Origin of the sequence: Nocardioides lijunqiniae (genome assembly GCF_015024225.1) — a bacterium.
Lineage (GTDB): Bacteria > Actinomycetota > Actinomycetes > Propionibacteriales > Nocardioidaceae > Nocardioides > Nocardioides lijunqiniae.
Window position 1 is genome coordinate 55,922 of sequence record NZ_JACJGM010000020.1, and the last position, 55,263, is coordinate 111,184.

Annotated in this window: 55 protein-coding genes (2 of these 55 only partly in view); 28 read left to right on the plus strand and 27 right to left on the minus strand. The window is 72.8% G+C overall.

The features are described from left to right. Positions 1-773: the 3' portion of a glycoside hydrolase family 13 protein gene (locus IRQ30_RS13455; RefSeq protein ID WP_193613391.1), read on the plus strand. 1,075 nt of this gene lie to the left of the window's left edge; 773 of the gene's 1,848 nt are visible here — the last part of the coding sequence; its start codon lies beyond the left edge, outside the window; it ends in the stop codon at positions 771-773. 10 nt (positions 774-783) lie between these two features. Further along, complete coding sequence (locus tag IRQ30_RS13460) at positions 784-2,010, plus strand: DUF4032 domain-containing protein (RefSeq protein WP_193613393.1); 1,227 nt, start codon at positions 784-786, stop codon at positions 2,008-2,010. Positions 2,011-2,026: 16 nt separating this feature from the next. Here the strand turns inward: IRQ30_RS13460 and IRQ30_RS13465 are convergent, their stop codons facing one another. The 6 genes from IRQ30_RS13465 to cysS form a co-directional block, all read right to left on the minus strand. Further along, a complete protein-coding gene (locus IRQ30_RS13465) occupies positions 2,027-3,181 on the minus strand; it encodes an acyl-CoA dehydrogenase family protein (RefSeq protein ID WP_338089698.1) in 1,155 nt (384 codons plus the stop codon). A gap of 38 nt (positions 3,182-3,219) precedes the next feature. Continuing rightward, positions 3,220-4,383, minus strand: a complete 1,164-nt coding sequence (locus IRQ30_RS13470; RefSeq protein WP_193613395.1) for a sulfotransferase family protein — start codon at positions 4,381-4,383, stop codon at positions 3,220-3,222. After that, the gene (locus IRQ30_RS13475; RefSeq protein ID WP_193613397.1) at positions 4,380-5,423 is read right to left on the minus strand and encodes a zinc-binding dehydrogenase; all 1,044 of its coding nucleotides are present in this window, start codon (positions 5,421-5,423) and stop codon (positions 4,380-4,382) included. The genes IRQ30_RS13470 and IRQ30_RS13475 overlap by 4 nt, the downstream gene beginning before the upstream one ends. Before the next feature lie 63 nt (positions 5,424-5,486). Further along, positions 5,487-6,113 (minus strand): TetR/AcrR family transcriptional regulator, encoded by a 627-nt coding sequence (locus IRQ30_RS13480; RefSeq protein WP_193610572.1) that lies wholly within the window; start codon positions 6,111-6,113, stop codon positions 5,487-5,489. A gap of 87 nt (positions 6,114-6,200) precedes the next feature. Further along, on the minus strand, positions 6,201-7,157 hold the full coding sequence (gene rlmB, locus IRQ30_RS13485) for a 23S rRNA (guanosine(2251)-2'-O)-methyltransferase RlmB (protein ID WP_193610571.1): 957 nt from the start codon (positions 7,155-7,157) through the stop codon (positions 6,201-6,203). Continuing rightward, entirely contained in the window at positions 7,157-8,551 is a 1,395-nt protein-coding gene (cysS, locus tag IRQ30_RS13490) for a cysteine--tRNA ligase (RefSeq protein WP_193613399.1), read from the minus strand. The genes rlmB and cysS overlap by 1 nt, the downstream gene beginning before the upstream one ends. A 107-nt stretch (positions 8,552-8,658) precedes the next feature. Here cysS and IRQ30_RS13495 point away from each other — a divergent pair, with 107 nt between their 5' ends. Beyond that, on the plus strand, positions 8,659-9,936 hold the full coding sequence (locus tag IRQ30_RS13495; protein WP_193610569.1) for a C39 family peptidase: 1,278 nt from the start codon (positions 8,659-8,661) through the stop codon (positions 9,934-9,936). Between the two features lie 67 nt (positions 9,937-10,003). Here the strand turns inward: IRQ30_RS13495 and IRQ30_RS13500 are convergent, their stop codons facing one another. Continuing rightward, a complete protein-coding gene (locus tag IRQ30_RS13500) occupies positions 10,004-10,741 on the minus strand; it encodes an SDR family oxidoreductase (protein WP_193613400.1) in 738 nt (245 codons plus the stop codon). Further along, positions 10,738-12,315 carry a molybdopterin-dependent oxidoreductase gene (locus IRQ30_RS13505; RefSeq protein ID WP_193613402.1) on the minus strand — a complete coding sequence of 526 codons (1,578 nt, stop codon included), beginning with the start codon at positions 12,313-12,315 and terminating at the stop codon, positions 10,738-10,740. Before IRQ30_RS13505 ends, IRQ30_RS13500 begins: the two co-directional genes overlap by 4 nt. A gap of 32 nt (positions 12,316-12,347) precedes the next feature. On the opposite strand from IRQ30_RS13505, the gene ispF reads away from it, so the two are divergent. Then, a complete protein-coding gene (ispF, locus tag IRQ30_RS13510) occupies positions 12,348-12,830 on the plus strand; it encodes a 2-C-methyl-D-erythritol 2,4-cyclodiphosphate synthase (RefSeq protein ID WP_193610567.1) in 483 nt (160 codons plus the stop codon). A 19-nt stretch (positions 12,831-12,849) separates the two neighbouring features. Here the strand turns inward: ispF and IRQ30_RS13515 are convergent, their stop codons facing one another. Next, on the minus strand, positions 12,850-13,554 hold the full coding sequence (locus tag IRQ30_RS13515; RefSeq protein ID WP_193613404.1) for an FCD domain-containing protein: 705 nt from the start codon (positions 13,552-13,554) through the stop codon (positions 12,850-12,852). A gap of 94 nt (positions 13,555-13,648) precedes the next feature. Here IRQ30_RS13515 and IRQ30_RS13520 point away from each other — a divergent pair, with 94 nt between their 5' ends. Both IRQ30_RS13520 and IRQ30_RS13525 read left to right on the plus strand, forming a co-directional pair. Further along, positions 13,649-14,176, plus strand: a complete 528-nt coding sequence (locus IRQ30_RS13520) for a gluconokinase (RefSeq protein ID WP_227467554.1) — start codon at positions 13,649-13,651, stop codon at positions 14,174-14,176. After that, a complete protein-coding gene (locus IRQ30_RS13525; RefSeq protein ID WP_193613406.1) occupies positions 14,176-15,564 on the plus strand; it encodes a GntT/GntP/DsdX family permease in 1,389 nt (462 codons plus the stop codon). The genes IRQ30_RS13520 and IRQ30_RS13525 overlap by 1 nt, the downstream gene beginning before the upstream one ends. A 125-nt stretch (positions 15,565-15,689) precedes the next feature. Here the strand turns inward: IRQ30_RS13525 and nirD are convergent, their stop codons facing one another. Then, positions 15,690-16,052: a nitrite reductase small subunit NirD gene (nirD, locus tag IRQ30_RS13530; protein WP_193613408.1), complete on the minus strand. Its 363-nt coding sequence runs from the start codon at positions 16,050-16,052 to the stop codon at positions 15,690-15,692. 118 nt (positions 16,053-16,170) lie between these two features. Between nirD and IRQ30_RS13535 the strand changes: the two genes are divergently transcribed. Both IRQ30_RS13535 and IRQ30_RS13540 read left to right on the plus strand, forming a co-directional pair. Continuing rightward, positions 16,171-16,593, plus strand: a complete 423-nt coding sequence (locus tag IRQ30_RS13535) for a hypothetical protein (protein WP_193613410.1) — start codon at positions 16,171-16,173, stop codon at positions 16,591-16,593. 10 nt (positions 16,594-16,603) lie between these two features. Continuing rightward, positions 16,604-17,284: a 2-C-methyl-D-erythritol 4-phosphate cytidylyltransferase gene (locus IRQ30_RS13540; protein WP_193613412.1), complete on the plus strand. Its 681-nt coding sequence runs from the start codon at positions 16,604-16,606 to the stop codon at positions 17,282-17,284. Here the strand turns inward: IRQ30_RS13540 and IRQ30_RS13545 are convergent. Both IRQ30_RS13545 and IRQ30_RS13550 read right to left on the minus strand, forming a co-directional pair. Further along, entirely contained in the window at positions 17,268-17,840 is a 573-nt protein-coding gene (locus IRQ30_RS13545) for a 2-C-methyl-D-erythritol 4-phosphate cytidylyltransferase (RefSeq protein ID WP_193613414.1), read from the minus strand. The two genes, IRQ30_RS13540 and IRQ30_RS13545, sit on opposite strands and share 17 nt — an antisense overlap. 80 nt (positions 17,841-17,920) lie before the next feature. After that, entirely contained in the window at positions 17,921-18,406 is a 486-nt protein-coding gene (locus tag IRQ30_RS13550; protein WP_134739844.1) for a CarD family transcriptional regulator, read from the minus strand. A 220-nt stretch (positions 18,407-18,626) separates the two neighbouring features. On the opposite strand from IRQ30_RS13550, the gene IRQ30_RS13555 reads away from it, so the two are divergent. The 3 genes from IRQ30_RS13555 (at position 18,627) to IRQ30_RS13565 (ending at position 21,027) form a co-directional block, all read left to right on the plus strand. Next, positions 18,627-19,571, plus strand: a complete 945-nt coding sequence (locus IRQ30_RS13555) for a UbiA family prenyltransferase (RefSeq protein WP_193613416.1) — start codon at positions 18,627-18,629, stop codon at positions 19,569-19,571. 83 nt (positions 19,572-19,654) lie between these two features. Further along, on the plus strand, positions 19,655-20,284 hold the full coding sequence (locus tag IRQ30_RS13560; RefSeq protein WP_193613418.1) for a hypothetical protein: 630 nt from the start codon (positions 19,655-19,657) through the stop codon (positions 20,282-20,284). Then, positions 20,284-21,027 (plus strand): phosphoglyceromutase, encoded by a 744-nt coding sequence (locus IRQ30_RS13565; RefSeq protein ID WP_193610559.1) that lies wholly within the window; start codon positions 20,284-20,286, stop codon positions 21,025-21,027. Before IRQ30_RS13560 ends, IRQ30_RS13565 begins: the two co-directional genes overlap by 1 nt. A 97-nt stretch (positions 21,028-21,124) precedes the next feature. Here the strand turns inward: IRQ30_RS13565 and phoU are convergent, their stop codons facing one another. After that, positions 21,125-21,787 (minus strand): phosphate signaling complex protein PhoU, encoded by a 663-nt coding sequence (phoU, locus tag IRQ30_RS13570; RefSeq protein WP_193613420.1) that lies wholly within the window; start codon positions 21,785-21,787, stop codon positions 21,125-21,127. A 120-nt stretch (positions 21,788-21,907) separates the two neighbouring features. On the opposite strand from phoU, the gene IRQ30_RS13575 reads away from it, so the two are divergent. The 4 genes from IRQ30_RS13575 to IRQ30_RS13590 all read left to right on the plus strand — a co-directional run bounded on the left by IRQ30_RS13575 (position 21,908) and on the right by IRQ30_RS13590 (position 25,263). Next, a complete protein-coding gene (locus tag IRQ30_RS13575) occupies positions 21,908-23,065 on the plus strand; it encodes an ATP-binding protein (protein WP_193609743.1) in 1,158 nt (385 codons plus the stop codon). Further along, positions 23,062-23,739 carry a response regulator gene (locus IRQ30_RS13580; RefSeq protein ID WP_193609742.1) on the plus strand — a complete coding sequence of 226 codons (678 nt, stop codon included), beginning with the start codon at positions 23,062-23,064 and terminating at the stop codon, positions 23,737-23,739. Before IRQ30_RS13575 ends, IRQ30_RS13580 begins: the two co-directional genes overlap by 4 nt. A gap of 173 nt (positions 23,740-23,912) precedes the next feature. Continuing rightward, on the plus strand, positions 23,913-24,860 hold the full coding sequence (locus IRQ30_RS13585) for a DMT family transporter (RefSeq protein ID WP_338089699.1): 948 nt from the start codon (positions 23,913-23,915) through the stop codon (positions 24,858-24,860). A 49-nt stretch (positions 24,861-24,909) separates the two neighbouring features. Beyond that, positions 24,910-25,263, plus strand: coding sequence for a DUF1304 domain-containing protein (locus IRQ30_RS13590; protein WP_193613422.1), 354 nt, complete (start codon positions 24,910-24,912; stop codon positions 25,261-25,263). On the opposite strand, the gene IRQ30_RS13595 is transcribed toward IRQ30_RS13590, so the two are convergent. The 3 genes from IRQ30_RS13595 to IRQ30_RS13605 all read right to left on the minus strand — a co-directional run bounded on the left by IRQ30_RS13595 (position 25,231) and on the right by IRQ30_RS13605 (position 27,525). Next, positions 25,231-25,791: a YbjN domain-containing protein gene (locus IRQ30_RS13595; RefSeq protein WP_193613424.1), complete on the minus strand. Its 561-nt coding sequence runs from the start codon at positions 25,789-25,791 to the stop codon at positions 25,231-25,233. The genes IRQ30_RS13590 and IRQ30_RS13595 overlap by 33 nt on opposite strands. Next, positions 25,788-27,047, minus strand: coding sequence for a D-inositol-3-phosphate glycosyltransferase (gene mshA / locus IRQ30_RS13600; RefSeq protein WP_227467555.1), 1,260 nt, complete (start codon positions 27,045-27,047; stop codon positions 25,788-25,790). Before mshA ends, IRQ30_RS13595 begins: the two co-directional genes overlap by 4 nt. Before the next feature lie 124 nt (positions 27,048-27,171). Beyond that, entirely contained in the window at positions 27,172-27,525 is a 354-nt protein-coding gene (locus IRQ30_RS13605) for a hypothetical protein (RefSeq protein ID WP_193613428.1), read from the minus strand. A gap of 46 nt (positions 27,526-27,571) precedes the next feature. Here IRQ30_RS13605 and IRQ30_RS13610 point away from each other — a divergent pair, with 46 nt between their 5' ends. Further along, complete coding sequence (locus IRQ30_RS13610; protein ID WP_193613429.1) at positions 27,572-28,342, plus strand: SDR family NAD(P)-dependent oxidoreductase; 771 nt, start codon at positions 27,572-27,574, stop codon at positions 28,340-28,342. 72 nt (positions 28,343-28,414) lie between these two features. Beyond that, positions 28,415-29,104 (plus strand): amino acid racemase, encoded by a 690-nt coding sequence (locus tag IRQ30_RS13615; RefSeq protein WP_193613431.1) that lies wholly within the window; start codon positions 28,415-28,417, stop codon positions 29,102-29,104. Positions 29,105-29,239: 135 nt separating this feature from the next. On the opposite strand, the gene IRQ30_RS13620 is transcribed toward IRQ30_RS13615, so the two are convergent. Then, positions 29,240-30,601 carry a protealysin inhibitor emfourin gene (locus IRQ30_RS13620; protein WP_193613433.1) on the minus strand — a complete coding sequence of 454 codons (1,362 nt, stop codon included), beginning with the start codon at positions 30,599-30,601 and terminating at the stop codon, positions 29,240-29,242. A 145-nt stretch (positions 30,602-30,746) separates the two neighbouring features. Between IRQ30_RS13620 and typA the strand changes: the two genes are divergently transcribed. The 7 genes from typA (at position 30,747) to IRQ30_RS13655 (ending at position 40,304) form a co-directional block, all read left to right on the plus strand. Continuing rightward, positions 30,747-32,636 carry a translational GTPase TypA gene (typA, locus tag IRQ30_RS13625; RefSeq protein ID WP_193613435.1) on the plus strand — a complete coding sequence of 630 codons (1,890 nt, stop codon included), beginning with the start codon at positions 30,747-30,749 and terminating at the stop codon, positions 32,634-32,636. Between the two features lie 182 nt (positions 32,637-32,818). Continuing rightward, on the plus strand, positions 32,819-34,240 hold the full coding sequence (locus tag IRQ30_RS13630; protein ID WP_193613437.1) for an MFS transporter: 1,422 nt from the start codon (positions 32,819-32,821) through the stop codon (positions 34,238-34,240). Between the two features lie 374 nt (positions 34,241-34,614). Further along, positions 34,615-35,943, plus strand: a complete 1,329-nt coding sequence (locus tag IRQ30_RS13635; RefSeq protein WP_338089700.1) for an ABC transporter substrate-binding protein — start codon at positions 34,615-34,617, stop codon at positions 35,941-35,943. Between the two features lie 10 nt (positions 35,944-35,953). After that, positions 35,954-36,970 carry a carbohydrate ABC transporter permease gene (locus tag IRQ30_RS13640; RefSeq protein ID WP_193609731.1) on the plus strand — a complete coding sequence of 339 codons (1,017 nt, stop codon included), beginning with the start codon at positions 35,954-35,956 and terminating at the stop codon, positions 36,968-36,970. Then, positions 36,967-37,785, plus strand: a complete 819-nt coding sequence (locus tag IRQ30_RS13645) for a carbohydrate ABC transporter permease (RefSeq protein WP_338089701.1) — start codon at positions 36,967-36,969, stop codon at positions 37,783-37,785. Before IRQ30_RS13640 ends, IRQ30_RS13645 begins: the two co-directional genes overlap by 4 nt. Further along, complete coding sequence (locus IRQ30_RS13650; RefSeq protein WP_193613439.1) at positions 37,782-39,248, plus strand: GH1 family beta-glucosidase; 1,467 nt, start codon at positions 37,782-37,784, stop codon at positions 39,246-39,248. Before IRQ30_RS13645 ends, IRQ30_RS13650 begins: the two co-directional genes overlap by 4 nt. 18 nt (positions 39,249-39,266) lie before the next feature. Next, positions 39,267-40,304, plus strand: a complete 1,038-nt coding sequence (locus IRQ30_RS13655; RefSeq protein WP_193613441.1) for a substrate-binding domain-containing protein — start codon at positions 39,267-39,269, stop codon at positions 40,302-40,304. A gap of 129 nt (positions 40,305-40,433) precedes the next feature. On the opposite strand, the gene IRQ30_RS13660 is transcribed toward IRQ30_RS13655, so the two are convergent. After that, positions 40,434-41,384: a hypothetical protein gene (locus tag IRQ30_RS13660; protein WP_193613443.1), complete on the minus strand. Its 951-nt coding sequence runs from the start codon at positions 41,382-41,384 to the stop codon at positions 40,434-40,436. Between the two features lie 103 nt (positions 41,385-41,487). Between IRQ30_RS13660 and IRQ30_RS13665 the strand changes: the two genes are divergently transcribed. After that, on the plus strand, positions 41,488-42,492 hold the full coding sequence (locus IRQ30_RS13665) for a TIGR03617 family F420-dependent LLM class oxidoreductase (protein WP_193613445.1): 1,005 nt from the start codon (positions 41,488-41,490) through the stop codon (positions 42,490-42,492). Between the two features lie 89 nt (positions 42,493-42,581). Here the strand turns inward: IRQ30_RS13665 and IRQ30_RS13670 are convergent, their stop codons facing one another. Then, positions 42,582-44,720: a fibronectin type III domain-containing protein gene (locus tag IRQ30_RS13670; RefSeq protein ID WP_227467557.1), complete on the minus strand. Its 2,139-nt coding sequence runs from the start codon at positions 44,718-44,720 to the stop codon at positions 42,582-42,584. Between the two features lie 152 nt (positions 44,721-44,872). Continuing rightward, on the minus strand, positions 44,873-46,078 hold the full coding sequence (locus IRQ30_RS13675) for a HupE/UreJ family protein (protein ID WP_193613447.1): 1,206 nt from the start codon (positions 46,076-46,078) through the stop codon (positions 44,873-44,875). A 177-nt stretch (positions 46,079-46,255) separates the two neighbouring features. Here IRQ30_RS13675 and IRQ30_RS13680 point away from each other — a divergent pair, with 177 nt between their 5' ends. Together IRQ30_RS13680 and IRQ30_RS13685 are read left to right on the plus strand one after the other, a co-directional pair. Beyond that, on the plus strand, positions 46,256-46,954 hold the full coding sequence (locus IRQ30_RS13680) for a type 1 periplasmic-binding domain-containing protein (RefSeq protein WP_193613449.1): 699 nt from the start codon (positions 46,256-46,258) through the stop codon (positions 46,952-46,954). A gap of 78 nt (positions 46,955-47,032) precedes the next feature. Then, positions 47,033-47,530 carry a thioesterase family protein gene (locus tag IRQ30_RS13685; protein ID WP_193609723.1) on the plus strand — a complete coding sequence of 166 codons (498 nt, stop codon included), beginning with the start codon at positions 47,033-47,035 and terminating at the stop codon, positions 47,528-47,530. Here the strand turns inward: IRQ30_RS13685 and IRQ30_RS13690 are convergent. From IRQ30_RS13690 to IRQ30_RS13705, 4 genes are all read right to left on the minus strand, one after another. Further along, positions 47,527-48,114, minus strand: coding sequence for a rhomboid family intramembrane serine protease (locus tag IRQ30_RS13690; RefSeq protein ID WP_193613451.1), 588 nt, complete (start codon positions 48,112-48,114; stop codon positions 47,527-47,529). The genes IRQ30_RS13685 and IRQ30_RS13690 overlap by 4 nt on opposite strands. Beyond that, the gene (locus IRQ30_RS13695) at positions 48,111-49,007 is read right to left on the minus strand and encodes an LLM class flavin-dependent oxidoreductase (RefSeq protein ID WP_193613453.1); all 897 of its coding nucleotides are present in this window, start codon (positions 49,005-49,007) and stop codon (positions 48,111-48,113) included. The genes IRQ30_RS13690 and IRQ30_RS13695 overlap by 4 nt, the downstream gene beginning before the upstream one ends. 36 nt (positions 49,008-49,043) lie before the next feature. After that, positions 49,044-50,363 carry an MFS transporter gene (locus tag IRQ30_RS13700; protein ID WP_193609721.1) on the minus strand — a complete coding sequence of 440 codons (1,320 nt, stop codon included), beginning with the start codon at positions 50,361-50,363 and terminating at the stop codon, positions 49,044-49,046. Positions 50,364-50,503: 140 nt separating this feature from the next. Further along, positions 50,504-51,274 carry an enoyl-CoA hydratase-related protein gene (locus IRQ30_RS13705; RefSeq protein WP_193613455.1) on the minus strand — a complete coding sequence of 257 codons (771 nt, stop codon included), beginning with the start codon at positions 51,272-51,274 and terminating at the stop codon, positions 50,504-50,506. Positions 51,275-51,454: 180 nt separating this feature from the next. Here IRQ30_RS13705 and IRQ30_RS13710 point away from each other — a divergent pair, with 180 nt between their 5' ends. Next, positions 51,455-51,751, plus strand: coding sequence for a GIY-YIG nuclease family protein (locus tag IRQ30_RS13710; RefSeq protein WP_338089702.1), 297 nt, complete (start codon positions 51,455-51,457; stop codon positions 51,749-51,751). Positions 51,752-52,124: 373 nt separating this feature from the next. Here the strand turns inward: IRQ30_RS13710 and IRQ30_RS13715 are convergent, their stop codons facing one another. The 3 genes from IRQ30_RS13715 to IRQ30_RS13720 all read right to left on the minus strand — a co-directional run. Further along, positions 52,125-54,218 (minus strand): reprolysin-like metallopeptidase, encoded by a 2,094-nt coding sequence (locus IRQ30_RS13715; protein ID WP_338089705.1) that lies wholly within the window; start codon positions 54,216-54,218, stop codon positions 52,125-52,127. Then, entirely contained in the window at positions 54,167-54,751 is a 585-nt protein-coding gene (locus IRQ30_RS23450; RefSeq protein WP_227467558.1) for a hypothetical protein, read from the minus strand. The genes IRQ30_RS13715 and IRQ30_RS23450 overlap by 52 nt, the downstream gene beginning before the upstream one ends. Positions 54,752-54,864: 113 nt before the next feature. Further along, positions 54,865-55,263 carry the 3' portion of a dihydrofolate reductase family protein gene (locus IRQ30_RS13720; protein WP_193613457.1) on the minus strand. 273 nt of this gene lie beyond the right edge of the window, so the window shows 399 of its 672 coding nt (coding positions 274-672); its start codon lies beyond the right edge, outside the window; the stop codon is at positions 54,865-54,867.

Genomic DNA, 55,263 nt, shown 5'->3' on the forward strand with positions numbered 1-55,263 from the left:
CCGTCGCCCACGACGTACGGCGCACGGTCGCCGAGGGCCTCCCCGACGGCCTGGTCATCGGCGAGCACAACCACGACGCGTCGGGCGATCTCGACGGCGCGGGCTGGCACGGCACCATGAACTACTCCGGCTTCGCCTGGCCCGTCTGGTCGTGGCTGCGCGACCCCGCCTCCCCCGCCCGCGCCTTCGGGCGGCCCGTCCCGGTGCCGCGGCGCAGCGGGCCGTCGGCGCAACAGGCGCTGCGCGAGTGGCTGGCGCGCTTCGGGTGGCGCGCCACCAGCCAGTCGTGGAACGTGCTCGGCTCCCACGACAGCGCCCGCATCCGCACGGTCACCGGCGACCCGGCCCTGCACCGGGTCGCGGCCGGCCTGCAGTTCACGCTGCCCGGCGTCCCGATGGTCTTCGCCGGCGACGAGATCGGGCTCGAGGGGATCGCCGGCGAGGACTCGCGCCGCCCGATGCCCTGGCACCGCCCCGAGACCTGGGACCGCGCCACCCTGACGACGTACTCCGCGCTGGCCGCGGCCCGCGCCGAGCACGTCGCCCTGCGCCGCGGCAGCCTGCGGTGGGCGCACGTCGACGACGACTGCCTGATGTACCTGCGCGAGCACCCCGCCGGCTCGGTCCTGGTCTGCGTCCGCCGCGCCCCGGGGCCGGCGGTCGACCTGCCCGCGGACCTGGTCTCGCTGGGCGAGCCGTTGGTGTCGACCGAGGCCGACCCCGTGGGGCCGCACGCCAGCGACCATCCGGGGCTCACCGTCTGGCGGGTCTAGTCTGAGGGCCATGGCGCTCCACATCGTGGCGAACCGGCCCGACCCCGCACTGCTGCGGCTGCCCTGGGCGACCTGCCTGGAGGAGTGGGACGACGAGTACGTCGTGCCGCTGCCGCGCGGCCTGTCGCGCCACGTCGTCCGCATCGTGCGGCTCGGCACGCGCACCTACGCGATCAAGGAGACCGTCGCCGAGATCGCGTTCAAGGAGTACCACCTGCTGCGCGACCTGAACCGGCTCGGGCTGCCCGCCGTCCTCCCCCAGGGCGTCGTGACCGGCCGCGTCGACGAGCACGGCGAGGAGCTGCCCGCGGCGCTGCTGACCGAGCACCTGCAGTTCTCCCTGCCCTACCGCAGCCTCTTCGCGCACGGGCTCACCGCCGACAACGTGCCGTCGCTGATGGACGCGCTCGTCGTGCTGCTGGTGCGCCTGCACCTGGAGAGCTTCTTCTGGGGCGACGTGTCGCTGTCCAACGTGCTGTTCCGGCGCAACGCCGGCGGCTTCGCGGCGTACCTCGTGGATGCCGAGACCGGCGAGCTGCGCGGCACCCTGTCGCAGCAGATGCGCGACTACGACCTCACCATCGCCACCGAGAACGTCTTCGCCGAGCTCCTCGACCTGCAGGCCAGCGGATCGCTCGACGAGCACGCGCAGGCGCTCGAGATCGCGACCTCCATCCGGGAGCGGTACGCCGCCCTCTGGGCCGAGCTGACCGACGTCGAGGAGTTCTCCGCCGACGAGATGTGGCGCATCGAGCAGCGCATCGAGCGGCTCAACGACCTCGGCTTCGACGTCGACGAGCTCGACATCGTCACCGACCTCGGCGGCGACCAGGTGCGGATCCAGCCGAAGGTCGTCGAGCTCGGCCACCACCGCCGCGAGCTCCAGGCCCTCACCGGGCTCAACGTCGAGGACGGCCAGGCCCGTCGGCTGCTCAACGACATCGCCGCCTTCACCGCCCACTACGACCTCGGCCGCGAGGACCGCACCCTGGTCGCCAACCGCTGGCTCACCAGGACCTGGGAGCCGCTGATGGCGATGATCCCGGCCGAGCACCGCGGCAAGCTGCCGCCCGCGGAGTTCTTCCACGAGGTGCTCGTGCACCGCTGGTACCTCTCCGAGCGGGCCGGCCACGAGGTCGGCATCTTCGACACCGCTCGCGACTACATCGAGCACGTCCTCCCCCACCGCCCCGACGAGGTCGTCGAGGTGTCCTCGGGTCGCGACTCGGCGGGATAGTCCCGACGGAGCGACCTCAGCGGAGCAGGTCGCGCCCGATCACCATGCGCTGGATCTGGTTGGTGCCCTCGAAGATCTGGGTGACCTTGGCGTCGCGGAAGAGGCGCTCGACGGGGTAGTCGCGGGTGTAGCCGTTGCCGCCGAGGACCTGGATCGCGTCGGTGGTGACGCGCATGGCGGCGTCGCTGGCGGTGAGCTTGGCGATGCTGGCCTGGCGCGAGAAGGGGCGGCCGGCGTCCTTGAGCCGCGCGGCGTGGAGGTACGTCGCCCGCGCGCGCTCGACGTCCGCGGCCATGTCGGCCAGGAGGAACTGCATCCCCTGGAACTCCCCGACCGCGCGGCCGAACTGCTCGCGCTCGCCGGCGTAGGTCACGGCGTGGGCCAGCGCCGCCTGCGCGATGCCGGTGGCCACCGCCGCGATGCCGAGCCGGCCGGCGTCCAGCGCCGAGAGCGCCACCCGCATCCCGGCGCCCTCGTCGCCGATGCGCTGCGCGGCCGGGATCCGGGCGCCGTCGAAGAGCACCTGGGTCGTCACGTCGCAGTGCAGGCCGAGCTTCTTCTCGGGGGCGCCGAAGCTCATCCCCTCGGTGTCCGCGGGCACGATGAACGCCGACAGCCCGCGCTTGGGGTCCTCGCCGGTGCGGGCGAACAGGATGTAGTAGTCGGCGCAGGAGCCGTTGCTGATCCACTGCTTCGTGCCGCTCACGACGTAGGTGTCGGTGGCCGGGTCCAGCACCGCCTTCGTGCGGATGCCGCTGACGTCGGAGCCGGCCTGCGGCTCGGAGAGGCAGTAGGCGCCCAGCCAGTCGCCCTCGAGCATCCGCGGCAGCCAGGTCGCGCGCTGGTCGTCCGAGGCGTTGGTCGACACCACCGTCGCGGTGAGGGAGTGCACGCTGGCGCCGACGCCGACGCTGGGCCACGCGGTCGCGATCTCCTCGATCACCTGGAGGTAGACCTCGTAGGACTGCGCGCCGCCGCCGACGTCCTCGGCGAACGGCAGGCTCAACAGCCCGGAGCGGCCGAGCAGCCGGTAGGCGTCGGCGGGGAACTCCGCGCGCTCCTCCATCGCGTCCACCTGCGGTGCGAGCTCGCGGGTGGCGATGTCACGGGTCAGCGCGAGGAGCGCCTCGGCGTCCTCGTCGGGCAGCAGTCGGTCCACGGTGGTCGGCACGCCTCCCACCCTATGACCGCGCCATGAGAGGTCCGTCGTCAGCCGGTGACCGCCTCGGGACGCTCGGGCTCGACGCCGTAGCGCTCGGAGTAGCCCGCGAACCGCTCCCGCAGCGCGCCCTCGTCGAGGCCGTACTGCGCCACGTCGTAGGCGTGCGCGCCGAAGGCGCCGCGCGGGCGGTCGGCCACCGACGCGGCCATCGCGTCGAAGGCGCCCGCGCCCGGCTCGAGGCCGAGCGCGGCGTAGAGCGACTCGACGGTGCCGACGGGGTCGCGCGCCAGGTCGGCGTACTGGACGTCGAGGATCGCGTGCTCCGGGCGACGGGCCCGGAAGTCGTCGATGCGGGCGACGGACTCCTCCAGGGTGTCGGTCCAGTGAGCGGCGATGTAGTCGCGGTGGTCGGCGTCGGAGAACGTGCTGGACATGGTCGAGATCAGGCTGCACACCGAGCCGGTCAGCACCACCGGGTCCCGGTGCAGCAGCACCAGCCGCGCGTCGGGGTAGGTGTCGACGAGCGCGTCGAGGGCCAGGGCGTGGTGCGGGCTCTTCAGCGTCCAGCGTCCGCGCACTCCCCCGCTCTGCAGCACCTGGAGCACGGTGCGGTGGTAGGCGTAGGCCGGGGCGTTGTCGGCCGCGCGCCACCAGGCGCCGTACGACGGGACGTTGGCGATCGCCTCCCAGGAGATGCTCTGGAAGGCCTGGCCCATCACCGCGATGCACTCGGTGGCGTCGGCCGCGCCCTCGTGGTGGATCTTGCTGATCTCGGGGTTGAGCATCTCGAGCATGTCGACGCCGCCCTGGGCGGCCTCGACGCGCGGTCCGCTGCGCCGCTCCTCGGGAGCCGGCGGCGGCACCGAGTCGCCCGACTCCCACGCGAGCAGCGCGCGGTTGGCGGGGTCGCGGTCGAGCAGGTTCGACAGGAACGTCGTGCCGGCGCGGAACATGCCGATCACCACCACCGGCGCCTCGATGCGCTCGTCGAGCACCTCGGGGTGGCGCCGTGTCCAGTCGACGACCTTGAGCCGGTTGGTGAGGGCGGCGACGACCGCCGGCCCGAGAGCCACACCGCCGAGCTCGTTGAGCTGCGCCTCGTCGTCGAGCGCGGCGACGTAGTGGTCCAGGCCCGCGCGGAACGCCGGGTCCCCGAAGTCGTCCAGCCCCGTGGCCTCGCTGGCCTGGGCCATCAGCTCGTCGCTGTTCATCGCTCCTCCGTCCGGCCGAGCCGCAGGTCGGCGACCGTGCGCCCCGTCGTACGCCGTGCGGCGTGCGCCTCGAGGGCATCCGCGACGCCGTCCAGGCCGATCGTGCGCCCCACGACCGGTCGCACCCGGCCCTCGGCGACCAGCTCGAGCAGCGCCGCGTGCACCCGGGCGCCGGTGGCCGGGGGGAACGGGTTGACCCCGAATTGGCGGAACGCGCGCGGCACCTCGAGGTAGGCCAGGATCACCCCCATGACGGTCATGTTGGCCATCGACAGCTTGCGCAGGGGACGACCGGTCAGCCCGGACTCCGGGTCGTCGTTGAAGCCGACCGCGAGGTAGCGGCCGCCAAGCGCGCCGCAGGTCCACATGGTCTCGGTCTGGTCGCCCCCGATGGGGTCGAAGATGACGTCGGCGCCGCGCTCGCCGGTCTCGTCCATGACCGCGTCGAAGACGCTCTCGGTCTCCTGGTCGACCGCCCGGGCGGCGCCCAGCTCGAGGCACAGCCGGCCCTTCTCGGCCCCGCCGGCGACCGCGATGACGCGCGCCCCCGCGGCGACGGCGAGCTGGATGGCGGCGGTGCCCACGGCGCTCGCCCCGCCGCGGACCACGACCGTCTCGCCCGACCGGAGCGCGGCGCGCTCGTGGAGCGCGAGGTAGGAGACGTGGAACGGCAGGGTGAGGGCGGCGGCCGCCACGTCGTCGAGCGACGGTGGCGCGTCGAAGACGCTGCCCACCAGCGCCTTCTCGGCCAGCCCGCCCAGCGACTGCGGGCAGATCCCGACGACCCGTCGGCCGAGCCACTCCTCCATGCCCGCGCCGGCGGCCTCGACCACGCCGGCGACGTCCATGCCCAGCGTGAACGGCGGTTCGGCCATGACCGCGGCGACGCCGCCGCGGCAGCGGGCGATGTCGCCGAAGTTCAGCGAGGCGGCCGCGACGTCGACCCGCACCTCGCCCGGCCCCGGCTCCGGGACGGCGACGTCCTGGACCTCGATGGCGTCACCCGGTGACGCGTGACGGACGACGCGGACTGCGCGCATGGCCACCTTCCCCCGACCCCGACGACGGTGTCCGGGTCGCTCGGAACCTACTGAGAGGGAGTACTAGGCGTCAACGGTCGGCGCGGTCAGCATCGCGGACGCCATCAGCACCAGGTTGGCGACGAACCGGTCGGTCGGCATCTGGTGGCGGTGATTCTCGTCGGCGAGCGAGCGCACCCGTCGCGCGACGGTCCCGAGCACGAACGCCGTCATCAGCGCGAAGCGTTCGGAGCGCAGCTCGTCGTCGAGGTCGGGCAGCCGCTCGCGCAGCGTGCGGTAGACCTCGTAGCCCCCGCTCCCGGCGAGCGCGGCCTCCACCTCGGGGCTGTACGTCGAGGGGTCCTGCTCGGCGAGCTCGGCGACGATCACCAGGTAGCAGGCCTCGCTGGGCCCCCGCTCGGCCAGCTCCACCGCGGGGCGGACGATGGCCTCGACCACCGCGGCGACGTCCTGGCCCGGCCGCTCGCGCGCCTGCCGGAGCAGCTCCATCTCGCGCTCCTGGAGGAACGCGTTGTACTGCTCCAGCACCGCGACGAGGAGTCCGTCGCGCCCGCCGAAGTGGTAGTGGACGGCGCCACGGTTGCGCTGTCCCGCCTGCCGGGTGATCTCGACGAGCGAGGCCGACTGGATGCCCTGGTCGGCGAAGCCCTTCGTCGCCGCCTCCACGAGTCGCTGCCGAGTGGTCACCATCACCGCAGCGTAGGGCCTTACGCTGTCAGCCGCCTCAATCCACGGTCAAGTTTTCCGCAAGGCTGCCCGGCCGTGTGACGCGCTCCGTCAGGCGCGCGCCTGCGCGATGGCGTAGAGCGCGACGGAGGCGGCCACACCCGCGTTGAGCGACTCCACGTTGTTGGCCATCGGGATCGACAGCAGCTGGTCGCACGTCTCGCTCACCAGCCGCGAGAGACCGTCGCCCTCGGAGCCCACCACGAGCACCAGGGGCCCGTCGGCCAGGTCGAGGTCGGGCAGCGAGACGTCGCCGTCGGCCGCGAGCCCGACGACCATGCAGCCGGCGTCCTGGAAGGCCTTGAGCTGGCGGACCAGGTTGACGGTCTGCGCGACCGGGATGCGCGCGGCCGCGCCGGCGCTGGACTTCCACGCCGACGCGGTCATGCCGGCGGCGCGGCGCTCGGGGATGACCACGCCGTGCGCGCCGAAGCCGGCCGCGCTGCGGATGACCGCACCGAGGTTGCGCGGGTCGGTCACCGAGTCGAGCGCCACGATCAGCGGCGGCTCGTGGTTGGCCGCGGCCAGGTCGAGGAGGTCGTCGGGGTGGGCGTACTCGAACGTGGGGATCCGCGCCGCGAGGCCCTGGTGGACCGCGCCGCTCGTCATCCGGTCGAGCTCGCCCTTGCTCACCTCGAGGAGGTTGAGACCGCGCTCGGCGCAGATCGCGAAGACCTCGCGCAGCCGGCCGTCGCGCTCCGCGCCCTCGGCGACGTAGACGGCGGTGACGGGGACGTTCTCGCGCAGCGCCTCGACGACCGAGTTGCGCCCGGCCATCCACTCGGCGTCAGTGGTCTTCTTCCGCTGCCTGCTCGCGTTGCTGCCCGTGCGCCCGCCGGTGCTCTTGGCCTTCTGGTCGGCCTTGTAGGCCTTGTGGTACTCGCGCTCCTTGGCCTTCGGCGTCGGGCCGCGGCCCTCGAGGCCGCGCTTGACCCGCCCACCGGACCCGGCGGTCGGCTTCTTGCTGGTCTTGCGGATCGCGCCCTTGCGGCTCGAATTACCTGGCATTACAACGTCCACCTTGCTCCGGCAGGGGTGTCCTCGATCTCGATCCCCGCTGCCTTGATCTGGTCGCGGATGGCGTCCGCGCGCGCGAAGTCCTTGTCGGCCCGGGCCTGGGCGCGCTGCTCCAGCAGCCCGGCGACCAGGGCGTCGACGGCCCCCGAGAGCTGGGTCAGCCGGGCGTCGTCGCCGGAGCCTCCCCACGCCGGGTCGTCGGGGTGCAGGCCGAGCACGTCCAGCATCGCGAGGACGTCGGCCACCTGGGCCGAGGCGCCGTCGCCCGCGGCCAGCAGCCGGTTGCCCTCGCGGACGGTGTCGTAGAGGACCGCGACGGCCGCCGGCGTACCGAGGTCGTCGTCCATGGCCGTCACGAACGCCTCGGGCAGGTCGCCTTGCTCGCCAACGGGCGCGCGGTCGAGGAAGCCCTCGATGCGGCGGAAGCCGGCGGCGGCCTCGTCGAGGGCCTCGAAGCTGAACTCGACGTGGGAGCGGTAGTGGGCCATGAGGAGGTAGAAGCGCAGCTCGATGCCGCGGTAGCTCTCGAGCACCGCCGGGATCGTGAGCGAGTTGCCGAGCGACTTGCTCATCTTCTCGCCGGCGGTGGTGATCCAGGCGTTGTGCATCCAGTACGACGCGAAGGGGCGGCCGGCCGCGCGGGACTGCGCCTGCTCGTTCTCGTGGTGGGGGAAGCGCAGGTCGACGCCGCCGCCGTGGATGTCGAAGGCGGGGCCGAGGTACTTGCCAGCCATGGCCGAGCACTCGATGTGCCAGCCGGGGCGGCCGGGGCCCCAGGGCGAGGGCCACGCGGCGGTGGCCGGCTCGCTGTCCTTCTTCCAGCCCTTCCACAGGGCGAAGTCGCGAGGGTCCCGCTTGCCGCGGGGGTCGGCGTCGGAGGCGGCCTCCATGTCGTCGATGCCCTGACGGGTCAGCTCGCCGTAGGACGGCCACGAGCGGACGTCGAAGTAGACGTCGCCCGACCCGTCCTCCGCGGCGTAGGCGTGACCCTTGGCGATCAGCTCGCCGATCAGCTCGACCATCTCGGGCACGTGGCCCGTGGCGCCCGGCTCGTACGTCGGCGGCGCGACGTTGAGCGCGGCGTAGGCGCGGTCGAGCTCGCGGTGCATCGCGTAGGCGAGGTTGTACCAGGGGCGACCCTGCTCGGCGGCCTTGGTGAGGATCTTGTCGTCGATGTCGGTGACGTTGCGGATGAAGGTCACGTCGAGCCCGCGGTGCCGCAGCCAGCGCTGCAGGACGTCGAAGACCACGCCGGAGCGGACGTGTCCGACGTGCGGCTCGCTCTGCACGGTGAGCCCGCAGAGGTAGAGACCCGCCTTCCCCTCCTCGAGGGGGACGAAGTCACGGACCTCGCGGGTCGCGGTGTCATAGAGCCGGAACGTCACCTGCCAAGTCTAGGAGCCAGGCGTCCCGAGCCCCGCATCGAGCGGTCAGGCGGCGGCCCGCGATCACGCCTGTGACAGGAGTGACGGATGTGACCTATCGTGGGCAGGTGCGCCTGCCCTTCCCCGCCCTGCTCGCCGCCACCGCCGCCTCCGGTCTCGCCGTGGCCCTCTGCGCGCCGCTCGTCCCGGCCACCGGGGCCGCGACGTCGGCTCCGGCCGCCGCGAGCGCCCCGCGCTCGATCGCCTACACGCAGTGGGACACCGCCCCGCAGCTGCGCACCGGCACGGTGAAGGGCACCCGCGTCATCAAGGGCGGTCGCGTGGCCGTCACGCCGACCGCGGCCGGGCGCCGTACCTATGCGAAGCGGACCTACCAGGTCGGCCGCTGGACCTCCCCCTGGACCCGGACGTCGTTCGGGCTGACCGAGCTGATCGCCTCGTGGAAGGCCACCACCCCGGGCAACAGCTGGGTCGAGATCGAGGTCCGCGGGCGCACCAAGGCCGGTGCGACCTCGAGCTACGACGTGCTGGGCCGCTGGACCTCCGGCGACGCCCACACCAAGCGGCAGACGGTCTCGGGCCAGAAGGACGACCTCGCCCGGGTCTCGGTCGACACCTGGCGCAGCAACGCCGCCGCCGGCCTCACGTCCTGGCAGCTGCGGGTCTCGCTGATGCGCCTGCCCGGCAAGGCCAGCCCGACCCTCGACACCGTCGGCGCCGTGGCGTCGCGACTGCCCTCGGGCGCCGTGGTCGAGTCGACCCCCGGCGTCGCCCGCGGGAAGGTGCTCGACGTCCCGCGCTACTCGCAGATGATCCACCGCGGCCACTACCCGCAGTGGGGCAACGGCGGCGAGGCCTGGTGCTCGCCGACCTCCACCTCGATGGTGCTCGGCTACTACCGCAGGCTGCCACGCCCGGCGCGCTACTCCTACGTGCCCTCCGACCACGTCGACCCCTGGGTCGACCACGCGGCGCGGATGACCTACGACCACGCCTACCAGGGCACCGGCAACTGGCCCTTCAACACCGCCTACGCCGCCGGCCTGAGCGGTCACGCCTTCGTCACCAAGCTGCGCTCCCTGCGCGAGGCCGAGCAGTTCATCGCCGCCGGCATCCCGCTGGTCGCCTCGGTCGCCTTCGGCCCCGGCGAGCTCAGCGGCGCCCCGATCTCCTCGACCGAGGGTCACCTGCTGGTGATCGTCGGGTTCACCAAGTCGGGCGACGTCGTCGTCAACGACCCGGCGGCGTCGACGCGCGCGGGCGTGCGGCGCACCTACGACCGCGGCCAGCTCGAGAACGCCTGGCTTCCCACCAGCGGCGGCACCGTCTACGTCATCACCGACGACGCCCACCCGGTCCCGGCCACGGCTCACACCAACTGGTGACGTCGCCCCCCGTGGGCTGAGGAGGGACGACGTCCCGTCTCGAGACCCCCGGGCCGTCCAGGCGACCTCAGACCGAGTAGCCGCCGTCGACGTCGAGCTTCTGGCCGGTGACGAAGCTGGCGCGGTCGGAGGCCAGGAAGCACACGGCCTCCGCGATGTCGGCGGCATCGCCGAAGCGGCGCAGCGCGATGTTGCGCCGGGTGATCTCGAGGGCCTGCTCCGACAGCTCCCCCGAGGCGATCAGCCGCGCGGCCATGCCGTCGGTGAGCATCCCCGGCCCGACGCAGTTGAGGCGCACGCCGTAGCGCCCCTCCTCCGCGGCGAGCGCGCGCACCATCGCCTCCACCGCTGCCTTGGGCGCCGACGACAGCCCGTCGCGCACCGGGAAGCGTGACGTGGCGGCGGTGGTCACGGCCACGACCGAGCCGCCGCTGCTGCGCAGGTGCGGCAGCGCCGGCTGGACGACGGAGAAGAAGCCGGCGGCATCGGCCGCCAGCTGCGTCGCCATGACGGAGGGCTCCACCGTCGACAGGTGGACCATCGGGACGTGCGGCCCGGCGGCGTGCACGAGCGTGTGGAGGCCGCCCAGGTCGGCGACGGCGCGCTCCACCACGCCGGCTCCGGCGTCGTGGTCGGCCAGGTCCAGCTCGTACGCCGGGTGGTCGCCCGCGGGACGACGCGTGCGGTAGGTGACCGCCACGGCCGAGCCGCGCTCGGCGAGCATCGTGGCGATGGCGAGCCCCAGCCCGCCGCTGCCGCCGACCACGAGCGCGCCGCCGGGGCGGCCCGCGAAGTCGGCGCTCACGCCGAGACCGAGACGTCGACGCTGTCCCAGCCGGTGGCGCCGTCGGGGAGGACGTCGCGCTCGACACCGGTCTGCACGAGGCCGTCCTTGTCGGTGGCGCGGACCTGCAGCACGTGGTCGCCGGGCTCGAGCTCGACGAGCGCCCGCCACTGCACCCAGGTGTCGACCGTCCCGGGGTCGGCGATCTCGCCGGCCTCCCACGGACCGCCGTCGACGGAGACCTCGACGCCCGCGATGCCCGTGTGCTGGGCCCACGCCACCCCGGCCACGACGACCTCGCCGGGCTCGAGCTCGGCGCCGGAGCCCGGCACGTCGATGCGCGAGGACATCTTGACCGGGCCGCGCTCGCCCCAGCCCTTGGTGGTCCAGTAGGCCTGGACGTCGGCGAACCGGGTCACCTCGAGGTCGACCACCCACTTGGTCGCGGAGACGTAGCCGTAGAGGCCCGGCACGATGGTGCGCACCGGGAAGCCGTGCTCGATCGGCAGCGGCTTGCCGTTCATGGCCAGGGCCAGCATCGCGTCGCGGTCGTCGGTGAGCGCCTCGATCGGGGTGGCGCAGGTCCAGCCGTCGTCCGAGGTCTGGAGCACCGCGTCGGCGCCGGGGCGCACGCCTGCCTCGGCGAGCAGCGTCGCGAGCCGCACGCCGCTCCACCAGGCGTTGCCGATCAGGGTGCCGCCGACGACGTTGGAGACGCAGTTGAGGGTCACCCAGGCCTCGGTCTTCTCGAAGGCGTTGAGCTCGTCGAAGGTCACCACGACCTCGCGGTCGACCATGCCGTGGATCCGGACCTGCCACTCGGTCGGGTCGATGACCGGGACCGAGATGGCGGTGTCGATGCGGTAGAAGTCGTCGGCCCTGGTCAGCCAGGGCGTGACCTCCTCGGTCCCGATGAGGGCGCGCGGAGGGACGTCGGGCGCGGTCACGCCGGGCAGCCGCAGCAGCCCGCGGATCCGCTCGACCTCGCGCCGTCCGGCGCCGACGAGCCGTCCGAGCACGCCGACGACGGCCACCGCGCCGGCCATGGTGGCGGCACCGACCAGGAAGCCGCGGCGCGACGAGTCCGGCAGCCCTGCGGGCTGGGGCCGGTCGCCCGGGTCGGTCGGGGACGTCGCGTCGGCCGCGGGGCCTGCAGCGTCCGCCGTACGCAAGGGGGAGGTGAGCAGCGTCAGGGCCAGCAGCCAGGTCACGAAGCCGACGGCGACCGGGAGCGCGTCGCTGCCGTTGGCGGTGCCCTTCGGCAGGAGCACGGCCAGGGCGCCGGTGAGGGCCAGCGCGAGCAGCACCAGCGTGGGCGCCCACGTCGAGCGCCGCGACAGGCGCCCCACGAGCGCGAACAGCCCGACGCTCAGCAGCAGGATCACCCCGACCAGCACCGGCTTGTCACGGTGTCCGAGGACGTCGATGGCGGCCTCGGCCACCGAGCCGGGCGTCAGGCGGATCACGTCCTCGGCCACGGCCACGACGGGCGACTCGCGGATGGAGAGCGCGTTGGCCGTCAGGTAGCTGGTGGCCAGCCCCGCCGCGCCGGCCAGGACCCCGGCCAGCGACCACGCCCAGCGAGTCGTCTTCACACCCTCGATTGTGGCTCAGGCATCATCGTCGGGTGAAGCAGCCCCGGATCGGCATCGGCACCGACGTCCACCGGCTCGTCCCCGGCGTCCCCCTCCACCTCGCCGGCCTGTCCTGGCCGGACGAGCCCGAGGGCCTCGAGGGCCACTCCGACGCCGACGTCGCGGCGCACGCCGCGTGCGACGCGCTCCTGTCGGCCGCAGGGCTGGGCGACCTCGGCTCCAACTTCGGCACCTCGGACCCGGCCTGGGCCGGAGCCTCGGGCGCGGCGCTGCTGGGTGAGACCGCCCGGCGGGTGCGCGCCGCCGGCTACGAGGTCGGCAACGTCGCCGTCCAGGTGATCGGCAACCGGCCGCGGCTCGGCCCGCGCCGGGCCGAGGCGGAGGCCGCGCTGTCGACGGCCCTGGCTGCGCCGGTGACGGTCTCGGCCACCACCACCGACGGCCTGGGGCTCACCGGGCGCGGGGAGGGCGTCGCCGCGATCGCGACGGCCCTGCTGCTCGCGGGGACCGACTAGCCGCTCGGGGGTGACGCCGTCACTCCCCCAGCTCCACCCGCATGGCGGACGCCGCCTCGTCGATGATCTCGCGCATGGCCGCCTCGGCCGCCGCGCAGTCCCCCTCGCGCACGGCCCGGGCGACCGCGTCGTGCAGCTCGATCGCGCGCGGGTTGGGGCGGCTGGGCATCAGCCCGTGGTGGGTGCGGCCGGCGAGGATCTCGGCGACGACGCCCGCCATCGAGCGCAGCATCTCGTTGCCGGCGGCCGCGAGCAGGGTGCGGTGGAAGACCACGTCGGCGTCGAGGTAGGCCTCGAGGTCGCCGGCGCGACCGTGGACGAGCATGTCGCTGGCCGCCGCCGCCAGCACGCTGCACTGCTCGGCGGTGGCCCGCTCGGCGGCGAGGCTGGCCGCGACCGGCTCGAAGCCGCGGCGCAGCTCCGAGAGCGACAGGAGCTGGGCGCTGCGCTCGGGGCTGTCCAGGCGCCAGCGGATCAGCAGCGGGTCGAAGACGTGCCAGTCCGACCGCGGCAGGACGGTCACGCCGACGCGGCGCCGCGAGGCGACCATGCCCATCGACTGCAGCACCCGGATGGCCTCGCGCGCGACCGGGCGCGACACGGCGTACTCGCGCGCGATGGCCTCCAGCGTCAGCACCCGCCCGGGGGCCAGGTCGTCGGTGACCAGCCGCATGCCCAGCGCGTCCAGGACGCTGCCGTGCAGGCCGGGCGAGGAGGCGGTCACGGGGTCATCCTGACAGGCGGACCCCGGAAAAAGAACTGATCTTTACCTCACTCGCCCTTGCAAAGATCAGATCATTTGCGGCAGGCTGTGGCTCATGTCACGAGACGACGGTCACAGCATCCCAGGCCCCGTGGTGGTGATGGGAGTCTCCGGATCCGGCAAGAGCACCGTCGGCGCCGCGCTGGCGCAGCGCCTGCGAGCGCCGTTCGCCGATGCCGACGACTTCCACCCGGAGGCGAACGTCGCGAAGATGACCGCCGGCCATCCGCTCGACGACGACGACCGGCGCCCCTGGCTCGAGGCCATCGGCGTCTGGCTGGCCGGCCACGAGGGCGGCGGCGTGATGACGTGCTCGGCGCTCAAGCGGGCCTACCGCGACCAGCTGCGCGACCACGCGCCGACCACGACGTTCGTGCACCTGCACGGCGAGCGCGCGGTCATCACCCGGCGCCAGGCCACCCGACCCGGCCACTTCATGCCGGCCTCGCTGCTCGACTCGCAGTTCGCGACGCTGGAGCCGCTCGAGGACGACGAGGACGGCTTCGTGGTCGACGTCGACCAGTCGGTGGACGACATCGTCGCCGAGGCCACCCGCCACCTGACCACCTCCGAGGAGAACTGATGTCCCCGACCATCGTCATGGCCGCGACCGAGCTGACCGAGCCGGTCGCCGGCGGCGGGCGCCTGGTGATCTCCGCGCTCGTCGGCATCGCGCTGATCGTCGCGCTGATCACCTTCCTCAAGGTGCACCCGTTCCTGGCCCTGATCGTCGGCGGGCTCGCGGTCGGCATCGTGGCGGGGGTGGACGTCGCCGACGTCATCACCAGCTTCACCACCGGGTTCGGCACGACCGCCGCCGGCGTCGGCATCCTGATCGCACTGGGCGCGATGTTCGCCAAGCTGCTCGCCGACTCCGGCGGCGCCGACGAGATCGTCGACGCGATCGTGGGCCGCGCCAGCACCCGGATGCTGCCGTGGGCCATGGCCGCGGTCGGCGCCCTGATCGGGCTGCCGATGTTCTTCGAGATCGGCCTGGTCCTGCTGATGCCGGTGATCTACCTGGTCGCCCGGCGCGCGCAGCTCTCGCTCGTCACCGTCGGCATCCCGGCACTGGCCGGCCTGTCGGCCATGCACGGCCTGGTGCCGCCGCACCCCGGCCCGCTGGTCGCCATCGACTCGCTCGGCGCCGACCTCGGCACCACCCTGGCGCTCGGCGTCCTGGTCGCCGTGCCCACCGTGATCGTGGCCGGCCCGCTGTTCGCCCCGATCGCCGGCCGCTGGGTGCCGGTCCCTGCGCCCGACCGCTTCGAGGCCGCCCGCGAGTCCGAGGAGATGGAGCAGCGCCCGTCGTTCCCCGTCACGCTCTTCACCGTCCTGCTGCCGGTGATGCTGATGATGGGCAAGGCCCTGGCCGACATCATCATCGACGACACCGAGAACGGCGTGCAGCGCGTGCTCGACGTCATCGGCACCCCGGTCGTCGCCCTGCTGATCGCGGTCATCGTCGCGATCTTCACCTTCGGCCGCGGCGCCGGCATGAACGGCGAGGCGGTGGCCAAGTCCATCGAGTCGTCGCTGCCCCCGATCGCCGGGATCCTGCTGATCGTGTGTGCCGGCGGTGGCTTCAAGCAGGTGCTGGTCGACACCGGCATCGGCACCAAGCTGGCCGACTGGGCCCAGGACTTCGACGTCTCGGTCATCTTCCTCGCCTGGCTGCTCGCCGTCCTGATCCGCCTGGCCACCGGCTCCGCCACGGTCGCGACCATCACCGCCTCCGCGCTCGTCGTCGGCCTCGCCGAGGGCCTCAGCCAGGGCGAGACCTCGCTGGTCGTGCTCGCCGTCGGCGCCGGCTCGGTGTTCTTCTCCCACGTCAACGACGCCGGCTTCTGGCTGGTGAAGGAGTACTTCGGCATCTCCGTCGGGCAGACCATCAAGACCTGGTCGGCCATGGAGACGATCCTGTCCGTCACCGGCCTGATCTTCGTCCTGCTGCTCAACATCGTGATCTAGCGGCGCACGACCGGCCGCATGTAACACGTCGTCCACGGCACTTCCAGCCCGCTGCAGCGGGCGGGTAGTGCCGTGGACGACGTGTTACATGGGGTTGCGGACCCCGCGGACCCGGCCGATCCAGCTCAGGCGGCGTCGACCTTGCGGTGGCCGATGTGCACGACGCCGTCGACGACCTTGACGCCGTACGCCGGCACCGAGACGTGGGCGTCCTCGAGGCACTTGCCGCTGCGCAGGTCGAAGGCGTGCTTGTGGGACGGGGAGGCGACGAACGGCACCTCGCCCCGGGTCCCCACGATCCCGCGCGCGATGACCGAGGCCTTCGCGAACGGGTCGTGGTTGCCGAGGGCGTAGACGTGGTCGTCCTGCGTCCGGAAGATCGCGATCGCCTGGCCGTGCACCAGCGCCGTGACGCCGCGCTCGACCTCGAGCTCGACCACCCGGCAGACCGGCTGCCACTCCTCTGCGTAAGGGGAGCGAGGTGTCATCGCGACCTCCTTTCGTGACTCGGAACCTAGGTCGCCCGTGTGTGCCCCCTGTTTCGCCGTGTAACAGCCGTGAAAATGAATCCGCAGCGCGTCCGGCCGCGCTGGCACACTGCCTCGCATGGACACCGACCGGCCGAGCGCGCGCCGCGAGACGACGCACTTCGTGGCGTGGTGCGTCGTCGGCGCCGCCCTCGCGACCGGCGTCGCCGGCCTGCTGACGATCGGCGTCGTCGTGCTGCCGCTCGCGGTGGTGGCGGGCGCCGCGACGCTGTGGCTGGTCGGCCTCGACCGCGGTCTCGCCGGGCTGGTCTCGGGCCTCTCGGCCGCTCCCCTGCTCGTCGCCTGGGGCTCGCGCGGCGGCCCCGGCGAGGTCTGCCGCGCTCAGGCGGCGGACGCGACGTACGTGTCCTGCATCGAGGCGTGGAACCCCTGGCCGTGGCTCGCGGCCGGCGTCGTGCTGGTCGTGGTCGGGGTCGCCGTCTTCGCCGCCGTCGGACGTGGCCGCGTCACCCGTGGCGTCGGCGCGGTCGCCGCTTCGTAGACTCCGGCCCGTGCCCGCCGCCGTCGTCGTCCTCGCCGCCGGGTCCGGCTCGCGCGTCGGGGCGGACGTCAACAAGGTCCTGCTGCCCCTGCGCGGGCGCCCGGTGCTCGCCTGGTCGGTCGCGGACGCGCTCGCGCTCCCCGACGTACGGCGCGTGGTGCTGGTGGTGCGCGACGGCGAGCAGGACGAGGTCGGGCAGGCGCTCGCGCCGCACCTGGGCGAGGCCGAGGTGCACCTGGTCGCCGGCGGGGAGACGCGCCACGACTCGGAGTGGGCCGCGCTGCGCGCCCTGGCGACCGACATCCACGCCGGACAGGTCGACGTGGTGGCGATCCACGACGCCGCGCGACCGCTCGCGGGGGCACCGCTCTTCGACACCGCCCTGGCCGCGGCCCGCGAGCACGGCGGCGCGATCCCCGTCGTCGCCCTCACGGGGCTCCTGCACCGCGACGGCACCCACCCCGGCGCGGCGCTCGCCGGCGTCCAGACCCCGCAGGCCTTCCGCGCTCCCGAGCTCCTGGCGGCCTACGAGCAGGCGGCCGCCGACGGCTTCCAGGGCACCGACACGGCCAGCTGCGTCGCGCGGTACGCCGCCGGGCCGGTCGCCGCCGTGGCGGGGAGCTCCCGCAACCTCAAGATCACGTTCCCCGAGGACGTCGCGCTCGCCGAGGAGCTCATCGAGGTGCGGTGAGCGCGGCGAGGACGGCGACGTCGTCCTCGCTGGAGACGCGGCGCGCGGCGGGCGGCGCGTCGGCGTACTCGACCGGGAAGCGCGCGGCCAACGCCGCGACCAGCTCGGCGAAGTCCAGGCTGGGCAGCCCGTCGAGCGCGGCCACCACCGCAGCCGGCAGCACGACCGGCGAGCACACGGCCAGCAGGCCGTCGCGGTCGACGGTCTCGCCCACGAAGCCGTCGTCGACGGTCTTGACGGTGTCGGTCACGGGGCGCACCCCGACCACGACGGCGCCGGTGTCACCCGAGCGGGCGACGCAGGCGGCGATGAACGAGGCGGGCGTCATCGGGCACAGGCTGTCGTGCAGAACGAACGGCTCGCCGGAGTCGACGAGACCGGCCCACTCCGTGCCGAGGTCGACCGGGGTCACGCCGGCGTCCCCCAGCGCCCACACCGCACAGGTCACCAGCGCCTCGCCGTGGATCAGCGCGAAGGGCAGCGACCCGCGCCCCTCCTCCACCACGGTGCCGAGGGTGGGCTGGGGGTCGGCGTCGTCGTACGGGCTGCTGGTCATGGCGCTCCCAACCTACGACGAAGGCCCCCGGCAGGAGCCGGGGGCCTTCATCGGTGCGGGTGGAGCGGGTGGAGCGTCGCTCAGGAGGCGAGGACCTCGTCGAGGATGGCCTCGGCCTTGTCCTCGTTGGTGTGCTCGGCCAGGGCCAGCTCGGAGACCAGGATCTGGCGCGCCTTGGCCAGCATCCGCTTCTCGCCGGCCGAGAGGCCGCGGTCACGCTCGCGGCGCCACAGGTCGCGCACGACCTCGGCGACCTTCATGACGTCGCCGCTGTGCAGCTTCTCCAGGTTGGCCTTGTAGCGGCGCGACCAGTTGGTCGGCTCCTCGACGTGCGCGGCACGGAGGACGTCGAACACGCGGTCGAGGCCTTCCTTGTCGACGACGTCACGCACGCCGACCAGGTCCAGGTTGCACGCGGGCACGCGCACGACCAGGTCCTGCTGGGCGACGATCCGGAGGACGAGGTACTCGCGGTCCTCGCCCTTGATGGTCCGCATCTCGATGTCCTCGATGACAGCGGCCCCGTGATTTGGGTAAACAACCGTTTCGCCGACGGTGAAAGTCATATGTGATGAACCCCTTCCTAGGTGTCCATTCTAACACGCCTCCTGGCGGACGCTTTCGACGTTTCTGCAGGTCAGAGCCCTTCCGCGGGCTTGACGAAATCGAATTCGTGTGGTGGAGCCCCTCTCCGCCTACGCCGTTGCGAGGTCGCCGCGGCGACGAAGTCGAGGCGATCTGGTGCGTTTGCCGCTCCCTCGTCGCGACGTGACCGATACTGCACGGATGGCCAAGACGCAGCGCTGGAGGCGACGCAGCCCCGCCGAGGAGAGCGCGGTCGACGCGACCGTCGAGACCGCCGTCGAGGAGCCCCAGGAGGGCGCGACCCTCACTGAGACCAAGGCGGCCGAGAAGGGCGCAGCGAGTGCGGAGGCCACCAAGGACGCCGCAGACGCCGAAGCCGAGGACGTCGAGGACCCCGAGGACGTCGAGGAGCCCGCGGCGCCGCGCACCGGCCGACCGCGCCTCACCCAGCGGGCGCCGCTGACCCTCATCCAGGCCGCGCACCCCCGCCAGGCCGTGCTGACCGCCGCGTTCGTCGCCGTCGCGGCCGCCCTGTCGGGCCGGGCGGCGCGCGAGGTCGCGGTGGTGGCGGCCACCGTCCTGGTCGGCCAGGCCATCCTGGGCTGGCACAACGACCTCACCGACCGCCGCCGCGACGCGCGCCACGAGACGCCGGGCAAGCCGGTCGCCCAGGGCCACCTCGACCCCGGGACCGCGTGGTTCGCCCTCACCTGCGGCGTCCTGCTGGTCGTCCCGCTCTCGATCACCTCCGGCGTCACCGCGGGCGGCGTCTACCTGCTCTCCCTCGTGGTGGGCCTGCTCGGCAACGTCGCCCTGCGGCAGGGGCTCCTCTCCTGGCTGCCGTGGGCGCTCTCCTACGGCCTGCTGCCGGCGTACCTGTCGTACGGCGGGTGGGGCGGCGAGTTCCGCGGCGACGCCCCCAACCCGGTCCTGACGCTGCTCTTCGCGCTGCTCGGCGTCGGCGTGCACTTCCTGCGCGCCCTGTGGGGCCTGGTGCCCGACCACGAGGACGGCTGGACCTACCTCCCGCTCCGGCTCGGCCTCAAGCTCGGCGCCACCCGGCTGCTGGTCCTCGCGGGGGTCTACAGCTCGCTCGTGCTGGTCCTGATCGCCTTCACGGGCAGCTACTCCGGCCTGGCCCGCTGACCGGCCGGTCCGGGCGCGGGACGGGGCACTAGGCTGAGGGCATCATCGCCGTGCGGCGCCCGATCGAACCGAAGGCTCTGACGATGCATCACCGCAGCAAGCTCGTGCTCGCCGTGGGAGCGCTCCTGCTCGCCACCCCCGCTCTCAGCTCGTGTGGCTTCAACCTGGCGACCGACCGCATCAACACCGTCCAGCACGGCGGGACCAACCGCGACGCCTCCGTCGACCTGCTGGCCGTCGTGATCGTGTCCGCGACCGACGGCTCCGGCACGCTCAGCGGACGCATCGTCAACAGCTCCGAGGACGCGACCGAGCTCAGCGCGGTCACGGCACTCGACGACGCGTCGGTCTCCACCGGCGAGATCGCCTCGGTCGAGGTGCCCTCTGGGGACGCGCTGGCGATGGCCGACCTCGGCGACGGCGTCCGGGTCGAGGGCGACTTCGCCGCCGGCGACATCATCGACCTGACCTTCGAGTTCACCAACGGCGAGCAGGTCGAGGTCGAGGTGCCGGTCGTGCGCGAGTGCGGCTACTACGCCGACCTCGACTCCGCCCCCACCGTCGGCGAGGGCGGGCCGACCGAGCCCAGCGAGTCGGCGGGCGCGTCCGCCAGCCCCTCCGGCGACGACGAGCCGTCCACCGAGCCGACGGACGAGGCTGCCGAGGAGACCGACGCCTCCTCGTGCGAGACCGAAGCGGCGGAGGCCCACTGATGACGTCGACGCTGATCCTGCTCCGCCACGGCGAGAGCGAGTGGAACGCCAAGAACCTCTTCACCGGCTGGGTCGACGTCGCCCTCACCGAGAAGGGCCGCGCCGAGGCGGTGCGAGGCGGTGAGCTGATGCGCGAGGCCGGCGTCCTGCCCGACATCGTCCACACCTCGCTGCAGCGCCGCGCGATCAACACCGCCTACCTCTCCCTCGACGCGGCCGACCGCCACTGGATCCCGGTGAAGCGGTCGTGGCGCCTCAACGAGCGCCACTACGGCGCCCTGCAGGGCAAGGACAAGAAGCAGACGCTCGAGGAGTACGGCGAGGAGCAGTTCATGCTCTGGCGCCGCAGCTTCGACACGCCCCCGCCGCCGCTCGCCGACGACGACGAGTGGTCGCAGGTCGGGCTGCCCCAGTACGCCGACCTCGGCGACGACATGCCCCGCACCGAGTGCCTCAAGGACGTCATCGAGCGGATGCTCCCCTACTGGGAGTCCGACATCACCGTCGACCTCGCTGCGGGGAAGACCGTGCTCGTGGCCGCCCACGGCAACAGCCTGCGCGGGATCGTCAAGCACCTCGACGGCATCAGCGACACCGACATCGCCGGCCTCAACATCCCCACGGGCATGCCCCTGGTCTACGAGCTCGACGAGTCCTTCGCCCCCACCACCCCGGGCGGCACCTACCTGGACCCCGAGGCCGCCGCGGCAGCCGCTGCCGCCGTCGCCAACCAGGGCCGCTGACCCACGCGCCTGCTCGCAACGCTGGGACAGTCCCTCACGAACTCGTGGCCCCGCCTGAGGCGGGGCCACGAACGTGTGAGGGAGTGTCCCGACGACGTCAGCTGACGGCGTCGACGGCGCTGGGGTTGTGGCCGGTGACGACGAAGACGACCCGGTTGGCCACGGAGACGGCGTGGTCGGCGATGCGCTCGTAGTAGCGGCCGAGCAGGGCGATGTCGACCGCGGCCTCGACGCCGTTCTGCCAGTCGTCGGAGAGCAGCTCGGTGAAGCTCTGGCGGCGCAGCTGGTCCATGACCTCGTCGTCGCGGCCCAGCTCGATGGCGGCCTCGACGTCGCGCCCGGTGATGATCTGCGAGACGCGGCGCACCATGTCCTCGGCGACCTCGGCCATCCGGGCGACGGTGGGCTGCACCTCGACGGGCACGGCGACCTGCGGGACGCGCAGCCGGGCGATCTTGGCGACGTGGACCGACAGGTCCCCCATCCGCTCCAGCTCGCTCACCATCCGCAGCGCGGACACGACGGTGCGCAGGTCCCCGGCGACGGGCTGCTGCAGCGACAGCAGGGCGAAGGCGTTGTCCTCGACCTGCTCGCGCGCCCGGTCGATCTCGACGTCGGCGCTGATCACCTGCTCGGCGACCGCCGCGTCGCCGGTCATCAGGGCCTGGGTGGCCAGACCGACGGCCGTCTCGACCTGGCGGCAGATGCCGGCGAGGTCGACGAACATCGCATCCAGCTGGTCATGGAAGAGCTCACGCATGTGCTGGACCCTAGGAGGCGCAGGTGTCCGGCAGGGGCGGAGGCGTGAACGACGGGTGAACAGTCGGAAGTCACGCCTTCCCCGGCGAAATCCCGATGAACACGGCCGTACGATTCCCCTGTGGACCCGACGACCCAGGCGTTCCTCGCCGCGCTGGCGGGTGCTCTCGTCGCGGGCGGTGCCGTCCTCGCCTGGGCCATCAGCGAGCGCCAGCAGCACGGCTCGCGCGACGTCGACGAGCCCGTGGTCCCACCGGGCGTGGCCGCGGTCCTCTCGGTCCTGCGCAGCAGCGCGGTCGTCGTCGACGAGTCCGACGTCGTGCTCAAGGCCTCCGCGCCGGCGTACGCCTTCGGGCTCGTGCGCGGCGCGCAGCTGGTCTCGCGCGAGCTGGCCGACCTGGTCCGGCAGGTACGCCGGGACGGGCAGATCCGCGAGACCGAGCTGGTCATGGCGCGCGCGATCGGCCCCGACCGCCACGTCACCGCCCGGGTCGCGCCGCTCGGGTCGCGCCTGGTGCTCGCCCTCGTCGAGGACCGCACCCGTGAGCGCCGCGTGGAGTCGGTGCGGCGCGACTTCGTCGCCAACGTCAGCCACGAGCTCAAGACGCCCGTCGGCGCGATCCGGCTGCTGGCCGAGGCGATGCAGGAGGCGGCCGAGGACCCGACGGCGGTGAAGCGGTTCGCGGACCGGATGCTCACCGAGAGCGACCGGCTCTCCCGCCTCGTGCAGCAGGTGATCGAGCTGTCGCGGCTGCAGGGCGACGACCCGCTGGACTCCCCCGTGCCCGTCGCGCTCGACCACGTGATCGAGGTGGCCATGGACACCAGCGCCATCGACGCCTCCTCCAAGCGGATCCGGATCGTCAGCAGCGGCACCGAGGGCCTCGTGGTCCTCGGCAACGACGAGCAGATCACCGCCGCCGTCGCCAACCTCGTCGCCAACGCCGTCGCCTACTCCGAGCCCGACTCCACGGTGCTGGTCACGACCAAGCGCTCGGACGAGATCGTGGAGATCTCCGTGGTCGACCAGGGCATCGGCATCCCCACCACTGAGATCGACCGCATCTTCGAGCGGTTCTACCGCGTCGACCCGGCCCGGCACCGCTCCACCGGCGGCACCGGCCTGGGACTGTCCATCGTCAAGCACGTCGCCGCCACCCATGGCGGCGAGATCCGGGTCTGGTCCGCCGAGGGCCAGGGCTCGACGTTCACCCTGTCGCTGCCCCACCATGCAGGCAGCAGGGCCACCGATCGACAACTGCAGGAGGAGATCCAGTGACGCGCGTACTCGTCGTCGAGGACGAAGAGAGCTACAGCGACGCGCTCGCCTACATGCTCCGCAAGGAGGGCTTCGAGGTCGCCATCGCCGCCGACGGGCACGCGGCGCTGAGCGAGTTCGACCGCAACGGCGCCGACATCGTGCTGCTCGACCTGATGCTGCCCGGCATCCCCGGCACCGAGGTCTGCCGCACCATCCGGCAGACCTCCAACGTCCCGGTGATCATGGTCAGCGCCAAGGACGACGAGGTCGACAAGGTCGTCGGCCTCGAGCTCGGCGCCGACGACTACGTCACCAAGCCCTACTCGCCGCGCGAGCTCGTGGCCCGGATCCGCGCCGTGCTGCGCCGTGGCACCGACCCCGACCTCACCCCGGACACCCTCGAGGCCGGCCCGGTGCGCATGGACGTCGAGCGCCACGTCGTCACCGTCGACGGCCACGAGCAGCGACTGCCGCTCAAGGAGTTCGAGCTGCTGGAGATGTTCCTGCGCAACCCCGGCCGGGTGCTCACCCGCGGCCAGCTCATCGACCGGGTCTGGGGGTCCGACTACGTCGGCGACACCAAGACCCTCGACGTCCACGTCAAGCGGCTGCGCGCCAAGCTCGAGCCCGAGCCCAGCGAGCCGCAGTACCTCGTCACCGTGCGCGGGTTGGGCTACAAGCTCGACCTCTGAGGCGGGAGTTTCGCCGGTCGACCGGCGAAACTGGTGCTTGACCGACGAAACTCCACCCCGGAAGCGGGAGATTCGCCGGTCGACCGGCGAATCTGGACGGCTGTCCGCATCTCGCGCATCGCCGTCCGAAAACCGCGTGTCAGGGAGCTGCGGCGGTGCCTAGGCTGTGACGAGTGACGACCACCGCGGCCTCGGGCCGTTCGACCCCGACGAGCACCGCGCCACCGTCCTGGATGCCGGTCGCGGCCGTGGCGACCACGCTGGTGCTGTGGGCGTCGGCGTTCGTCGCGATCCGCCACCTCGGGCACGACTTCTCCGCCGGTCCGCTCTCGCTGGGCCGCACCCTGATCGGCGCGATCGTCCTGGGCGCGCTCGCCCTCAGCCGCGGCCTGCCTCGCCCCACCCGGCGTGAGTGGGTCTCGCTGGTGACGATCGGCGTGCTGTGGTTCGGCGTCTACAACGTCGCGCTCAACGAGGGTGAGCAGCGCGTCGACGCCGGCACCGCCGCCATGCTGATCCAGGTCTCGCCGGTGCTGATCGCGCTGCTCGCGGCGGTGTTCCTGTCCGAGCGGTTCACGGTCTACCTCGGGCTCGGCCTCGCCCTCGCCTTCTCCGGCGTGGCCGTCATCGGGTTGACCACCTCCCCCGACGCCGACGGTGGCCGCGACCTCCTCGGCGTGGCGCTGTGCCTGGTCTCGGCCGTCGTCTACTCCATCAGCCTCATCCTCCAGAAGCCCCTCGTGGCACGTCTCTCGGCGCTGCACGTCACCTGGCTGGCGTGCACGATCGGCGCCGTGGCGTGCCTGCCGTTCGCGCCGGCCCTGCTCCGCGAGGCCGGCGAGGCGCCGACGTCGTCGCTGCTCTGGGTGCTCTACCTCGGCGTCTTCCCGACCGCGATCGCGTTCACGACCTACGCGTTCGCCCTGCAGCACATGACCGCGAGCAGCCTGGGCGTCACGACGTACCTGGTGCCGCCGATCACCATCGTGCTGGGCCTGATCTTCCTCGACGAGGTCCCGCCCGCCATGGCCTACGTCGGCGGGGCGCTCGCCCTGGTCGGCGTCGCCGTGGCCCGGCGCAAGCCCCGGCCGCGCGCCCAGCAGGAGCCGACGCCCGCCTGACCCGCGCCGAGAGTCCCCCGGCGGGCGCGACTGCTGTCATGCTGCGGGGATGTCACTCCTCGCCAACGTCCTCGTCGGCGTGGTCGCCGCGCTCCACCTGCTCTTCCTCGTGCTCGAGATGTTCCTGTGGACCGAGCCGCTGGGTCGCAAGGTCTTCAACAACAGCGTCGAGCTCGCAGAGACCACCAAGGTGATGGCCGGCAACCAGGGCCTCTACAACGGCTTCCTCGTGGCGGGGCTCGTCTGGGGTCTGGTGAGCGACCAGACGGACGTGAAGGTGTTCTTCCTGGTCTGCGTCGTGGTCGCCGGGGTCTACGGCGCCGCGACGGTCAGCACCCGGATCCTGCTGGTCCAGGCGCTCCCCGCGGCGCTAGGCCTCGCCGCGGTCCTCGCCGCCGCCTGACGTCGCCGACGTCGCCGACGTCGCCGCCGCTGCGGCGTCCTCGGCCTCCAGCCACCCGCGGAACGCCTCGAGGTTGTGGGTCGGCTCGCCCCGCAGCTTGCGCCACTCCCACTCCTTGCGGATGGAGGTGGCGAAGCCGAGCTCGAGGATCGCGTTGAACGACTCGTCGGCGTAGGTCAGCACCGAGCCGAGGAGCCGGTCCAGCTCCTCGGGGCTCACCGAGGCCAGCGGCAGCCGCGCGTCGAGGTAGATGTCGCCGAGCCGGTCGACGGCGAACGCCACGGCGTACATCTTCAGGTTGCGCTCGAGGAGCCAGCGGTAGACGCGCTCGTGGTTCTCGTCGGGCTTGCGGCACACGAACGCGTGCAGCCCCAGGGCGTGCGGGCCGACGTCGAGCCGGACGGCGGTCTGCAGCTTCTTCTCGCCGGGCAGGGTCAGCGAGAACACGCCCTCGGTCGCCTCCTCGTACTCGATCTCGTTGTCGCGCAGGTAGTCGCGGACGAGGTCGGCAGGCGGGTAGGTGGTCACGACACCGACTCTCGCATGAGGCTGTGCGCGCGCTCGTAGACCGCGAGGGTCTGCGCCGCCGTGGCCTCCCAGGAGAACTGCCGTGCCTGCTCCAGCGCGCCGGCCTGCAGGCGGACGAGGAGCTCGGGGTCCGTGAGCGGTCGCGCGAGCGCGCTGGCCCAGGCTCCCGGGTCGTGGCCCTCGACCAGCAGCCCGCTGTGGTCGTCGCGCACGACGGTCGTCAGTCCCCCGACGGCGGCCGCGACGACCGGGGTGCCGGCCGCCTGCGCCTCGGCGGCGACCAGGCCGAACGACTCGTTGTAGGACGGTACGGCGACCAGGGTCGCGGCGGCGTACCACCGGGCCAGCTCGGCCTGCGAGACCGGCGGCACGAAGCGCACGACGTCGTCGATGCGCAGCTCGGCGGCCAGCGCGGCGAGGGACTCGGGCCGGTCGAGCCCGGACCCCGACGGGCCGCCCACGACCGGCACGACCAGCCGCGGACGCAGGCCGGGGTCGCGCTCGAGCAGCGCCGCGACCGCGCGCAGCAGCACGTCGGGGGCCTTGAGCGGCTGGATGCGACCCGCGAAGAGCAGCACGTGCGCGTCCGGGGCGAGCCCCAGCGAGGCGCGCACCTCGCCCTGGTCGAGCGGCCGGAAGACCGACAGGTCGACGCCCGGGTGGATCACCTGGACCCGGTCGGGCTCGGCGTCGTACAGCTCGACGAGCTGGCGGGCCTCGAGCTCGGTGTTGGCGATCAGCACGTCGGCGGCCTCCACCACCTGCTCCTCGCCGATGAGTCGCGCGGACGGCTCGGGGCTGTCGCCCTCGGCGAGCGCGGCGTTCTTGACCTTGGCCATGGTGTGCATCGAGTGCACCAGCGGCACGCCCCAGCGGTCGCGCGCGAGCGCGCCGACCTGCCCGGAGAGCCAGTAGTGGGAGTGGACGGCGTCGTAGTGGCCCAGCGGGTGCGCGGCCTCGGCGCGCAGCACCTCGCGGGCGAAGACGCACAGCTGACCCGGCAGCTCGTCCTTGGTCAGGCCCTCGAAGGGGCCGGCGTGGATGTGGCGCACGGTGACGCCGTCGCAGGCCTCCACCAGCGGCGGCAGCGCGGAGTTGGTGGCCCGCGTGAAGATGTCGACCTCGATGCCCTGGCGCGCCAGCCGCTTGGCGAGCTCGATGACGTAGACGTTCATCCCGCCCGCGTCGCCCGTGCCCGGCTGGTCGAGGGGCGAGGTGTGGAGGCTGACCATCGCCACCCGGCGGATCCGCTGCATCTGACTCCCTCGTGTCCCCATGTCCACCGTCCCCTGTCCGGGACGGCTCCCCTCCACCGAACCACGGCGGCGGGCCGCGAATTCCCGCAGGTGGGGGCTCGGTACCCGGAGCGTCCTACGGCGCTCAGCCCGCGCGCGACCCGGCGTGCGACCCGGCCGGCCGACGGCCGCCCCGGACCATCGCGACGAGGCAGGTCAGGGCGATCACCGCGCCGGCCGCTGCGTCGACCAGCGAGTCCTCCGCCGAGCCGTGCAGCACCTCCACCACCGACCAGACGAGGACCGGGAAGCAGAGGGCCACGAGCAGCCGCAGCCACGCGGCGCTGCTGCTGACCAGCCCGGCGCCGGCGCCCGCGAGTGCCACGCCCAGCAGGACCAGGCCCGGCCAGCGCAGCTCCTCGACGCCGGCGACGTGGCGGACGACCCACGCGAGGCCACCCAGGACGCCCGCGACACGGGCCACGAGCAGGAGACGCACGGGGGGAGTCTGCCACCGCGCCGGGCGGGGCGGCCAGAATGGCTCCATGCCCTCCTCCTCCACGCCGTCCTCGCGGCCCACCGCCGTCGTCACCGGCGCCAGCAGCGGCATCGGTGCCGCCACCGCCCGCACGCTGGCCCGGGCCGGCTTCCACGTCCTCTGCGCGGCCCGCCGCGCCGACCGGGTCGAGGCGCTGGCCGCGGAGATCGACGGCACCGCCGTCGTGTGCGACGTGACGTCGCAGGACGACGTGGCCGCGCTGGCCGCGCAGGTGGGCGAGCGGCTCGACGTACTCGTCAACAACGCCGGTGGCGCGTTCGGCGCCTCCCCCGTGGCGCAGGCCGACAGCGACGAGTGGCGGCGGATGTACGAGGTCAACGTGATCGGCCTGATGCAGGTGACGCGGGCGCTGCTGCCCGCGCTGGTCGCCTCCGGCGCCGGGGTGATCCTCAACGTCGGCTCGACCGCCGGCCGGGTCGCCTACGAGGGCGGCGGCGGCTACACCGCGGCCAAGCACGGCACCCAGGTCGTCACCGAGACGCTGCGCCTGGAGCTGTGGGACCAGCCGGTCCGGGTCTGCGAGATCGCGCCGGGGATGGTCAAGACCGACGAGTTCGCGATGGTGCGGTTCGAGGGCGACCGCGAGCGGGCCGAGGCCGTCTACGAGGGCGTCGCCGAGCCGCTCACCGCCGAGGACGTGGCCGACGCGATCGGCTGGATGGTGACCCGCCCGGCCCACGTCAACATCGACGAGCTGGTGATCCGCCCGCGCGCGCAGGCCGCCCAGCACAAGGTGCACCGGGTCCCGCAGGACTGAGCCTCCGGGCGGCGCGTCCCGCCGGCGGCTCGGCTGGTGAGACCCCCGGTCGCGGGGTGGCAGACTGCGCGCGTGCAGACCATCGGACTCGTCGGCGGCATGAGCTGGGAGAGCAGCGCCGTCTACTACCAGGCTCTCAACGAGGGCGTCGAGCAGCGGGTCGGTGGCCTGAGCTCGGCGCGGACGATGCTCGCGAGCGTCGACTTCGCGGAGGTCACGGCCCTGCAGGAGCAGGAGCGCTGGGACGACGTCGCCGCCATCCTCACCTCGGCCGCCCAGGGCGTCGAGCGCGCCGGCGCCGACTTCCTGCTGCTGTGCACCACGACCTTCCACCGGGTCGCCGACCAGGTCGAGGCGGCGGTCGGCATCCCGCTGCTCCACCTCGCCGACGTGGTCGCCGAGGCCTGCAAGGCCCAGCAGGTGACCTCGGTGGGCTTCCTCGGAACCGAGTTCGCGATGTCGCGCTCGTTCTTCACCGACCGGCTCGCCCAGCACGGGCTCGAGGTGCATGTCCCCGACCCGCGCCACCACGCGGCCCTCAACGCGATCATCTACGACGAGCTCGTCCACGGACGCGTGCTCGACAGCTCCCGCCGTACGGTCGTCGGACTGATCGAGGAGCTGTGGGACGCCGGCGCCGGCGGCCTGGTCCTCGGCTGCACCGAGCTCGAGCTGCTGGTGCGCCAGCCCGACTCCGAGCTCCCGCTCTTCCCCTGCACCACGCTGCACGTCGCCGCCGCGCTCGACCGCGCCCTGGGTTAGCGGCGCCGGCGGGTGAGTTTCGCCGGTCGACCGGCGAAACTCACGCTTCCGGTGTGCAGTTTCGGCCCAGGGGCTCCAGTTTCGCCGGTCAGCCGGTGAATCTTGAGGCCTGTGGGACTGACCTCCCACCCCACCTCACTGGTCGAGCACGAGCTCCACGACGCGGCGCAGGTCCTCGGTGAGGTCCTGCTCGAAGACGCGGGCGGAGGCTCCGGGGAGCTGGACGTCGTAGACGAAGCGGTCGGGCTGGGGGCGGCCGGTGCGGAGGCCGGTGAGGTCGATGCGCTCCACGAGGCCGCGCAGCTCACCGGCCCGCTCGTCGTCGCCGTCGAGGTCGACCTCCGCCTCGGTGGTGAGGCCGGCGAAGCCGCCGCCCCGCCGGACCCGGACGCTGCGCGCGCTCTCGCTGCCCGGGGGCGGCGGGAGGCCGGGGCCGCCGGTGCGGCCGGCCTCGGCCGTGGCCGGGGTGATCCCGACCTGCTCCCATGCCGCCTCGACGTGCTCGGCGCCGCCGAGCTCGCGTGCGGCGGCGACGGTGGCGGCCGCGAAGCCGGCGAAGTCCGTGCGGGCGTGCACCTGACCGCCGGTCAGCGCGGCGTACCAGACCCGGCCGGCGCCGTCCCAGCTCGTGCCGCCGATGCCGAGGGCCGCGAGGTGGAAGGCGCGGTTGGGGATGCCGGAGTTGAGGTGGACGCCGCCGTTGTCGTCGGTCGTGTCGACGTAGTCGTCGAGGTGCGCCGGCTGCGGGTCGCGGCCCAGCGCCGGGTCGTCGTACGCCGTGCCGGGGTTGGCCATGTCGCGCAGGCCCCGCGCGTCGACGCCGGGGAGGAAGAGGCCCTCCCCGATCAGCCAGTCGGCCTCGAGCGGGGTCTGGGCCAGCAGGCGCTGCTTGAGGCAGGCCGCGAAGACGTCGCTGACCGACTCGTTCAGGGCCCCGGACTGACCTTGGTACTCCAGCCCGGCGGTGTGCTCGGTGACGGCGTGCGCGAGCTCGTGGGCCAGGACGTCGACCGGCTTGGTGAACCGGTCGAACACCTCCCCGTCGCCGTCGCCGAACACCAGCTGCCTGCCGTCCCAGAACGCGTTGGCGTAGTCGCGCCCGTAGTGGACCGTCAGCGACACGGTCGCGCCGTCGCCGTCGTACGACGAGCGCCCGTAGACCTCCTCGAAGAGCGCCAGCGACCCGGCGATGCCGACCGCCGCCTCGTCGACCGCGAGATCGCCCGACGGCTCGTCGCTCGGGGAGCGCACCACGTCGCCGGGCAGGTCGGTGCCGTTGCCCGCCGTGTGGACGACCCACGCGGCTCCGCCGGCCGCCGTCGAGGCCGCTGATGCCGTCGAGGACCCAGCCGCCATGCGGCCGGCGGCCATCAGGCGCGACGACCGCAGGCGCTCGTCCATGGCCAGCGTGCCCTCCCACCGGGCGGCGACGTCCGGCCGGGCGAGGGCCAGGTGCTGGAGCAGGTACGGCGGCAGGAAGCAGCGGGTCCGAGACATGGGGTCCACGCAACCCCACGTGTCCGGCCGCCACAAGCCCCTGAGGCCGATGTCCGCCGATGCGGGCGCCCGTGGGTGTGCCCACTAGACTCGCCAAGGCCCATCGGGCCCCCTGAACCTCCACCGGAAGAGTCGTCGTACACCCATGTCTGCCACCAAGACCGCCAACCTGCGCAACGTCGCCATCGTCGCGCACGTCGACCACGGCAAGACCACGCTCGTCGACGCCATGCTGCGCCAGGCCGGCGCGTTCACCGAGCACGAGGCGGAGAGCGTCGCCGACCGGGTGATGGACTCCGGTGACCTGGAGCGCGAGAAGGGGATCACGATCCTCGCGAAGAACACCGCGATCCACTACAACGGCGCGTCCGCCCCCGAGGGCATGACGATCAACATCATCGACACCCCCGGCCACGCCGACTTCGGTGGCGAGGTCGAGCGCGGACTGTCGATGGTCGACGGCATCGTGCTCCTGGTCGACGCCTCCGAGGGCCCGCTCCCGCAGACCCGCTTCGTGCTGCGCAAGGCGCTGAACGCCGACATGCCGGTCGTGCTCGTGGTCAACAAGGTCGACCGCCCCGACGCGCGCATCGAGGAGGTCGTCGACGAGACCTACGAGCTCTTCATGGACCTGCTCGACGAGTCCCACAGCCAGGACGCGCTCGACTTCCCCGTCGTCTACGCCTCCGGCAAGGCCGGCATCGCGGCGATCGCGCAGCCCGCCAACGGCACCCTGCCCGACGCCAAGGACCTCGAGCCGCTCTTCAAGACGATCATCGACACGATCCCAGCGCCGAAGTACACCGAGGGCGCCCCGCTGCAGGCCCACGTCACCAACCTGGACGCCTCGCCGTTCCTCGGCCGGCTCGCGCTGGTCCGCATCCACGAGGGCAACCTCAAGAAGGGCCAGCAGGTCGCCTGGATGCGTCGCAACGGCGACGTCAAGAACGTCAAGATCACCGAGCTGCTCGTCACCGAGGGCCTGGAGCGCAAGCCCGGCACCGAGGCCGGCCCCGGCGACATCGTCGCCATCGCGGGCATCCCCGAGATCACCATCGGCGAGACGCTGGCCGACCCGGAGAACCCCGTCGCGCTGCCCCTGATCCACGTCGACGAGCCCGCGATCTCCATGACCATCGGCACCAACACCTCGCCGCTGGTCGGCCGGATCAAGGGCTCCAAGGTCACCGCGCGCCTGGTCAAGGACCGCCTCGACCAGGAGCTCATCGGCAACGTCTCGCTCAAGATCCTCCCGACCGAGCGCCCCGACGCCTGGGAGGTCCAGGGCCGTGGCGAGCTGGCGCTGGCGATCCTGGTGGAGCAGATGCGCCGCGAGGGCTACGAGCTCACCGTCGGCAAGCCGCAGGTCGTCACCAAGGACATCGACGGCAAGCGCCACGAGCCCGTGGAGCGCCTGACCATCGACGCGCCCGAGGAGTACCTCGGCACGATCACCGAGCTGCTGGCCTCCCGCAAGGGCCGCATGGAGTCGATGACCAACCACGGCACCGGCTGGGTCCGCATGGAGTTCCTGGTCCCGGCGCGCGGCCTGATCGGCTTCCGCACCGAGTTCCTCACCGACACCCGCGGCACCGGCATCGCCCACCACATCTTCGAGAAGTACGAGCCGTGGGCCGGCGAGATCCGCTCGCGCAACAACGGCTCGCTGGTGGCCGACCGCAAGGGCGCCGCCACGGCGTACGCCATGACGTCGCTGCAGGAGCGCGGCGTGATGTTCCTCGAGCCGACCACCGAGGTCTACGAGGGCATGATCGTCGGCGAGAACTCCCGCGCCGACGACATGGACGTCAACATCACCAAGGAGAAGCAGCAGACCAACATCCGGTCCGCCACCTCCGACAACTTCGAGAAGCTGATCCCGGCCAAGCGGCTCTCGCTCGAGCAGAGCCTGGAGTTCTGCCGCGAGGACGAGTGCGTCGAGGTGACGCCCGAGTCCGTGCGGATCCGCAAGGTCATCCTCGACGCCAACGAGCGCGCGAAGATCGCGAGCCGTGCGCGCAAGGGCACCAAGTAGCCCACCCAGCTTCTCCGTCGGGGGTAGTCCCTGACGTTCGTGTCACCGAAGTGCCCCTTCGACGACACCGGCGTCAGGGGCTACCCCCGTCGACGTGACGCAGGTCCCACGCAGATACAGTTGCCGACGACAACTACTTCGGTAGGCTGCAGCTTCCTGCCTGCTGCCACCCCGAGGATCTCGTGACCACCGTCTCCACCCCTGCGTCCACCACCGATCCTGCCGTGCCCGTGGGGCCCGGCCTGTCGGTCGCCGTCCTGTGCCTGGGCGGGCTGATCGCCGCGCTCACGCAGACGTTCGTGATCCCGCTCCAGGGGGAGCTGCCGGTCCTGCTGTCGACGTCCGCGGCCAACGCGTCCTGGGTCATCACGGCCACCCTGCTGGCCGGCGCGGTGGCGATGCCCATCGCTGGCAGTCTGGGCGACCTGTTCGGCAAGCAGCGGGTGCTCTTCGTCAGCGCGCTGATCCTGCTCGTCGGCTCGCTCGTGGCGGCCCTGTCGGACTCGCTGCTGCCCATGCTGGCCGGCCGCACGCTGCAGGGGGTGTCCATGGGATTCATCCCCGTGGCCATCAGCCTGATCCGCGACATCGTCCCGCCCGAGCGCACCGGCACCGCGATCGCGGCGGTCAGCGCCACCCTCGGCGTCGGTGGGGCCATCGGCCTGCCGCTCTCGGCGTGGATCGCCGACAGCTACGACTTCCACGCGCTCTTCTGGGTCTCGACCGTCCTGGCCGCGGTCACCGCGCTCGCTGTCGCCGTCGTCATCCCGCACGTCCAGCCCGCTCGCCGCGGCCGGCTCGACCTCGTCGGCGCGCTCGGCCTCGCCGTCGGGCTGGTCGCCGTCCTGGTGGCCGTCACCAAGGGCCGCGAGTGGGGCTGGGACACCGCCCGCCCGTGGACCTTCATCGCCGTCGGCCTGGTCGTGCTGCTGGCGTGGGGCCGCTACGAGCTGTCCCACCCTGCTCCGCTCTGCGACCTGCGCGTCACCGCCCGCCGTCCGGTGCTCCTCACCAACCTGGCAGCCGTCGCGATCGGCTTCGGGATGATGGGGCAGGCGATCATCGTGCCGCAGCTCCTGCAGCTGCCCGAGCTCACCGGCTACGGCCTGGGCCAGTCGCTGCTCGCCGCCGGCCTCTGGATGGCGCCCGGCGGACTGGTGATGATGGCCTTCGCGCCCGTCTCCAGCACCCTCATGACCCGCTACGGCGCCCGGGTGACCCTCGCCCTCGGCGCGGCCGTCCTCGGCAGCGGCTACCTGGTCGCGGTCGCCTTCCACGGCGCGCCCTGGCAGCTGCTCGTCGTCTCGTGCGTGACCTCCGCCGGCGTCGGCATCGGCTATGCCGCCATGCCCGCCCTGATCATGGCCTCGGTGCCCGTCACCGAGTCGGGCGCCGCGGTCGGCGTCAACTCCCTCATGCGCTCGGTCGGCACGACCACCGCCAGCGCCGTGATGGCCAGCGTGCTCGCCGCGTCCCTGACCGACTTCCACGGCTTCCCCGTGCCCTCCGAGGGCGCCATGGAGCTGGGCTTCCTGATCGGTGCGGGCGCGGCCTTCCTCGGCGTCGTCCTCACCCTGCTCATCCCGCGCCGCACCGTCGACTGACGGGCCGCTCTCCCCCGGACACCACCCGTCACAGGGCCTGTCCGAAACTCACGCCTCCGGTGCGAAACTTCGCGCCGGAGGCGTGAGTTTCACCGGGTACCCGGTGAAACTGGCGCGCCCGCGCCCTCAGCGACGCGCCCGTACGGGCCACACCAGCGCGCCTCCGCACGCTCCGCGACCACACCCGCCCATGGAAGCGCTCCCACACCCGGCACCCACTAATTACGCCGGGTTCAGGCAGAAGGTTGTGGCGACGGTGTGACGCATGTCATCTTGATCGCGCCAACACCGTGGAAGCGCTCTCACACCGACAGCGCCCCCGTCCCCCGGGCCATCCGGTCCGCAGCCCAGCACTACGGCAGGAGCGTTCCCCCGTGCACATCTCACCCTTCGGGCCCCGTCAGGAGCCCCGTCAGCCGCTCAGCTCGCGCCCGACCAGCAGCAAGCGCCGCCGGCGCCTCACCCTCGCGTCGGTCGGCGCCCTGGTCCTCAGCCTCGGACTCGCCGCGTGCGGCGGGGACGACGAGGCCGAGGACGGCAAGACCACCCTCACCGTCGCGACGTTCAACGAGTTCGGCTACGAGGGCCTGATCGACGAGTACATGAAGCTGAACCCCGACATCAAGGTGGTCCAGAAGAAGCTCGGCACGTGGGAGGAGCACCGCGACAACCTCTACACCAAGCTGGCCGCCGGCTCGGGACTCTCCGACATCGAGGCGATCGAGGGCGACGGCATGCCGGCGATCCTCGAGGAGAAGGGCGCGTTCCTCGACCTGAGCGACGACGCCGTCGAGGGACGCTGGCTGGACTGGAAGGTCAAGGCCGGCACCAACGCCGACGGCGAGCTCATCGGCTACGGCACCGACATCGGCCCCGAGGGGATCTGCTACCGCGCCGACCTGTTCAAGAAGGCCGGCCTGCCCACCGACCGCGAGGAGGTGGCCGCGCTCTTCGCCGACTGGGACACCTACTTCGAGACCGGCAAGGACTTCGTCAAGAAGATGCCGGACACCGCCTGGTACGACTCGTCCAAGGGCACCAGCCAGGCGATGATCAACCAGCTCGCCTACCCCTTCGAGGACGAGGACAACAAGGTCGTCGCCACCTCCAACCCCGAGGTGCGCGAGGTCTTCGACACCGTGACGTCGATGCAGTCGGCCGGCCTGGCGACCAACCTCGACCAGTGGTCCCCCGACTGGGTGGCCGCCTTCCAGAACGACGGCTTCGCCACGATGGCCTGCCCGGGCTGGATGCTCGGCATCATCGAGGGCAACGCCGCCGGCGTGAAGGGCTGGGACATCGCGGACGCCTTCCCCGGAGGCGGAGGCAACTGGGGCGGCTCGTTCCTGACCGTGCCCACCATGGGTGAGCACCAGGAGGAGGCCAAGAAGCTCGCCGAGTGGCTCACCGCCCCGGAGCAGCAGGTCAAGGCCTTCGACGCGAAGTTCACCTTCCCGAGCCAGGTCGGCGCCCAGGAGGACCCGGTGCTGCTGAAGGCGACCCAGCCGTTCTTCAACGACGCCCCGGTCGGACAGATCCTGTCCAACCGCGCCGCGGCCGTCGAGCTGCAGCCCTACAAGGGTCCCAAGTACGCCGACATCATCACCGCGTTCCAGGCCGCGATCCTCCGGGTCGACCAGGGCCAGGAGTCGCCGGACGAGGCCTGGGACTCCTTCACCTCCGACGTCGAGCGGATCGGCTGAGACCGAGTCCATGACCTCGCAACCCACCACCGCGCCCGCCGGGGAGGTCTCCTCCTCGACCTCCCCGGCCGGGCCGGCCCCCGCGAGGGAGCCGCTGCCCCGGGAGACGCCGCCCCGGCTGACCCTGCGGCAGCGGCTCTCCCGCTGGGACGTCCGGTTCTCCCCCTACCTCTACGTCTCCCCGTTCTTCATCCTGTTCCTCGTCGTGGGGATGTTCCCGCTCGCCTACACCGCCTACGTGTCGGTGCACGAGTGGGGCCTCATCGGGGGCAAGGGCGAGTACGTCGGCCTCGACAACTACCGCGCGATCTTCGAGGACCGCTACTTCTGGCGGGCGATGCGCAACACCGTCAGCATCTTCCTGCTGTCCTCCATCCCCCAGGTGATCATCGCCCTGGGCGTCGCCGGCCTGCTGGACACCCAGCTGCGCGGGCGCACGTTCTGGCGGATGAGCGTGCTGATCCCCTTCGTGGTCGCGCCCGCCGCGGCCACCCTGATCTTCGGCAACCTGTTCGGTGACCGCTACGGCCTCATCAACGGCGGGCTCGGCCTCATCGGCATCGACCCGATCGCCTGGCACGTCGACACGCTGCCCAGCCACATCGCGATCGCCTCGATGGTCAACTGGCGCTGGACCGGCTACAACGCGCTGATCCTGCTCGCCGCCATGCAGGCGGTCCCCCGCGACCTCTACGAGTCGGCGGCGCTGGACGGCGCCGGCAAGGTCCGGCAGTTCCTCTCCGTCACGATCCCGATGATCCGCCCGACGATGATCTTCGTCGTCATCACCTCGACCATCGGCGGGCTCCAGATCTTCACCGAGGCCCGGCTGTTCGACAACGTCGGGCTCGGCGGGTCCGACCGGCAGTGGCAGACCGTCACGCTCTACCTCTGGGAGCTCGGCTGGCGCCTGCGCGACCTAGGCATGGCCTCGGCCGTCGCCTGGCTGCTGTTCCTCTTCATCGTCATCTTCGCCCTGGTCAACCTCGCGGTGTCCGCACGCCTCGGGGCAGGAGGCCGCAAGTGAACCGCCGTCCTGGATTCCTCGTCTACGGCCTGCTGACGGCGTTCGTCCTCGCCTCGGCGCTGCCGCTCTACTGGTCGCTCATCGTGGGCTCGCACACCAAGGAGGTCGTCACCCGCGAGGTGCCGCCCCTCCTGCCCGGCGGCCACTTCTTCAGCAACGCCCAGCGCGTCTTCGAGACCGTCGACTTCTGGAAGGCCCTCGGCAACAGCATGATCGTGTCGACGGTCTGCGCCACGTCGGTGGTGTTCTTCTGTACGCTCGCCGGCTACGCGTTCGCCAAGCTCACGTTCCGCGGCAGCAAGGCGATGATGGTCTTCGTCGTCGGCACCCTCGCCGTGCCCACCCAGCTCGGGGTCATCCCGCTGTTCATCCAGATGGCCAAGCTCGGCTGGACCGGCCACATCTGGGCGATCATGGTGCCCACCCTCGTGACGGCGTTCGGCGTGTTCTTCATGCGCCAGTACCTCGTCGACGCCATCCCGGACGAGCTGATCGAGGCCGCGCGCGTCGACGGCTGCTCGATGTTCGGGACGTTCTGGAATGTCGCCGTCCCGGCCGCCCGGCCGGCGGCCGCGATCCTCTGGCTGTTCACGTTCATGACCGTCTGGACCGACTTCTTCTGGCCGATGATCGTGCTCCCCGCCACCAACCCCACCGTTCAGATCGCACTCGCCCAGCTCCAGAGCAGCTACTACGTCGACTACAGCCTGGTGCTCTGCGCCGCGGTGCTGTCGACGATCCCGCTGCTGGCGCTGTTCGTCCTCACCGGCCGCCAGCTGGTCGCCGGCATCATGCAAGGAGCAGTCAAGGGATGACCCACCAACTCGACACCCGCGCCGAGGCCCTCCCGGGCCAGGAGCTGCGGTTCCCGCCCGACTTCCTGTGGGGCGCGGCCACCGCGTCGTACCAGATCGAGGGCGCCACCCGCGAGGACGGCCGGACGGCCTCCATCTGGGACACGTTCGCGAGCGTGCCCGGCGCCGTCATCAACGGCGACACCGGCGACCCGGCGTGCGACCACTACCACCGGATGCCGCAGGACGTGGAGCTCATGAAGAGCCTCCACCTGGGCAGCTACCGCTTCTCCGCGGCGTGGCCGCGGGTGCGCCCCGACGGCGGCGCGGTCAACCCGGCCGGCGTCGACTTCTACTCCCGGCTCGTGGACGAGCTGCTCGGCCGGGGCATCAAGCCCTGGATGACGCTCTACCACTGGGACCTGCCGCAGGCGCTCGAGGACGCCGGCGGCTGGACCAACCGCGACACCGCCTACCGGTTCGCCGAGTACGCCCTGTCGCTCTACGACGCGCTCGGCGACCGGGTGCCGGTGTGGACGACCCTCAACGAGCCGTGGTGCTCGGCGTTCCTCGGCTACACCGGCGGCCAGCACGCGCCGGGCCGGCAGGAGGGCGTGGCCGGGCTGGTCGCGGCCCACCACCTGATGCTGGGCCACGGGCTCGTCGTCGACGAGCTGCGCCGTCGCGGCACCACCGCCCAGCTCGGCATCACGCTGAACCTCACCGTCGCCGACGCCCACGACCCGAACGACGAGCTGGACCGCGACGCCGCGCGCCGCATCGACGCGCTGCACAACCGGGTGTTCCTCGATCCGATCCTCACCGGCCGCTACCCCGTCGACCTGCTCGGCGACACCGCGCACCTCACGTGGGAGGGGCGTCCCTGGGGCACGGTGGTCCGCGAGGGCGACCTCGCCCTCATCAGCACGCCCCTCGACGCGCTGGGGGTCAACTACTACAAGGGCGACGCGGTCTCGGGGCGCCCCCAGGCGCACACGACGGGCGTCGACGGCGCGCACGCCGAGCGCGCCACCAGCACGCCGTTCGTGGGCTGCGAGGACGTCACGTTCCCCAGCCGCGGTCTGCCGCTGACGGCCATGGGCTGGGAGGTGCAGCCCGAGGGCCTGACCCGCCTGCTCAAGCGCCTCGACGCCGACTACGACGTCCCACCGCTCTACGTCACCGAGAACGGCGCCGCCTACGCCGACGAGGTCGGCGCCGACGGTCGCGTCGACGACCCCGAGCGGGTGGCCTACGTGCTCGCCCACCTGGCCGCCGTCCACGCGGCGATCGCCGACGGGGTCGACGTGCGCGGGTTCTTCCAGTGGTCGCTGCTCGACAACTACGAGTGGGCCTACGGCTACGACAAGCGCTTCGGGATCGTGCATGTCGACTACGACACCCAGGTGCGCACCCCCAAGACCAGCGCCCTGGTCTACGCCGAGGTGGCGCGGACCGGACGCCTGCAGGCACCGGAGAGCTGAGTCGATACCGTGGCGCGCGTGGAGGGGACCCGCAGTCTCGCAGGGCCGGGCGGTTCGCCGACCCTGGACGAGGTCGCGCGTCTCGCCGGGGTCTCGCGCGCCACGGCGTCGCGCGCCATCAACGGCGGCAACCGGGTCAGCTCGCAGGCGCAGACGGCGGTCGACGACGCCGTCCGCGCGCTGGGCTACACGCCCAACCCGGCGGCGCGCAGCCTCGTCACGCGGCGTACCGACTCGGTGGGGCTGGTCGTGCCCGAGCCCGACGAGCGCGTCTTCTCCGACCCGTTCTTCGCGCGCACGCTCAAGGGCGTCACCCGGGTGCTCGCGGAGCGCGACCTCCAGCTCGTGCTGCTGCTCACCCGGCCCGGCGAGGAGGAGGCGCGGATGCTGCGCTACCTGCGCAACCGCCACATCGACGGCGCGCTCGTCGTCTCCCACCACCGCAGCGACAGCCTCGCCGACCACCTGGCGGCGCTCGACCTGCCGTGCGCGTTCGTCGGCCGGCCGTGGACCAGCGCCGACAAGGTCGCCTACGTCGACACCGACAACCTTGCCGGCGGCCGGCAGGGCGCCAGCGCCCTCATCGAGCGCGGCTGCAGGCGCATCGCGACCATCGCGGGGCCCGACGACATGAGCGCCGGCGTCGACCGGCTCGAGGGCTGGCGCTCGGCGATGCGCGAGGCCGGCCTGGAGACCGACGCCGTCGTCCATGGCGACTTCACCGAGCGCGGCGGCGAGATCGCGGCGGCCACGCTGCTGGAGCGCCACCCCGACGTCGACGGCATCGTGGCGGCGTCCGACCTGATGGCCGCCGGCGCCCTGCGGGTGCTCCTGGCCTCGGGACGCTCGGTGCCCGGCGACGTGGCGCTCGTCGGCTACGACGACCTGGGCGTCGCCGAGCGCACGCTCCCCCAGCTCACCACCATCCGCAACCCGATCTCCGAGATGGCCGAGCAGGCCACCCGCCTGCTACTGCAGCAGATCGACGGCGACAGCAGCGTCCGCGCGATGCGGGTCATCTACCCGCCGACGCTGGTGCACCGCGACAGCGCCTGAGCGCGGGCGCGGGGGGGCAGTTTCCCCAAGGTATGCAGGGGAAGCCGCACTTCCCACGGTCTGCAGCGCTGGGGAAGTGCAGTCTCGGCTGCATACCTTGGTGAAACTGCAGCCCTCCGCGGCCGCGAGCTACGCCCCCGCGACGAGCTCCTCGCGGCGCGCGGCGAGCGCGCGCTCGTCGGCCTCGGCCGCGTCGATGCGCCGGTCCAGGTCGGCGCGGACCTTCGCGACACGCTCCTGCGCGGACGTCGTACGTCGGCGCGCGTCGGCGATCCGGTCGCGCACGGCCCAGTCGCTGAAGATGTTGTCGAACCACACGTCGAAGGTGCGGGTCATCCCGTCGACCTCGACGCCGTCCACCTCGGCCACGCCGACGTCGACGAGCTCGGCCGAGAGGTGGCGCAGCGCGGCGTCGGCCTCGCGCAGCCGCTGCTGCGCCTGGTCCATCCGGTCGTACTTCACCGCGTCGGTGAGCATGCCGCCGCCCAGGAAGGTGTCGTACGTCGCCCAGTCGCCGGCCCGCGAGAGCAGGTCGGCCGCGGCGGCCAGTCGGTGGGCGGCGCCCTCGGCGGCCGCGGACGCCTCGCGCAGCTCGGTCAGGTGCGAGCGCACGAAGCCCAGGCGGTCGGCCAGCCCGGCCAGCTCGGTGCCGGCCTGCGTGTCCGCCTCGCGCAGCAGCCGCTCCTTCGCCTCGAACGCCTGCTCGCGGCGGGTGTGGACGTCGCCGAGGGCCTGCCGCGCGGCGCGAACAGTCGCCAGCTCCGCCTCGACCTGGGCGAGGTGGGCGTCGGCCTGCGCGGTGGCGTACTCGGCCGCCTGCTGCTCGGCCTGCTCGGCCTGCAGCTCGGTGTCGCGCGCTCCGCGCAGGGCCGCCCAGATGCGGGTGGGGCTGTAGGTCTCGAGCGCGCGCACGTCGGCGGCCTCGGCGAGCGCCGTGGCACGCACCTGCGCGGCCACCCGCGCGGCCTCGGCGACATCCTCGCGACGGCGCTCCTCGCGGGCATGGAGACGCTCGTGCTCGGCGAGCGCGTTCGTGGCGGCGGCGAGCTCCTCGGTGGCTCGGGCGATGTCAGCGGTCACCTCGCCGAGTGTTCCAGACAGCGATGCCGGTCCGCTCGGGCGACGCCGAGCGCTCGCGTCCCAAACTGCAACGTGTTCTAGTCCGCGGCGGTAGGTTCGTCCCATGCTCCTCGACCTGCAGCTCGACGCCCGCCCCGACCGCGCGGCGGCCCGCGCCCTGGAGCTGGTGGGCGCCGGGGTGGCCGGGCTGTTCACCTTCGAGGGCCCGCACGACGTGTTCTTCCCGCTCGTCAGCGCCGCCGGGGTCGTCGAGACGGACCTGATGACCAACGTCGCCATCGCGATGCCCCGCAGCCCGATGCACCTGGCCCACGCCGCCTACGACCTGCACCTGCTCTCGCGCGGACGCTTCCGACTCGGGCTGGGGTCGCAGATCAAGCCCCACATCGAGAAGCGGTACGGCGCCACGTGGAGCCCGCCGGCGGCGCGGATGCGCGAGATCGTGCTGGCGGTCAAGGCGATCCTCGCCTCGTGGCAGGACGGCACGCGGCTCGACTTCCGCGGCGAGCACACCCAGCACACGCTGATGCCGCCGACGTTCGTGCCCGGCCCGCACCCCTACGGCGTGCCGCCGGTGCTGCTGGGCGCGCTCGGCCCGGTCATGACGCGGACGGCGGCCGAGGTGGCCGACGGGCTGCTCGTGATGCCGTTCCACAGCCACCGGCACTTCCGCGAGCGCACCCTGCCCGCGGTGGAGGAGGGGCTGGCCCGCTCCGGTCGGGACCGGTCGTCGTTCTCCGTCTTCCCCCAGGCCATCTGCGCCATGGGCCGCACCCCCGAGGAGCAGGAGAGCGCGGCCCTGGGGGTGCGCGGTCTCCTGGCCTTCTACGGCTCGACGCCGGCCTACCGCCCGGTCCTCGACGCCGAGGGCTGGGGCGACGTCCAGCCCGAGCTCAACGCCCTGTCCAAGGTCGGTGACGTCGCCGCGATGATGGCGCTGGTCGACGACACCATGCTCGAGACCCTCGCGGTGCGCGGGACGCCCGAGGAGTGCGCCGCCGAGCTGACCCGCCGCTTCGACGACCAGGCCGAGCGCGTCTGCGCCTACTTCCCCGGCTACGAGCCGCCGCTCGACCAGGTCTCCGCCCTGGCCTCGTCGCTGGCCTGACCGGGGCCACCGGCCCTGCCGTGGCATGCACGACGGGCCCGGCGGAGGGGGGGAGCCGCCGGGCCCGTCGCGGTCATGCGGTCATGCGGTCAGCGGCGCGCCTTGACCTTCGCGGTCGCGCTGCTCACCTTGGCCACCGTGGCGTAGCCGGCCAGGCGGCCGGTGACCTGCACCGAGATCCGCTTGCCCTTGAGCTTGCCGGTCACGGTGAGGGTGCGGCCGGTGGCGCCGGCGACGGCCTTGCCGTTGGCCATCCAGCGGTAGCTGAACGACGTACCGGCCGTCCAGGCACCCGGGGCGGCCGTGAGGCGCTTGCCGACCTTGGGCGTGCCGGTCACCCGCGGGGTGGCCGAGCGCAGCGTGCCGGCCACGACCGGGGAGGTCGCGGGCGCGGTGACGGAGGCGTCCTCGTAGAGCTCGTGGCTGCCCACGACCTCGACGGTGATGGCCTTGCCGAGCTGCGCGGCGCGCAGGACGACCGAGGAGCCGGTGCCGCCGAAGGCGACCCCGTCGGCCTTCCAGCGGTACGTCGGCGTCGTGCCGGGCGTCCACTCGCCGGCGACCGTCGCGGTCAGCGTGCTGCCGACCTTCGGGGTGCCCTTGATGGCGGCCGCCGCCGGGGCGGAGACCACGCGGTGCACGTTGACCTGGTCCTGCACGGAGCCGACGCCGCCCTGGGGGTTCTTGGCGGCCTTCCAGGTGCCGTCGGTCATCGACAGGGCGTTGGACGCCGTGCCGCACCACTCACCGTCGACGGTGTTGCGCTGGACGGCGGGGTTGGGCGTGCTGCCGTCGCACTCGCCGCTGCGGATGTTGGCGACGGTGAGGCGCTTGTTCGTCACCGAGACCCGGATGTAGGTGGGGACGTGCTCCTGGTTCTCGACCGAGTTGGCCCAGTGGCGCACGTGGCCGTCCTTGTCGGTGTCACCCTCGTCGAGCGGGTCGGGACCCATGTCGCCGTTGTTCAGGGTGACGTCCGGCTCGCTCAGGTCGTAGTACTTCGAGCCCGAGGCGCTGTTGGCGGTCACGTAGAGGACGCCGCCCGGTCCGGCGGTGACGTCCGGCGCGGCGGGCTTCTCGGCCGCGTCGGCCTTGGCGCCGCGCTTGTTCAGGTAGCTGCGCGAGTAGGAGTGGTCGTGACCCTGCAGGACCACGTCGACGCCGAGGCGCGAGAAGGCCTTGGGGAAGTCGAGGCGGCGCTTGGCGGCGTCGCCGTCGTCGGCGTGCGCGGCCGGCGAGTACACCGAGTGGTGGTAGACGAGCACGGTCCACTTCGCCTCGGCGCCGTGCTCCTCGATGACGTCGGTGACGTAGTTGATGTGCGCGGCGTTGCCGGTGCCCGTGGCGCCGCTGCTGACCTGGTAGCTGTTGGAGTTGATGTCGACGAACAGCACGTCCTTGTACATGTACCAGTAGTTGCCGCCCGAGGTGTTCGACGCCGGGTTGCCGTTGGCGTAGTACTCGCGCGACGCGTCGTGGTTGGGCACGTGGAAGTGCTGCTCGTAGTTCTTGCGGCCCACGTCGTGGTTGCCGATCGTCGCGGCGAACGGGGTGGAGCGCAGCTGGTCGGGAGCGAGGAAGGCGTCCCACTCGGTCTCGTAGCCGGCGTGGTCGACCTGGTCGCCGCCCGAGACGTAGAGCTCGGCGTCGGGGTCCAGCTCGGAGGCCACGTCCAGGGTGTGGCCCCAGCCCTTGCCGTCCAGGGCGACGTCGCCGGACGAGCCGATCTGCGGGTCACCGAGGAAGAGGAAGTCGAAGTCGCCCTTGGCCGCGCCGGTCTTGAACTCGTACGTCTTGGACCAGTGGCTCTCGCTGCCGACCCGGTAGGTGTACTCGGTGTCGGGCTTCAGGTCCTCCAGGACGAGGTAGCCGTGCGCGAGCTCGGGGGTCGGGCTGGCCTGACCGGCGTCGGCGGGGCTCGTGTTGAGCTCGGCGTCGACGGGGATCGGGACCGCGCTGGCGGGGAACTGGTCGCCGGTCAGGGTGCTGCTGGGCGCGATCTGAACGCCCTGGGCGCCGTCGGTGCTGGCGGACCAGGAGATGACGCGCTCGGTCTCGTCGGCACCCACGGTGAGGACGATGTCGGTGATGTCCGCGGCCGGGGAGTCGGCCTGCGCGGACGGGAGGTTGAGGCCGCCGTAGACCGCGGCGCTCAGGGTCACGGCCGCGACGGCGGCTGCGGCCCGGCGACGGCCGCGGGGTGCGGCCGACGTGGTGGAGAGCTTCATCGAAGTGCTTCTTTCTCGACGAGGGAGGCGTGGAACCTGCGGGCAGGGCCGCAGCCCCGCCAACCTGTCGGCGTGGGATGTCGCGCGCGTGAACGGAGTCTGTCTCCGGCCCGGCCGCGCGCCGAAGACGCCGCGAGCCGACCGTCGTACGGCTAGGCCAGGACGCGCTGGACGAACCACACGAGGCCCATCGCGGCGACCCCGGCGGACACGAGGCCCGTCACCCACAGGGCTGTGACGGGTGAGCGACGGCGCAGGAGGACCAGCAGGGGGAACGCCACGGCGATCATGGCGAGCTGCACGGCCTCGATGCCGATGTTGAAGACCAGCAGCGACCACAGCAGCGTCCACGACCAGGCCGCGTCGATGCCGAGGGCACCGGCGAACCCCAGACCGTGGACCAGGCCGAAGCAGAAGACGATGCCCAGCCGGCCCCAGCCCGTGCGGTCGAGGCTCAGGTGGCTCTGCGACGTGGACGCGATGTCCAGGGCTGCGCCGCGACGACGCCAGATCGTCACGAGGTGCCAGGCGGCGACCACGGCGATCGAGAGGGCGATCACCGGCTCCACGAGATCGGCGGGGACGTCGACGAGCCCGAGCGCGGCCAGCACGAAGGTGACCGAGTGAGCGAGGGTGAAGCTGGTCGCGGCCAGCACCACCTCGCGCAGCCGCCGCGAGCCTGCGATCAGCGCGACGAGGAACAGCACGTGGTCGAGGCCGCCGTAGAGGTGCTCCGCCCCGAGCCGGAAGAACTCCCAGAAGCGCTCGAGGGTCGACTGCTGCGTGGAGAACGTCGGGTCGTCGCTGTCGAGGGCGGCGCTGCCGTCGCGCAGGTCGAGGTCGTAGGTGACGACGGTCTTGGTGTCCTTGACGTAGCCCTCGTCGTCGGGGAACAGCTCGCTGGTCACCTCGTGGACGTCGGCGGCCGGGCAGTCGTAGTCGAGGACGAGGTGGGCGTAGGGGACGTCGCGCATCTCGATCTCGTAGTCGCCGTGCACCGTCGGGGTGCAGGCGGCTCCGGCCGCGGTGACCGCGAACCGGTCGGTGACGTAGGCGACGACGGAGTCGGAGTGCTCGGCCAGGGCCGTGGCCTGGGCGGGCAGGTCGCCGTCCTCCCACGCCGCGGTGCCCTCCTCGAAGAGCGGGTCGTCGTCCTGGTTCTCGGCGGCCGAGACCACGAGCAGGTCGTACTCGAGGCCCAGGTCGACGCGGACCACCCCGGTCTCCGGCGACGTCACGTCGGCGTAGACGGTCGAGGAGAAGCCGTGCGCCTGCGCGCCGCCCCACGGCAGCAGGAGGACGAGCGTCGCGAGCACGAGCAGGACGCCGGCAGCGGACCGGCGGAGGGCAGGGGGCACCGAGGACTCCTTGAGAGGGGCGAGCGCGCGTCACCCTGGCCGGGTCGGGCCAACGGTCGGGGCGCCCTCGGCGAACGCCTGGCGAACAGCCGCTACGTCGGTCGTCTGCGCGTGGAGGAGGGCCGGACGCCCCTGCAGACTGGGAGCGGCACCACCCCCGCCTACCCCAGGAGAGCCGTGCTCCCCCGCACCACGACGACCGTCGCCGTCGCCCTCGCCGCCCCCTTGCTGGCCCTGCTGCTGACCGGCTGCGGCGCCGACCCCGACCGTGCTGGGGCCGTGCCCACCGGGTCGTCGCCGACCGGTGCCCCGACGGCGGCCCCCGTCACCGCCGGGCCCGGCTTCGCCCCGGCCACGCCGCCGCCTCCCGCCGGGACGTTCACGCCCAGCCCGGGCTCCTGGGACGGCGTCGCTCCCGAGCCGGGCTACCGCGTGGTCCTCCTGACGACCGAGGAGGACGCGGCGACCCGGGTGCTCTCGGACGCCGTCCGCGCGTGGGCGGAGGAGGTGGACGCCGACCTGAAGGTGATCGAGGCCGACGAGCCGCACGCGTACGTCGACCGCATCCAGGAGTCCGTGGACGAGGCCGCCGACCTGGTGGTGACGACGGGCGAGGGGCTCGTGGACGCGCTGGCGCTGGTCACGGCCAGCCACCTGGACCGCCCGTTCCTGCTGGTGGGCGCCGAGCTTGCCGAGCCGACCGCCAACGTCACGGCCGCCGACTGGACCGGGGCGGCCTTCCGCGGTGAGGGGCTGGGGCGTCCCGCCACCCACGACCCCGCGTCGTTCACGCCCGAGCGCGCCGCCCGGGCCGTGCGCGCCGGCGTCACGGCAGTGCTGACGGGCCACTCCGGCACCGTGGTCTGGCTCGACTAGGCAGGGCCTGCGGGCGCTCTCGCAGCCGGAGCCGACCCAGGCGACCGATTGCGGCACGGCGACGGGTACGGTCGGGCCGTGACTGCCCAGCCCGCGTACGACCAGGTCGCCGCACTGCCGGCGTACTCCGAGCAGGCCATCCCGGCCGCGTTCGAGGACTTCAACGGCCACCTCAACGTGCGCCACTACCTCGGGATCGCCAGCGAGGGGCTCGACGAGTCCCTGGTGGAGGTGGGCATCCCGCAGAACTGGCCGCTCGCCGCGGGCCAGGCGGTCTTCTCCGCCGAGCACCACCTCACGTACTTCTCCGAGCTGCGCACCGGCGACCGGATCTCGGTGCGGGTGCGGCTGGTCGGCCGCTCGCGCCGCGCCGCGCACGTCGTGGTCTACCTGCTCGACGACTCGCACTCGCGCGTCAGCTACGTCATGGAGGAGGTGCTGCTCCACATGGACATGGAGACGCGCAAGACCTCCGACTGGCCCGACGACGTCGCCGACCGCATCGACGAGCGTCTCGCCGAGGAGAAGAAGCTGCCCTGGGTGCCGGCGCTCTCCGGCTCGATGCAGCTGCGCTAGAGCGAGCTCCGCTCCCGGCGCTCGCTGAGCGCGTACGCCGCCAGCGCGCCACCGGCTGCCCCGAACAGGTGGCCCTGCCAGGAGATGCCCTCCTGGCCCGGCAGCACGCCGAGCAGCAGACCGCCGTACAGGACGAAGAGCAGGATGCCGAGCGCGATCTCTCGCACCCGGCCGGTGAAGAAGCCGCGGAGCATCAGGTAGACCAGCCACCCGAAGATCAGCACCGAGGCGCCCAGGTGGGTGGTGCCGGAGGGGGCGACCAGCCACACGCCGACGCCGCCGACCACCCAGATGACGGCAGTGACCGCGAGCCCCCGGCTGACGCCGGAGACCAGCACCAGGAACAGCAGCACCAGCGCGGGGACCGTGTTGGCGGCCAGGTGGCCCCAGCCCGCGTGCAGCACGGGCGCGAACAGGATGCCCAGCAGGCCGTCGCCCTCGCGCGGCTGCACGCCGAACTGGTCGAGGCGGTGTCCGACCGCCGCGTCGATGATCTCGAGGGCCCAGAGCAGGACCACGAAGGCGCCGGCGCCGACGGCGGCCTGCGACCACGCCGAGCGGGTGTCGGGGCGCGGCGTCCTCATCGCAGCAGCTCCGCGACGCGCTCGACCTGGGAGACGCCGGAGCCGGTGGGGATCAGGTGCACCTCGTCGGCGCCGGTGTCCTCGAAGCGCCGCAGCGTGTCGCGCAGCTCGGCGAGGGTGCCCGCGAACCCGGTGGTGGGGGCCATGGCGTCGACGAGGGAGACCGGGAGCCAGTTCATGTAGTGGCGCAGGTGGCGGTGCACCTGGGCGCGCGCCGACCCGTCGCCGTCGTCCAGGGCGAACCAGAACGACGTGGTCAGGCGGGGCTCCGGCCGCGCCGCCTCGGCCCAGGCCGCGCGGGCCCGGTCGAAGAGCCCGGAGACGGCGGCCGTGTCGAGGTCGAGCGTCACGCCGGCGAGCCCGTCGGCCCAGGCCGCGGAGTGGCGGATCGTGCGGGGACCCATGGTGCCGACGAGCAGCTCGGGGCCTCCGGGCTGGGCGGGTGACGGCCCGACCGGGCGGGTGGCGCCGGTGACGTCCTCGCCGGACCAGACGCGCCGCATCACCGCGACGCGCTCGGCCATGCCGCGCATCGTCTGGGTGGCGGGGTCGGCGCCGGCGGCGCGGTAGTCCTCCTCGCGGCCGCCCACGCCGAGGCCGACCGTGAGCCGGCCCTCGCACAGCCGGTCACCCGTGGCCAGGGCCTTGGCGAGCCAGACCGGGTCGTGCAGCTGCGGGACGATGACGGTGGTCGCGACGCGCACCCGCGACGTCCAGGACGCGACGGCGCCGAGCAGCGTGAGGGTCTCGGGGTTGTCGAAGGCCATGCGCTCGCCGAAGCACAGGGAGGCGAAGGGGCCCTCGTCGATCGCGTGCGCCCAGTCCTCCAGCGTGCGGGCGCCGCGCTCCCACAGGTCGGGCTCCATCACCGGCAGCGTCATCCCCACGTGCATGGCGACACTGTGGCAGAGAGCCGGTGAGCGGCGGGGTCAGACGGGCTCGCGCACGCGCCGGAGCTCGGGGACCAGGGCCACGAGGCCGAGGAGCGGCAGGACCGCCAGCACGGCGAGGGACGCGGGGATCCCGGCGACCTCGCCGAGGCCGCCGACCACCGCGGAGCCGACCGAGCCGCCCACGAGGAAGAGGAGGGTGGCCACTCCGAGCGCGACTCCGCGCACGTCGAGCGCCACCGACTCCCCCACGGCCGCCATCAGCGCGGGCTGGCCGAGGCCGAAGGCGACGGTCACCAGCGCCACGGCGACGACGAGGACGACCGGCGAGACCAGCCACGTGCCGAGCGCGGCGAGCAGCAGGGCCACGGTCGACACGATGCCGGCCAGCCCGAGGGCGGCGGCGGGGCCGATGCGCGAGAGCAGCGTCCCGGCCGTGCGCGGCATCACCATGGCGAGCAGCGCGCTCGGCACCAGCAGCAGGCCGACCTGCCAGGCCGCCCAGCCCTCGTGCACCAGCACGGCCGGGACGGCGACCAGGTGCGCGAACCACGCCGCCGGGATGGCCGCCGCGGCCAGCGAGCTGCGGACGACGGTCGCGTCGCGCACCACCGAGAGCGGCAGGAAGCCGAACGGCCGCCGACGGACCCGCCAGGTCACCGCCGGGACGCCGAGCACCAGCAGCACCCCGCCGACCAGCGCGATGAGCACGCCCGCGGCCGGCGACTGCACCAGCAGCACCAAGCCGGCGGCCGTGGCGGCCACCAGGACCGCGCCGATGACGTCCAGGCTGGCGCCCGAGCCCTCGGGGCTGAGCGCGCGCCACAGGAACGGGATGACGGCCACGCCGAGGATCGGCAGCGCCATGACGAGCCGCCAGCCGAACGCGTGCTCCAGCAGGCCTCCGGCCAACGGGCCGAGGCAGCTGATCGCGGCGGCCATGCCGGCCAGGCGGCCCAGCGCCACGCCGCGCACCTCACCGTCGTACCGCTTGCTCAGGACGGCCACGCCCAAGGTCGGCACCGCCGCGGCGCCGGCGCCCTGGAAGACCCGGCCCACGAGCAGCACCTCGAACGACGGCGCGAACGCCGCCACCAGCGCGCCCGCGGTCATCAGGCCGATGCCGACCAGCAGCGGGATCCGCACGCCGACGAGGTCGGAGACCCGGCCGTAGACGGCGGTGGTGACGGCGAGCATCAGCACGTAGAGGGTGATCGTCCAGGTCGCGTCGCCGACGCCGACCCCCAGGTCCTCCCCCAGCAGCGGCAGCGCGATCGCGGCCGACGAGGACCCCATCCCAGCCAGCCCGAAGAGGATCCCCAGCAGCACGGAGACGCGTCGCGAGTCGTTCGGGGTCATGTGACGGCCCAACACCGCACACCCACCCCCCATTCCCCCACCGGTGGTCGAGCGGCGAGGAGCGCCAGCGACGAGCGTCCGTCGAGACCCCGTGAGCCAAGGAGCCCCCGCGGTGGTTGAGGTGCGAGCGAAGCGAGCCCCTACCGCCCGAACGCCGGCCTCTCCTTCGCCAGGAACGCCCGCACGCCCTCGGCGAAGTCGGGCCCGGTGTAGACCTCGCGGAGCACGTCCGCGTCGCCCTCCGGGCTCGCCTCGAGGCGTCGGGAGCGGTCGAGCAGCTGGTGCTTGGTCGCGCGGACGGTGACCGGCGAGAGCGCCAGGATCCCCTCGACCAGCGTCTCGAGCTCGGCGTCCAGCTCGTCGACGTCGGCGACGACCGACATCAGCGCCCCGACGGCGTACGCACGCTCGGTGTCGACCAACCGCGCGGCCAGCAGCATCTCGCGCGTGAGCGACTCCCCGAAGACCGACGCGCACCGGTAGACGATCGAGCCGGCCAGGGCGTTGCCGAGGGTGCGCGCGATCGGGTAGCCGAAGCGGCTGCCCGCCGTCGCCAGCCGAAGGTCGCAGTGAGTCGCCACCGCCAGCCCGCCACCCACGCACACCCCGGAGACCGCGGCGACGGTCACCTGCGGCAGCGCGTGCAGCGACTCCAGCAGCTCGCGGATCCAGTCCTCGTAGGCGACCGCGTCGGCGTCGACGAAGTCGGAGATCTCGTTGCCCGCCGCGAACGCCCGCCCTCCGGCGCCGCGCAGCACCAGCACCTTCACAGCGGTGTCCTCGCGCAGCTCGGCGCACAGCTCGCGCATCCCGGCGTACATGTCCCGCGTGAACGCGTTGTGCCGCTGCGGCCGGTCGAACGTGACCTCCACGACCCCGTCGCCCCGCCGCACCCGCAGCTCATCACTCACGCCAGCACCCTAGTCGGCCGCCCTGCGGTGGTTGAGGTGCGACGAGCGACCACCGGTGGTCGAGCAGCGAGCGCCAGCGAGCGCCCGTCGAGACCCCCGCACCAGCGCAGGGCGTCCGCACTGTCCACAGGCCGGGGAAGCCGCCTCGACATCGACCGCGAGCATGGCCGACCCTCGATCGTGCCTTGGACCTACATCGTCGAGTGCGCCGACGGCTCGTTCTACGTCGGCAGCACCACCGACCTCGAGCGCCGCGTCAGCCAGCACAACCTGGGCCTCGGGGCCGCGTACACCCGTCTGCGTCGCCGTCGCCCGGTGACCCTGGTGTGGGCGGCGGAGTTCGCGAGGGTCGACGACGCGTACTACTACGAGAAGCAGATCCAGAACTGGGGTCGCGCGAAGCGGCTCGCGCTGATCGAGGGCCGGCTCGGCGACCTGCCCGCCTTGGCGAGGGGACGGTCGCTGCCGCCTGCGTGAGGTCGGCCAGGCCCTGCCCACCTCACGGGGTCTCGACGGGCGCTCGTCGCTGGCGCTCCTCTCTGCTCGACCACCGGTGGGAGCGCCTGTCGAGAGCCGCAAGCGCCTCCACTCACGGGGTCTCGACGGGCGCTCGTCGCTGGCGCTCCTCTCTGCTCGACCACCGGTGGGAGCGCCTGTCGAGAGCCGCAAGCGCCTCCACTCACGGGGTCTCGACGGGCGCTCGTCGCCGGCGCTCCTCACTGCTCGACCACCGGTGGGAGCGCCTGTCGAGAGCCGCAAGCGCCTCCACTCACGGGGTCTCGACGGGCGCTCGTCGCTGGTGCTCCTCTCTGCTCGACCACCGGTGGTCGAGCGGCGAGGGGATCAGAGGTCAGCGGATGCGGATCCTGGCGTCGTTGATGTCGAAGAAGTAGTTGCGGTTGGCGGCGATCATGATGCGGGCGTGCTTCGCCTTCTTGCGGGGGATGCGGACGGTCGCGCGGCCGTCGTTGGGGGTGGCGGAGCGCAGGGTGTAGCGCCAGGTGCGACCACCGTCGACGGAGAGCAGGATCCGCACGCGCTGGGCGAGCTTGCGGGTGCCGTTGACCTTCCAGGTGACCTGCCGCACCGACCCCCGCTTGAGGGTGACGCTCTTGCCGCCCTGCGAGGTGACGAGGAACGGGCCGGCGCTCGGGTCGAGCCGCAGGGTGACACCGTCGTAGGAGACGCCGCCCCCGTTGGGGAAGGTGTCGCGCGCCGTCAGCCGGAAGTGCATCGCAGGCTTGGTCGAGCCGGCGGTGCCGACGTAGCGCTTGGGCGGCAGGAACTCCGAGTAGCACGCCCGGACCCGAGACGGCACGGGCTTGTAGTCGTCGAGGTCGTCGGGCAGCGGAGCCACGGCGGGGCACCTGCCGGTCTTGGCGTTGGTGTTGCCCTGGAGGATCTGGTGGAGGTCGGGGAACATCCGGGTGCCGGTGGTGCCCGCCAGGTTGATGCCCGGGGAGGGCGACTCCAGCGTGCCCGTGTCGCTGACGGCGGCGGCCGTGCCGAAGACGCGGAAGAGCGGACCGGTGAACTTGCGGTTGGACACCAGCGCGGTGCCGCCGTCGGTGGTCTGGGTGTCCTCGGCGCCGACGTCCATCTGCTCCCACAGGTAGACGAGCTTCTGGCCGTCCCGGTCGGTCGCCGACCCCTTGAGCTGGAACGGCGTGCGCACCGGGATCGTGCGGTTGGCCGGTGCCCGCACGACCGGCGCGCGGTTGCGGGTGGTGGTGACCGAGATGCCGCCGTTGTCGGGCGCTCCGCCCTTGGCGGTCTCCCCGACGAAGCCGGTCACGCCGCCGGTGGTGGGACCGAACGTGAGCGGGTCGATGTCGGTGTGCGCGCCCGGCGCCTCCGGGTCGGCGGACGGGGCGAAGATCACCTGGAAGCCCGTGTCGTCGGGGGCGGTGAGGGGGGCGATGTCGTTGGTCGGGGTGTTGAAGGGGTCGTAGCCCCAGCCGGCGATCGTGACGTCGCGGCCCGTGAGCGACTCGACGGCCGCCTCGATGCCGGCGGCGTTGTAGTTGCCGCCGCGTGTCAGCGTGGCGGATCCCGCGCCGAAGCCGAGGTCGAAGCTGTCGCCGTCGTCGGCGAAGTCGCGCAGCGACACCGTCTGCACCTCGACCACGGGCGGGACCGTGCCCTCGGTGTAGGCGTTGACCTCGTCGAGCGTCTTGCCCGCGAAGTAGGGGTCGGTGTGGGGCTGCAGGTCGTCCTGGAGGCAGATCCCGGCGTAGGCCATCACCGAGGAGCCGGAGCCCGGCTCGACGGAGGTCCCGCCGTTGCGGTTGCCCCCGGCACACGAGCCCTGGACGCCGTTGAAGGTGTGGTTGCCCGCGAACTGGTGGCCCATCTCGTGGGCGACGTAGTCGATGGCGAAGAAGTCGCCCTTCGGCTGCGGCAGACCGGTGCAGCCACCGCCCTTGAAGTCCCAGCCGACGACGCCGAGGTAGGCGACCCCGCCGCCGTTGACGCCGAGGGCGAGGTGGCCGATGTCGTAGTCGGACGCGCCGATCAGCTGGCCCAGGACCGTGCGGTTGCGGCCCAGGCCGGGAACGTCGCAGTACTCGAGCTGGGAGGCGACGTCGTCGGCGTCGCCGGGACCGCCGAGGTTCTCCGGGTCGAAGCACGGGTGGGCGCCGCAGGGCCCGTCGGGCCCCGAGGCCTCCGCGACCGTGTCGAGGTTGAGCTTGTCGGTCTCGTTGACCAGGCGGAGGTTGATGGCGAGGTCGTCGTTGTAGATCTGGTTGACGCGGTTGATGAGGGTGACCTTCTCCGCCAGCACGTTGTCGGTGCCGAAGTAGGCGGCGTACGACGGGTCGCTGGTCAGGGCGAGCCGGTAGATCTTCTGCCTCACCACGCCCCCGGGGGCGGTGCGCGCGGCAGTCCTGGTCATGGCCTTGCGCACGGCCGGCGCCTCGCGCTCGGCGACCTGGTCCTCCATGCGGGGCACGGAGCCGCCGTAGTAGCTGAGGTGCCCGGTGGTGCCGCGGCGGTCGTAGGCGGGGTCGACGTAGTAGGCGCGCTGGCCCTGCGGGCCGCGGACGGCGGCGTGCAGGCCCATCGGGGTGACGTCGAGCGCGATGGAGGTCGAGGTCGGTCGAGGGAGCGGCCGGCGAAGGTGTCGAGCTCGGGGTGGGCCGCGGCGAGCTTCGACTCCATCACCTGGGTGCGCTGCACCGCGAACCGCTCCGACCCGCCCGCGGGCGTCGGCACGCGGAAGACGATGCTGCCGCCGGACCCCGCCTGGGGGGCCTGGGCCAGCGCCGAGCGCACCTGCTTGAGGTCGACGCGCACGGCGGCGTACTTGTCGGGAGCGATGCGCACCCGGTCGCCGGTGGGCGAGAAGCCCGGCAGCGCGCGGTACATCGTGGGGCGGTCGGCCACGGCGCCGGCCGAGGCGTCGAGCGCAGGCAGCATGCCGGCGGCCAGCACCACCGAGACGGCCGCGACGAGGCGGCGAGAACGAGACATCACGAGGTGGCTCCTAGCTCCCGGAAGTCGCCCGTCCGCGGAGGCACAGGCCCAGTCTCAGCACTGTAGGAGCCCTCGCCGACGGTGGGAAGGACCTGCCGAGCGGAACTTCCCGGCTAGCGGCGCACGAGCCACCGGGCGAGCAGCGTGCCGTCGTGCTCGAGCAGGGTGTGCAGCTCCAGGGGCACGTCGAGGGGCGGCGCCGCCACGATGCGCGGGTGGTCGCCGCCGACCAGCTGCGGCACGACCGTGCTGGTCAGCTCGTCGGCCACGCCCTGCGCGAGCAGCGCCCCCAGCAGGGACGGGCCGCCCTCGGAGAGGAGGTCGACCAGGCCCCGCTCGACGAGGCGCTCCTTGAGCTGCGCGAGGTCGACCTCGTCGTCGCCGAGCGTCAGCACCTGCTCGGCGCCGAGCAGCGCGCGGGCCTCCTCGAGCCCCGAGGCGCCGGTGGTCGTGGCCATGAGCACCGAGCCGGACGGCGCGTCCCGCAGCCGCTCCGGCACGTCGGCGCGCCG

Excerpts from the sequence above, each read along its gene's own strand:
- IRQ30_RS13695 (WP_193613453.1), bottom strand. The coding sequence starts at position 49,007 with ATGCACGTGGGGATGACGCTGCCGGTGATGGAGCCCGACCTGTGGGAG.
- phoU (WP_193613420.1), bottom strand. The coding sequence starts at position 21,787 with ATGCGTGAGCTCTTCCATGACCAGCTGGATGCGATGTTCGTCGACCTC.
- IRQ30_RS13640 (WP_193609731.1), top strand. The coding sequence starts at position 35,954 with ATGACCTCGCAACCCACCACCGCGCCCGCCGGGGAGGTCTCCTCCTCG.
- IRQ30_RS13560 (WP_193613418.1), top strand. The coding sequence starts at position 19,655 with ATGCATCACCGCAGCAAGCTCGTGCTCGCCGTGGGAGCGCTCCTGCTC.
- IRQ30_RS13620 (WP_193613433.1), bottom strand. The coding sequence starts at position 30,601 with ATGTCTCGGACCCGCTGCTTCCTGCCGCCGTACCTGCTCCAGCACCTG.
- IRQ30_RS13700 (WP_193609721.1), bottom strand. The coding sequence starts at position 50,363 with ATGACCCCGAACGACTCGCGACGCGTCTCCGTGCTGCTGGGGATCCTC.
- IRQ30_RS13665 (WP_193613445.1), top strand. The coding sequence starts at position 41,488 with ATGCTCCTCGACCTGCAGCTCGACGCCCGCCCCGACCGCGCGGCGGCC.
- IRQ30_RS13670 (WP_227467557.1), bottom strand. The coding sequence starts at position 44,720 with ATGAAGCTCTCCACCACGTCGGCCGCACCCCGCGGCCGTCGCCGGGCC.
- IRQ30_RS13535 (WP_193613410.1), top strand. The coding sequence starts at position 16,171 with ATGGACACCGACCGGCCGAGCGCGCGCCGCGAGACGACGCACTTCGTG.
- typA (WP_193613435.1), top strand. The coding sequence starts at position 30,747 with ATGTCTGCCACCAAGACCGCCAACCTGCGCAACGTCGCCATCGTCGCG.
- IRQ30_RS13550 (WP_134739844.1), bottom strand. The coding sequence starts at position 18,406 with ATGACTTTCACCGTCGGCGAAACGGTTGTTTACCCAAATCACGGGGCC.
- rlmB (WP_193610571.1), bottom strand. The coding sequence starts at position 7,157 with ATGCCAGGTAATTCGAGCCGCAAGGGCGCGATCCGCAAGACCAGCAAG.
- IRQ30_RS13590 (WP_193613422.1), top strand. The coding sequence starts at position 24,910 with ATGTCACTCCTCGCCAACGTCCTCGTCGGCGTGGTCGCCGCGCTCCAC.
- IRQ30_RS13565 (WP_193610559.1), top strand. The coding sequence starts at position 20,284 with ATGACGTCGACGCTGATCCTGCTCCGCCACGGCGAGAGCGAGTGGAAC.
- IRQ30_RS13690 (WP_193613451.1), bottom strand. The coding sequence starts at position 48,114 with ATGAGGACGCCGCGCCCCGACACCCGCTCGGCGTGGTCGCAGGCCGCC.
- IRQ30_RS13610 (WP_193613429.1), top strand. The coding sequence starts at position 27,572 with ATGCCCTCCTCCTCCACGCCGTCCTCGCGGCCCACCGCCGTCGTCACC.
- IRQ30_RS13475 (WP_193613397.1), bottom strand. The coding sequence starts at position 5,423 with ATGCGCGCAGTCCGCGTCGTCCGTCACGCGTCACCGGGTGACGCCATC.
- IRQ30_RS13525 (WP_193613406.1), top strand. The coding sequence starts at position 14,176 with ATGTCCCCGACCATCGTCATGGCCGCGACCGAGCTGACCGAGCCGGTC.
- IRQ30_RS13545 (WP_193613414.1), bottom strand. The coding sequence starts at position 17,840 with ATGACCAGCAGCCCGTACGACGACGCCGACCCCCAGCCCACCCTCGGC.
- IRQ30_RS13650 (WP_193613439.1), top strand. The coding sequence starts at position 37,782 with ATGACCCACCAACTCGACACCCGCGCCGAGGCCCTCCCGGGCCAGGAG.
- IRQ30_RS13480 (WP_193610572.1), bottom strand. The coding sequence starts at position 6,113 with ATGGTGACCACTCGGCAGCGACTCGTGGAGGCGGCGACGAAGGGCTTC.
- IRQ30_RS13470 (WP_193613395.1), bottom strand. The coding sequence starts at position 4,383 with ATGAACAGCGACGAGCTGATGGCCCAGGCCAGCGAGGCCACGGGGCTG.
- IRQ30_RS13460 (WP_193613393.1), top strand. The coding sequence starts at position 784 with ATGGCGCTCCACATCGTGGCGAACCGGCCCGACCCCGCACTGCTGCGG.
- IRQ30_RS13715 (WP_338089705.1), bottom strand. The coding sequence starts at position 54,218 with ATGGAGGACCAGGTCGCCGAGCGCGAGGCGCCGGCCGTGCGCAAGGCC.
- nirD (WP_193613408.1), bottom strand. The coding sequence starts at position 16,052 with ATGACACCTCGCTCCCCTTACGCAGAGGAGTGGCAGCCGGTCTGCCGG.
- IRQ30_RS13555 (WP_193613416.1), top strand. The coding sequence starts at position 18,627 with ATGGCCAAGACGCAGCGCTGGAGGCGACGCAGCCCCGCCGAGGAGAGC.
- IRQ30_RS13520 (WP_227467554.1), top strand. The coding sequence starts at position 13,649 with ATGTCACGAGACGACGGTCACAGCATCCCAGGCCCCGTGGTGGTGATG.
- mshA (WP_227467555.1), bottom strand. The coding sequence starts at position 27,047 with ATGCAGCGGATCCGCCGGGTGGCGATGGTCAGCCTCCACACCTCGCCC.